Source organism: Bradyrhizobium sp. WYCCWR15520 (genome assembly GCF_056174665.1).
In genome coordinates this window covers 1-54,267 of sequence record NZ_JBWBWM010000036.1, presented here as the reverse complement: position 1 = coordinate 54,267, position 54,267 = coordinate 1, and the positions used below count along the sequence as shown (strand labels likewise).

Annotated in this window: 61 protein-coding genes and 1 tRNA gene (1 of these 62 only partly in view); 8 read left to right on the top strand and 54 right to left on the bottom strand. The window is 62.7% G+C overall.

What is annotated here, in order from left to right; translation table 11 throughout:
• From AC0QUY_RS32640 to rpsL, 30 genes are all read right to left on the bottom strand, one after another.
• Positions 1-213, bottom strand: the 5' portion of a protein-coding gene (locus tag AC0QUY_RS32640; protein ID WP_187399354.1) for a DNA-directed RNA polymerase subunit alpha. The gene continues 828 nt to the left of window position 1, outside the view; the window shows 213 of its 1,041 coding nt (coding positions 1-213); it begins with the start codon at positions 211-213; the stop codon falls past the left edge of the window.
• Between the two features lie 110 nt (positions 214-323).
• Positions 324-713: a 30S ribosomal protein S11 gene (gene rpsK / locus AC0QUY_RS32635; protein ID WP_006021048.1), complete on the bottom strand. Its 390-nt coding sequence runs from the start codon at positions 711-713 to the stop codon at positions 324-326.
• A gap of 128 nt (positions 714-841) precedes the next feature.
• Positions 842-1,210 carry a 30S ribosomal protein S13 gene (gene rpsM, locus AC0QUY_RS32630; protein ID WP_161855307.1) on the bottom strand — a complete coding sequence of 123 codons (369 nt, stop codon included), beginning with the start codon at positions 1,208-1,210 and terminating at the stop codon, positions 842-844.
• 184 nt (positions 1,211-1,394) lie between these two features.
• Positions 1,395-2,240, bottom strand: coding sequence for an adenylate kinase (locus AC0QUY_RS32625; RefSeq protein WP_475390208.1), 846 nt, complete (start codon positions 2,238-2,240; stop codon positions 1,395-1,397).
• 70 nt (positions 2,241-2,310) lie between these two features.
• Positions 2,311-3,642, bottom strand: a complete 1,332-nt coding sequence (gene secY, locus AC0QUY_RS32620; RefSeq protein ID WP_161855309.1) for a preprotein translocase subunit SecY — start codon at positions 3,640-3,642, stop codon at positions 2,311-2,313.
• A 147-nt stretch (positions 3,643-3,789) separates the two neighbouring features.
• Positions 3,790-4,278 carry a 50S ribosomal protein L15 gene (gene rplO, locus AC0QUY_RS32615; RefSeq protein WP_161855310.1) on the bottom strand — a complete coding sequence of 163 codons (489 nt, stop codon included), beginning with the start codon at positions 4,276-4,278 and terminating at the stop codon, positions 3,790-3,792.
• Between the two features lie 21 nt (positions 4,279-4,299).
• Positions 4,300-4,491 carry a 50S ribosomal protein L30 gene (gene rpmD / locus AC0QUY_RS32610; RefSeq protein ID WP_057834255.1) on the bottom strand — a complete coding sequence of 64 codons (192 nt, stop codon included), beginning with the start codon at positions 4,489-4,491 and terminating at the stop codon, positions 4,300-4,302.
• 35 nt (positions 4,492-4,526) lie between these two features.
• Positions 4,527-5,102, bottom strand: a complete 576-nt coding sequence (gene rpsE / locus AC0QUY_RS32605; protein ID WP_029081759.1) for a 30S ribosomal protein S5 — start codon at positions 5,100-5,102, stop codon at positions 4,527-4,529.
• 61 nt (positions 5,103-5,163) lie between these two features.
• Positions 5,164-5,523, bottom strand: a complete 360-nt coding sequence (gene rplR / locus AC0QUY_RS32600; protein ID WP_065750121.1) for a 50S ribosomal protein L18 — start codon at positions 5,521-5,523, stop codon at positions 5,164-5,166.
• Between the two features lie 11 nt (positions 5,524-5,534).
• Positions 5,535-6,068, bottom strand: a complete 534-nt coding sequence (gene rplF, locus AC0QUY_RS32595; RefSeq protein ID WP_057834253.1) for a 50S ribosomal protein L6 — start codon at positions 6,066-6,068, stop codon at positions 5,535-5,537.
• 16 nt (positions 6,069-6,084) lie between these two features.
• Positions 6,085-6,483: a 30S ribosomal protein S8 gene (rpsH, locus tag AC0QUY_RS32590; protein WP_057849119.1), complete on the bottom strand. Its 399-nt coding sequence runs from the start codon at positions 6,481-6,483 to the stop codon at positions 6,085-6,087.
• A 14-nt stretch (positions 6,484-6,497) separates the two neighbouring features.
• Positions 6,498-6,803 (bottom strand): 30S ribosomal protein S14, encoded by a 306-nt coding sequence (gene rpsN, locus AC0QUY_RS32585; RefSeq protein WP_065750118.1) that lies wholly within the window; start codon positions 6,801-6,803, stop codon positions 6,498-6,500.
• Between the two features lie 42 nt (positions 6,804-6,845).
• The gene (rplE, locus tag AC0QUY_RS32580) at positions 6,846-7,403 is read right to left on the bottom strand and encodes a 50S ribosomal protein L5 (RefSeq protein ID WP_161855311.1); all 558 of its coding nucleotides are present in this window, start codon (positions 7,401-7,403) and stop codon (positions 6,846-6,848) included.
• Complete coding sequence (rplX, locus tag AC0QUY_RS32575) at positions 7,396-7,710, bottom strand: 50S ribosomal protein L24 (RefSeq protein WP_161855312.1); 315 nt, start codon at positions 7,708-7,710, stop codon at positions 7,396-7,398. The genes rplE and rplX overlap by 8 nt, the downstream gene beginning before the upstream one ends.
• Entirely contained in the window at positions 7,710-8,078 is a 369-nt protein-coding gene (rplN, locus tag AC0QUY_RS32570; protein WP_011473865.1) for a 50S ribosomal protein L14, read from the bottom strand. Before rplN ends, rplX begins: the two co-directional genes overlap by 1 nt.
• 75 nt (positions 8,079-8,153) lie before the next feature.
• Complete coding sequence (rpsQ, locus tag AC0QUY_RS32565) at positions 8,154-8,402, bottom strand: 30S ribosomal protein S17 (RefSeq protein WP_009797129.1); 249 nt, start codon at positions 8,400-8,402, stop codon at positions 8,154-8,156.
• A gap of 10 nt (positions 8,403-8,412) precedes the next feature.
• Positions 8,413-8,619, bottom strand: a complete 207-nt coding sequence (rpmC, locus tag AC0QUY_RS32560; protein WP_057834249.1) for a 50S ribosomal protein L29 — start codon at positions 8,617-8,619, stop codon at positions 8,413-8,415.
• A 5-nt stretch (positions 8,620-8,624) separates the two neighbouring features.
• Positions 8,625-9,038, bottom strand: coding sequence for a 50S ribosomal protein L16 (gene rplP, locus AC0QUY_RS32555; protein ID WP_025588649.1), 414 nt, complete (start codon positions 9,036-9,038; stop codon positions 8,625-8,627).
• A gap of 31 nt (positions 9,039-9,069) precedes the next feature.
• Positions 9,070-9,774 (bottom strand): 30S ribosomal protein S3, encoded by a 705-nt coding sequence (gene rpsC / locus AC0QUY_RS32550; protein WP_028349053.1) that lies wholly within the window; start codon positions 9,772-9,774, stop codon positions 9,070-9,072.
• Positions 9,775-9,793: 19 nt separating this feature from the next.
• Positions 9,794-10,180 (bottom strand): 50S ribosomal protein L22, encoded by a 387-nt coding sequence (gene rplV / locus AC0QUY_RS32545; protein ID WP_057834247.1) that lies wholly within the window; start codon positions 10,178-10,180, stop codon positions 9,794-9,796.
• Positions 10,181-10,190: 10 nt separating this feature from the next.
• Positions 10,191-10,469 carry a 30S ribosomal protein S19 gene (gene rpsS, locus AC0QUY_RS32540; RefSeq protein WP_024509042.1) on the bottom strand — a complete coding sequence of 93 codons (279 nt, stop codon included), beginning with the start codon at positions 10,467-10,469 and terminating at the stop codon, positions 10,191-10,193.
• A 12-nt stretch (positions 10,470-10,481) separates the two neighbouring features.
• Positions 10,482-11,315 carry a 50S ribosomal protein L2 gene (gene rplB / locus AC0QUY_RS32535; protein ID WP_057858010.1) on the bottom strand — a complete coding sequence of 278 codons (834 nt, stop codon included), beginning with the start codon at positions 11,313-11,315 and terminating at the stop codon, positions 10,482-10,484.
• A gap of 12 nt (positions 11,316-11,327) precedes the next feature.
• Positions 11,328-11,627: a 50S ribosomal protein L23 gene (locus tag AC0QUY_RS32530; protein WP_057834245.1), complete on the bottom strand. Its 300-nt coding sequence runs from the start codon at positions 11,625-11,627 to the stop codon at positions 11,328-11,330.
• Entirely contained in the window at positions 11,624-12,244 is a 621-nt protein-coding gene (rplD, locus tag AC0QUY_RS32525; protein WP_057834244.1) for a 50S ribosomal protein L4, read from the bottom strand. Before rplD ends, AC0QUY_RS32530 begins: the two co-directional genes overlap by 4 nt.
• Before the next feature lies 1 nt (position 12,245).
• Positions 12,246-12,962, bottom strand: a complete 717-nt coding sequence (gene rplC, locus AC0QUY_RS32520) for a 50S ribosomal protein L3 (RefSeq protein ID WP_057858008.1) — start codon at positions 12,960-12,962, stop codon at positions 12,246-12,248.
• 52 nt (positions 12,963-13,014) lie between these two features.
• Positions 13,015-13,323: a 30S ribosomal protein S10 gene (rpsJ, locus tag AC0QUY_RS32515; protein WP_002712302.1), complete on the bottom strand. Its 309-nt coding sequence runs from the start codon at positions 13,321-13,323 to the stop codon at positions 13,015-13,017.
• Positions 13,324-13,409: 86 nt separating this feature from the next.
• The gene (tuf, locus tag AC0QUY_RS32510) at positions 13,410-14,600 is read right to left on the bottom strand and encodes an elongation factor Tu (RefSeq protein WP_161855313.1); all 1,191 of its coding nucleotides are present in this window, start codon (positions 14,598-14,600) and stop codon (positions 13,410-13,412) included.
• Positions 14,601-14,640: 40 nt separating this feature from the next.
• The gene (gene fusA, locus AC0QUY_RS32505; protein ID WP_475390207.1) at positions 14,641-16,713 is read right to left on the bottom strand and encodes an elongation factor G; all 2,073 of its coding nucleotides are present in this window, start codon (positions 16,711-16,713) and stop codon (positions 14,641-14,643) included.
• A gap of 29 nt (positions 16,714-16,742) precedes the next feature.
• Positions 16,743-17,213 (bottom strand): 30S ribosomal protein S7, encoded by a 471-nt coding sequence (gene rpsG, locus AC0QUY_RS32500; protein ID WP_065728814.1) that lies wholly within the window; start codon positions 17,211-17,213, stop codon positions 16,743-16,745.
• A gap of 15 nt (positions 17,214-17,228) precedes the next feature.
• Entirely contained in the window at positions 17,229-17,600 is a 372-nt protein-coding gene (gene rpsL / locus AC0QUY_RS32495) for a 30S ribosomal protein S12 (RefSeq protein ID WP_027536823.1), read from the bottom strand.
• Positions 17,601-18,272: 672 nt separating this feature from the next.
• Here rpsL and AC0QUY_RS32490 point away from each other — a divergent pair.
• Positions 18,273-19,496 (top strand): FAD-dependent oxidoreductase, encoded by a 1,224-nt coding sequence (locus tag AC0QUY_RS32490; RefSeq protein WP_475390206.1) that lies wholly within the window; start codon positions 18,273-18,275, stop codon positions 19,494-19,496.
• Here the strand turns inward: AC0QUY_RS32490 and AC0QUY_RS32485 are convergent.
• The 7 genes from AC0QUY_RS32485 to rplJ all read right to left on the bottom strand — a co-directional run bounded on the left by AC0QUY_RS32485 (position 19,439) and on the right by rplJ (position 35,078).
• Positions 19,439-21,463 (bottom strand): ABC transporter ATP-binding protein, encoded by a 2,025-nt coding sequence (locus AC0QUY_RS32485; RefSeq protein ID WP_475390205.1) that lies wholly within the window; start codon positions 21,461-21,463, stop codon positions 19,439-19,441. The genes AC0QUY_RS32490 and AC0QUY_RS32485 overlap by 58 nt on opposite strands.
• A gap of 147 nt (positions 21,464-21,610) precedes the next feature.
• Entirely contained in the window at positions 21,611-23,665 is a 2,055-nt protein-coding gene (locus AC0QUY_RS32480; protein ID WP_475390204.1) for an FAD-dependent oxidoreductase, read from the bottom strand.
• A 224-nt stretch (positions 23,666-23,889) separates the two neighbouring features.
• Positions 23,890-24,987, bottom strand: coding sequence for a helix-turn-helix transcriptional regulator (locus tag AC0QUY_RS32475; RefSeq protein WP_475390203.1), 1,098 nt, complete (start codon positions 24,985-24,987; stop codon positions 23,890-23,892).
• A 152-nt stretch (positions 24,988-25,139) separates the two neighbouring features.
• Complete coding sequence (gene rpoC / locus AC0QUY_RS32470; protein WP_475390202.1) at positions 25,140-29,339, bottom strand: DNA-directed RNA polymerase subunit beta'; 4,200 nt, start codon at positions 29,337-29,339, stop codon at positions 25,140-25,142.
• A 148-nt stretch (positions 29,340-29,487) separates the two neighbouring features.
• Entirely contained in the window at positions 29,488-33,606 is a 4,119-nt protein-coding gene (rpoB, locus tag AC0QUY_RS32465; RefSeq protein ID WP_161855320.1) for a DNA-directed RNA polymerase subunit beta, read from the bottom strand.
• 521 nt (positions 33,607-34,127) lie between these two features.
• Positions 34,128-34,505, bottom strand: coding sequence for a 50S ribosomal protein L7/L12 (gene rplL / locus AC0QUY_RS32460; RefSeq protein WP_161855321.1), 378 nt, complete (start codon positions 34,503-34,505; stop codon positions 34,128-34,130).
• 54 nt (positions 34,506-34,559) lie between these two features.
• Entirely contained in the window at positions 34,560-35,078 is a 519-nt protein-coding gene (rplJ, locus tag AC0QUY_RS32455; protein ID WP_161855322.1) for a 50S ribosomal protein L10, read from the bottom strand.
• Between the two features lie 629 nt (positions 35,079-35,707).
• Between rplJ and AC0QUY_RS32450 the strand changes: the two genes are divergently transcribed.
• From AC0QUY_RS32450 to sigJ, 3 genes are read left to right on the top strand one after another with little or no spacing between them, the layout of a single operon-like run.
• Positions 35,708-36,085 (top strand): hypothetical protein, encoded by a 378-nt coding sequence (locus AC0QUY_RS32450; protein WP_475390201.1) that lies wholly within the window; start codon positions 35,708-35,710, stop codon positions 36,083-36,085.
• A complete protein-coding gene (locus AC0QUY_RS32445) occupies positions 36,078-36,623 on the top strand; it encodes a carboxymuconolactone decarboxylase family protein (RefSeq protein WP_475390200.1) in 546 nt (181 codons plus the stop codon). The genes AC0QUY_RS32450 and AC0QUY_RS32445 overlap by 8 nt, the downstream gene beginning before the upstream one ends.
• The gene (sigJ, locus tag AC0QUY_RS32440; RefSeq protein WP_161856756.1) at positions 36,601-37,488 is read left to right on the top strand and encodes an RNA polymerase sigma factor SigJ; all 888 of its coding nucleotides are present in this window, start codon (positions 36,601-36,603) and stop codon (positions 37,486-37,488) included. The genes AC0QUY_RS32445 and sigJ overlap by 23 nt, the downstream gene beginning before the upstream one ends.
• A gap of 4 nt (positions 37,489-37,492) precedes the next feature.
• Here sigJ and AC0QUY_RS32435 read toward each other — a convergent pair whose 3' ends face one another.
• The 5 genes from AC0QUY_RS32435 to secE all read right to left on the bottom strand — a co-directional run bounded on the left by AC0QUY_RS32435 (position 37,493) and on the right by secE (position 40,566).
• Entirely contained in the window at positions 37,493-38,446 is a 954-nt protein-coding gene (locus tag AC0QUY_RS32435) for a 2-hydroxyacid dehydrogenase (protein WP_475390199.1), read from the bottom strand.
• 118 nt (positions 38,447-38,564) lie between these two features.
• Positions 38,565-39,257 (bottom strand): 50S ribosomal protein L1, encoded by a 693-nt coding sequence (gene rplA / locus AC0QUY_RS32430; RefSeq protein ID WP_057849146.1) that lies wholly within the window; start codon positions 39,255-39,257, stop codon positions 38,565-38,567.
• A gap of 6 nt (positions 39,258-39,263) precedes the next feature.
• Entirely contained in the window at positions 39,264-39,692 is a 429-nt protein-coding gene (gene rplK / locus AC0QUY_RS32425) for a 50S ribosomal protein L11 (protein ID WP_161855326.1), read from the bottom strand.
• A gap of 131 nt (positions 39,693-39,823) precedes the next feature.
• The gene (gene nusG / locus AC0QUY_RS32420; protein ID WP_161856757.1) at positions 39,824-40,354 is read right to left on the bottom strand and encodes a transcription termination/antitermination protein NusG; all 531 of its coding nucleotides are present in this window, start codon (positions 40,352-40,354) and stop codon (positions 39,824-39,826) included.
• Positions 40,355-40,374: 20 nt separating this feature from the next.
• Positions 40,375-40,566 carry a preprotein translocase subunit SecE gene (gene secE, locus AC0QUY_RS32415; RefSeq protein ID WP_161855327.1) on the bottom strand — a complete coding sequence of 64 codons (192 nt, stop codon included), beginning with the start codon at positions 40,564-40,566 and terminating at the stop codon, positions 40,375-40,377.
• 354 nt (positions 40,567-40,920) lie between these two features.
• On the opposite strand from secE, the gene AC0QUY_RS32410 reads away from it, so the two are divergent.
• On the top strand, positions 40,921-41,106 hold the full coding sequence (locus AC0QUY_RS32410) for a hypothetical protein (protein WP_475390198.1): 186 nt from the start codon (positions 40,921-40,923) through the stop codon (positions 41,104-41,106).
• A gap of 63 nt (positions 41,107-41,169) precedes the next feature.
• Here AC0QUY_RS32410 and AC0QUY_RS32405 read toward each other — a convergent pair whose 3' ends face one another.
• From AC0QUY_RS32405 to AC0QUY_RS32380, 6 genes are all read right to left on the bottom strand, one after another.
• A complete protein-coding gene (locus AC0QUY_RS32405) occupies positions 41,170-41,928 on the bottom strand; it encodes a hypothetical protein (RefSeq protein ID WP_475390197.1) in 759 nt (252 codons plus the stop codon).
• The gene (locus AC0QUY_RS32400) at positions 41,925-42,320 is read right to left on the bottom strand and encodes a phage holin family protein (protein WP_475390196.1); all 396 of its coding nucleotides are present in this window, start codon (positions 42,318-42,320) and stop codon (positions 41,925-41,927) included. Before AC0QUY_RS32400 ends, AC0QUY_RS32405 begins: the two co-directional genes overlap by 4 nt.
• Positions 42,317-42,928 (bottom strand): hypothetical protein, encoded by a 612-nt coding sequence (locus AC0QUY_RS32395; RefSeq protein WP_475390195.1) that lies wholly within the window; start codon positions 42,926-42,928, stop codon positions 42,317-42,319. Before AC0QUY_RS32395 ends, AC0QUY_RS32400 begins: the two co-directional genes overlap by 4 nt.
• An 11-nt stretch (positions 42,929-42,939) precedes the next feature.
• A complete protein-coding gene (locus AC0QUY_RS32390) occupies positions 42,940-43,956 on the bottom strand; it encodes a DUF3618 domain-containing protein (protein WP_475390194.1) in 1,017 nt (338 codons plus the stop codon).
• Positions 43,957-44,018: 62 nt separating this feature from the next.
• Positions 44,019-44,852: a YihY/virulence factor BrkB family protein gene (locus AC0QUY_RS32385; RefSeq protein WP_475390193.1), complete on the bottom strand. Its 834-nt coding sequence runs from the start codon at positions 44,850-44,852 to the stop codon at positions 44,019-44,021.
• A 351-nt stretch (positions 44,853-45,203) separates the two neighbouring features.
• A tRNA-Trp gene (locus AC0QUY_RS32380) sits at positions 45,204-45,279 on the bottom strand.
• A 147-nt stretch (positions 45,280-45,426) separates the two neighbouring features.
• Here AC0QUY_RS32380 and AC0QUY_RS32375 point away from each other — a divergent pair.
• The gene (locus AC0QUY_RS32375; RefSeq protein ID WP_161855332.1) at positions 45,427-46,653 is read left to right on the top strand and encodes a serine hydrolase domain-containing protein; all 1,227 of its coding nucleotides are present in this window, start codon (positions 45,427-45,429) and stop codon (positions 46,651-46,653) included.
• A gap of 110 nt (positions 46,654-46,763) precedes the next feature.
• Here AC0QUY_RS32375 and AC0QUY_RS32370 read toward each other — a convergent pair whose 3' ends face one another.
• On the bottom strand, positions 46,764-47,531 hold the full coding sequence (locus AC0QUY_RS32370) for an SDR family NAD(P)-dependent oxidoreductase (RefSeq protein WP_161855333.1): 768 nt from the start codon (positions 47,529-47,531) through the stop codon (positions 46,764-46,766).
• 88 nt (positions 47,532-47,619) lie between these two features.
• The gene (locus tag AC0QUY_RS32365) at positions 47,620-48,330 is read right to left on the bottom strand and encodes a histidine phosphatase family protein (protein WP_475390192.1); all 711 of its coding nucleotides are present in this window, start codon (positions 48,328-48,330) and stop codon (positions 47,620-47,622) included.
• A gap of 138 nt (positions 48,331-48,468) precedes the next feature.
• Here AC0QUY_RS32365 and AC0QUY_RS32360 point away from each other — a divergent pair, with 138 nt between their 5' ends.
• Positions 48,469-49,254, top strand: coding sequence for an SDR family NAD(P)-dependent oxidoreductase (locus AC0QUY_RS32360; protein WP_475390191.1), 786 nt, complete (start codon positions 48,469-48,471; stop codon positions 49,252-49,254).
• Between the two features lie 79 nt (positions 49,255-49,333).
• Here AC0QUY_RS32360 and AC0QUY_RS32355 read toward each other — a convergent pair whose 3' ends face one another.
• The 4 genes from AC0QUY_RS32355 to AC0QUY_RS32340 form a co-directional block, all read right to left on the bottom strand.
• Positions 49,334-49,690 (bottom strand): NIPSNAP family protein, encoded by a 357-nt coding sequence (locus AC0QUY_RS32355; RefSeq protein ID WP_475390190.1) that lies wholly within the window; start codon positions 49,688-49,690, stop codon positions 49,334-49,336.
• A 45-nt stretch (positions 49,691-49,735) separates the two neighbouring features.
• Complete coding sequence (locus tag AC0QUY_RS32350; RefSeq protein WP_475390189.1) at positions 49,736-50,647, bottom strand: DMT family transporter; 912 nt, start codon at positions 50,645-50,647, stop codon at positions 49,736-49,738.
• Positions 50,648-50,720: 73 nt separating this feature from the next.
• Positions 50,721-51,779 carry a phosphotransferase family protein gene (locus AC0QUY_RS32345; RefSeq protein WP_475390188.1) on the bottom strand — a complete coding sequence of 353 codons (1,059 nt, stop codon included), beginning with the start codon at positions 51,777-51,779 and terminating at the stop codon, positions 50,721-50,723.
• Between the two features lie 57 nt (positions 51,780-51,836).
• The gene (locus AC0QUY_RS32340) at positions 51,837-53,069 is read right to left on the bottom strand and encodes an acyl-CoA dehydrogenase family protein (RefSeq protein ID WP_161855339.1); all 1,233 of its coding nucleotides are present in this window, start codon (positions 53,067-53,069) and stop codon (positions 51,837-51,839) included.
• Between the two features lie 203 nt (positions 53,070-53,272).
• Between AC0QUY_RS32340 and AC0QUY_RS32335 the strand changes: the two genes are divergently transcribed.
• Positions 53,273-53,962, top strand: coding sequence for a TetR/AcrR family transcriptional regulator (locus AC0QUY_RS32335; RefSeq protein WP_475390187.1), 690 nt, complete (start codon positions 53,273-53,275; stop codon positions 53,960-53,962).
• Positions 53,963-54,267 lie beyond the last annotated feature (305 nt).

The following is a 54,267-nucleotide window of genomic DNA, read 5'->3' as shown; positions in this document are numbered from 1 at the left end:
GTGCACCGATTGCACCGCGGCGCCCTGCAGCGACGACAGGAGGATGCGGCGCAGCGCGTTACCGAGCGTCTGGCCGAAACCGCGCTCGAGCGGCTCGGCGACGACGGTGGCAAACCGGGTCGCATCGGAGCCCGGCGTTACCTGCAGTTTGTTCGGTCGAATAAGTTCTTGCCAATTTTTCTGGATCGTCACTTTGTCACCCCTTCGGGTCAATAGACCGGCCAGTCGATCCGCCTTCAGATCACTGGCGTTGGAGATCGCGGATCAGTCCGCGGAAAATTCCAAAAACAATCGCGAGCAGCAAAACCGCCCGCGACCAGACATCAGACGCGCCGGCGCTTGCGCGGACGGCAACCATTGTGCGGGATCGTGGTCACGTCGCGGATCGACGTCACGGTGAAGCCCGCCGCCTGCAGCGCGCGAAGCGCCGATTCGCGGCCCGAACCGGGGCCGGCAACTTCCACTTCCAGCGTGCGCATGCCGTGTTCCTGCGCCTTCTTGGAAACGTCTTCGGCCGCGACCTGCGCGGCATAGGGGGTCGACTTGCGCGAGCCCTTGAAGCCCATCGTGCCGGCCGACGACCAGGCGATGGTGTTGCCCTGCGCGTCGGTGATGGTGATGGTCGTGTTGTTGAACGACGAATTCACGTGCGCGATGCCGGAGGCGATGTTCTTGCGTTCGCGGCGGCGTACGCGGGTGGCTTCCTTGCCCATTATCCTAAAACCTTCCTGTGATCTCAAACGCCGCCGTACTGCCAGCGGCTACACCTAAAAACGCGAGTGGCTGACGGTGAGCAGCGAATAGAATCTATTCGCCGCTCCCTATCAGCTATTCGCAAAACTTACTTCTTCTTGCCGGCGATCGACTTGGCCGGGCCCTTGCGCGTGCGCGCATTGGTGTGGGTGCGCTGGCCGCGCACCGGCAGGCCGCGGCGATGACGCAGGCCGCGATAGCAGCCGAGGTCCATCAGCCGCTTGATGTTGATGCCGGTCTCACGGCGAAGGTCGCCCTCGACGAGATAGTCGCGGTCGATCACTTCGCGGATCTGCAGGACTTCCTGGTCGCTCAGCTGGCTGACGCGACGATCCTCGGGGATCTTGACCTTCTCGATGATCTCGGCCGCGTTCTTCTGGCCGATGCCATGGATGTACTGGAGCGCGATCAGAACGCGCTTGTTGGTCGGGATATTCACGCCGGCAATACGGGCCACGGACTTCTCTCCTGTCGCCGATCCCCTATGGACCGGGCTATGTTCTTGCTAACTCGGGCAGGTATTCGCAAACGCGAACACGACGCCCTTCCCCTCATTTGCTTCGGGGCCCGGCATCGTCAAAAACTATCCGACTTGGATGCGGGGCTTATTAAAGGATTCAACTCGGTTTCGTCAACCGCCTCTATCGCTTAGCTCGCTTTTTCGTGACCTTTTTCGCGACCTTCCGGACGGTCTTTTGGGCTGCCTTTTTGGCCTTCCCGACAGCCCGCCGCTGGCTGGCCGGGGCCGCCTTCCCGATCTTCCTGGAGGCCGCTTTCCTGCCCTTTGGGGCCGCTTTGGAGGCCTTTTTGGCCGTTTTGGCAGCCTTTTTACCCGACGGCCTGGCGGTCTTCCTGGCTGCTGCAGTGGCCTTCCTGGCCGGCGCCGCCTTGGGTTCCACCGCCCCGATCGCGGACAGGATGCGATTGATCTCCCGGGTGACGTGCTCGATGGTCATCATGCCGTCGACGGTCAGAAGCTTCCGCCGCTCGGAGTAGTAGTGAATCAAGGGCTCGGTCAGGGAGCGGTACTGCGCCAGGCGCTTGGTCAGCACTTCCGGCGTATCGTCGACCCGGACCTCCTCGCCGCGCGCACGGGTTTCCTCGGCCCGTTTCTCGACGCGCTCAAGCAGCGCGCTCTCGTTGACGCGGAGTTCGACCACCGCATCGAGCTTGAGATGCTTCCTCTTCAGGAGTTCATCGAGGGCTTCGGCCTGCGGCACCGTGCGCGGAAAGCCATCGAGGATAAAGCCCTTTTTGGCGTCGGGCTGCTCGATGCGGTCGGAGATGATTCCCACCACGAGTTCGTCCGGGACGAGGCCACCATTGGCCATGATGTCCTTGGCCTGCAGGCCGATCGGCGTTTCGGCGGCAACCGCGGCGCGGAGCATCTCGCCGGTCGAGAGCTGCACGATGCCGTACTTGGAAACCAGCCGCAGCGCCTGGGTCCCCTTGCCCGAGCCCGGCGGCCCCAAAAGGATCAATCTCATGACTATTCGCCCCCCGGCTTGGTGAGCGAAACCCGCACACCCTGTTATCGGATTTCAGACCACCCGCAAATCAGCGGCGGCGGCCCCTCAGCTTGGACTTCCTGATCAGCCCCTCATACTGGTGAGCCAACAGATAACCCTGCACCTGCGCCACCGTATCCATGGTCACGCTGACGACGATCAGAAGCGAGGTTCCACCGAAGTAGAACGGCACCGAGGCATAGGAAATCAGGATTTCGGGAATCAGACACACGATCGCCAGATAGATCGCGCCCAACACGGTGATCCGCGACAGCACGTAGTCGATATATTCCGCGGTGCGCTCGCCCGGACGGATGCCGGGGATGAAGCCGCCGTGCTTCTTCAAATTGTCGGCAGTCTCGGTCGGGTTGAACACGATCGCGGTGTAGAAGAAGGCGAAGAACACGATCAGCGCCAAATAGCAGAACAGGAACAGCGGACGGCCGTGGCTGAGCTGGGTGTTGAGCCACTGGAACCATTCCGGTCCCTTGCCGGCATTGAAGTTCGCAACGGTGGCCGGCAGCAGCAGCAGCGACGAGGCGAAGATCGGCGGGATCACGCCCGAGGTGTTGAGCTTGAGCGGCAGATGCGAGGACTGGCCCTCGAACATCTTGTTGCCGACCTGGCGCTTCGGATACTGGATCAGGAGACGGCGCTGCGCGCGCTCCATGAACACGATGAAGGCAATCACGGCGACCGCCATCACGATCACGATCAGGATCAGGGCGGTCGACAGCGCGCCCTGGCGTCCCAGTTCCAGCATGTTGGCGAGCGCCGACGGCAACTCGGCGACGATGCCGGCCAGAATGATCAGCGAAATGCCATTGCCGATGCCGCGCGAGGTGATCTGCTCGCCGAGCCACATCAGGAACATGGTGCCGCCGGTCAGCGTGACCGTGGTGGAAATCAGGAAGAACGGGCCGGGATCGCTGACGACATTGCCGGCGCCCTGCAGTCCGATCGCGATGCCATAGGCCTGGAACGTGGCGAGGATCACGGTGAGGTAGCGGGTATACTGGTTCAGCGTCTTGCGGCCGGCTTCGCCTTCTTTCTTCAAGGCTTCGAGCTTGGGCGATACCGTCGTCAGGAGCTGGATGATGATCGATGCCGAGATGTACGGCATGATGTTCAGCGCGAAGATCGCCATGCGGTTGATGCCGCCGCCGGCGAACATGTTGAACATGCCGAGAATACCGCCGGCCTGCGACTTGAACACCTGTTCCCAGATCGCGGGATCAATGCCCGGCAGCGGGATATAGGTGCCGAGCCGATAAACAAGCAGCGCACCCAGCGTAAACCAGATGCGCTTCTTCAGTTCGTCGGCCTTCGCCAAAGCACCGAAATTGAGGTTTGCCGCAAGTTGTTCTGCTGCTGAGACCATGTTCAGGCTTTCTCCCGCCGTCCCCCAGGCCGACGTCCCTTCCCGGGACAATCGGCAGACGCCGGACAATATTTGGTGCTCGGCTTTGATAAGTCCATCGTTCTATCGTGCGGATCGCCCGCGACAAAACGGGCGATGACGCAGATGTTACGCCGCCTCGCCTTCTTCCTTCTTGGCCGGGGCCAGGATCTTCACCGTGCCGCCGGCCTTCTCGACCGCCGCGACCGCGGATTTCGAGGCGCCATGCACCTCGATCGCGAGCTTGGCCTTGAGTTCGCCGCGGCCGAGCAGCCGCACGCCGTCCTTGGCGCGGCGCAGCACGCCGGCCTTGACCAGCGATTCCGCGGTCACCGTGTCCTTGGCGTCGATCCGCTTGGCATCGATCGCCTCCTGCAGCCGGTCGAGGTTGATCTCGGCGAAGTCGAGCCGGAAGATGTTGTTGAAGCCGCGCTTCGGCAGGCGACGATGCAGCGGCATCTGGCCGCCCTCGAAGCCCTTGATGCGCACGCCCGAACGCGCGGTCTGGCCCTTGCCGCCGCGGCCCGAAGTCTTGCCCTTGCCCGAACCGATGCCACGGCCGACGCGCATGCGCTTCTTGCGCGAGCCGGCGTTGTCGGCGATATCGCTGAGCTTCATCGCCCTTCTCCTTATACTTGCTTACTCGCCGACGACGCGGACGAGATGCTGGACCTTGTTGATCATGCCGCGAACCTCAGGGGTATCCTGAAGCTCGGCAACCCGGCCGATCTTGTTGAGCTTGAGGCCGATCAGCGTCGAACGCTGCGAGTGGTGGCGGCGGATTGCGCTGCCGATCTGCTCGACCTTGATCGTCTTTGCGGCCTTGGCCATCGTCTTAACTCCAAAAAGCGCTTGAAAGCGCCGGTTTATTCAGCCACCGCTTCGGCGTCGCCGCCGACGCGGCGCGACTGCAGCGTGGACACCTTGATGTTGCGGCGGGCCGCCACCGAACGCGGCGAATCCTGATGCTTCAGGGCGTCGAAGGTCGCGCGAACCATGTTGTAGGGATTCGACGAGCCGATCGACTTCGCCACCACGTCCTGGATGCCGAGCGTCTCGAACACCGCGCGCATCGGGCCGCCGGCGATGATGCCGGTACCGGCCGGAGCGGCACGCAGGTAGACGCGGCCGGCGCCGTGACGGCCGGCGATGTCGTGATGCAGCGTGCGGCCTTCGCGCAGCGCCACGCGCGTCAGGTTGCGCTTGGCCGACTCGGTCGCCTTGCGGATCGCCTCGGGCACTTCGCGCGCCTTGCCGTGGCCGAAACCGACCCGGCCCTTCTGGTCGCCGATCACGACCAGCGCCGCAAAGCCGAAGCGCTTGCCGCCCTTGACGACCTTCGCCACGCGATTGATGTGGACGAGCTTGTCGACGAACTCGCTGTCGCGCTCCTCGCGATCCCTGCTCCGTTCGCGTCCGCCGCGTTCGCGTTCACCTGCCATGGTGTTTTCCAATCTTTAGGGGAAGAAAGCCCCTGTCCTCGTAAATGTTCAAAACGGTTGGTTAGAAGCTCAGTCCGCTTTCGCGGGCGGCATCGGCGAGCGCCTTGACGCGCCCGTGATAGAGATACTGACCGCGATCGAACACCACTTCCTTGACGCCCTTTTGCACGGCGCGTTCCGCCAGCAGCTTGCCGACGGCCTTGGCCGCATCGATGTTGGCGCCCGTGTTGCCGGCCTCGCGCATGGTCTTCTCCAGCGACGAGGCAGAAGCGAGCGTCTCGCCCTTCAGGTCGTCGATGACCTGGGCGTAGATGTGCTTCGACGAACGGAACACCGACAGACGCGGGCGTCCATTGGCCGACCGGCGCAGCGCGTTGCGCACGCGCTGCTTGCGCCGGGCATTCGTGACCTTGAGTGACATGACCGGCTCCGTTACTTCTTCTTGCCTTCCTTGCGGAAGATGAATTCGTTGGCGTACTTCACGCCCTTGCCCTTGTAGGGCTCCGGCGGACGGTAGGCGCGAATCTCGGCCGCGACCTGCCCGACACGCTGCGAATCGGTGCCGGTGATCGTGATCTCGGTCGGCTTCGGCACCGCGATGGTGATGCCTTCCGGGATCGCGTAGACCACGTCGTGGCTGTAGCCGAGCGCGAGCTGCAGGTTCTTGCCCTGCATCGCGGCGCGGTAACCGACGCCGGTGATCTCGAGCTTCTTTTCAAAGCCCTTGGTGACGCCCTCGACCAGGTTCGCGACCTGCGCGCGCGCGGTGCCGTACATGGCCTGCGCGCGGTTGGTCTTGAACTTCGGCGCGACCTTCACCGCACCGCTCTCGAACTTCACCTCGACGTCGTCATGCACGACGAACTGAAGCTGGCCCTTCGGGCCCTTCACCTTGACGGTCTGTCCCTCGACGGTCGCCGTCACACCGGACGGGATCGCCACAGGCCGTTTGCCAACACGTGACATGGCTAAAAATCCTTCCTCAGAACACCGTGAAGAGAACTTCGCCGCCCACATTCGCGTCGCGCGCTTCGTGGTCAGCCATGATTCCCTTCGGCGTCGACAACACCGAAATGCCGAGACCGTTGTTCACGCGCGGCAGGTTCTTCACCGAGGCGTAAACCCGGCGCCCGGGCTTCGAGACCCGCTCGATCTCGCGAATGACGGGCTCGCCGTCGAAATATTTCAGCTCGATCTCGAGCTCGCTGCGGCCCGAAGCATGTTCGACGCTGGCGTAGCCGCGGATGTAGCCCTCGGACTTCAGCACTTCGAGCACGCTGGCGCGCATCTTCGAGCCCGGGGTCGAGACCTTGGACTTCGAACGCATCTGCGCGTTGCGGATGCGGGTGATGAGATCGGAAATTGGATCGTGCGTTGACATCTTGACGACCCTCCTTACCAGCTCGACTTCACGAGCCCGGGAACCAGGCCCTTGGAGCCGAGTTCACGCAGCGCGATGCGCGAGAGCTTGTTCTTGCGGTAGTTCGAGCGCGGACGGCCGGTCAGTTCGCAGCGGTTGCGGATGCGCGTCGTCGACGAGTTGCGCGGCAACTGGGCGAGCTTCAGCGTCGCCGCAAACCGCTCTTCCATCGGCTTGGTCTTGTCGGCGATGATCGCCTTCAGCTTCGCGCGCGCAGGTGCGGCGTTCTTGGCCATCCGCTTGCGCCGGTTGTTCTTCTCGATCGAACTCTTCTTTGCCATGCTTGGCTCCTGGGTTTCCGCGTTTGAGAGGCTAGCTGCGTCTCACTGCCGGAACGGGAAATTGAAAGCGGTCAACAAGGCCCTCGCCTCGTCGTCGGTCTTCGCCGTGGTGCAGACGGTGATGTCCATGCCGCGGGCTTCCGAAACCTTGTCGAAATCGATTTCGGGGAAAATGATGTGCTCCTTGATGCCGAGCGAGTAGTTGCCACGGCCGTCAAAGCTCTTCGGGTTCAGACCACGGAAGTCGCGCACGCGCGGCAGCGCGACGTTCACCAGGCGATCGATGAACTCGTACATCCGTGCCTTGCGCAGCGTGACCTTGCAGCCGATCGGCTGGTTCTCGCGCAGCTTGAAGGTCGCGATCGCGATCCGCGAATAGGTCACGATCGCCTTCTGGCCGGCGATCTGGGTCAGCTCGGCAGCCGCGGTCTCGGCCTTCTTGCGGTCGTTGACGGAATCGCCGACGCCCATGTTGAGCACGACCTTGTCCAGCCGCGGCACCTGCATGACGTTGGCGTAGCCGAACTTCTCAGTCAGCTGGCCACGGATGCTCTTGTCATACTCCGCGCGCAGGCGCGGCGTGTAAGCGGTATCAGCCATCGATCTCTGCTCCCGAGCTCTTGGCAACACGTACCTTCTTGCCATCGGCCTGAATCTTGAACCCAATGCGGGTCGGCTTTCCGTCCTTGCCTACATAGGCGACGTTGGACAGGTGGATCGGCGACTCCTTGGAGATGATGCCGCCTTCCTGGTTCTGGGTCTGCTTCTGGTGACGCTTCACCAGATTGACGCCGCGCACCAGCGCCGTGTTGTCGGCGGGGCGGACCTCGAATACTTCGCCGGTGCGGCCCTTGTCGCGGCCGCTCAGCACGATGACCTTGTCACCCTTGCGGATCTTGGCAGCCATCACAGCACCTCCGGCGCAAGCGAGATGATCTTCATGTGGTTCTTGGCGCGCAGCTCGCGCGGCACGGGCCCGAAGATACGGGTGCCGACGGGTTCCGACTGGTTGTTGATCAGGACGGCGGCGTTGCGGTCGAAACGGATGACCGAGCCGTCGGCGCGGCGGATGTCCTTGCGGACACGCACCACGACGGCCTTCATCACGTCGCCCTTCTTCACCTTGCCGCGCGGAATCGCTTCCTTGATCGACACGACGATAACGTCGCCCACGGTGGCATAGCGGCGCTTGGAGCCCCCCAGCACCTTGATGCACATGACACGGCGTGCGCCTGAATTGTCGGCCACGTCGAGGTTGGTCTGCATCTGAATCATTGATGCACCTCGTCCTCTTTCTGCGCTTTAGCGCGCTAAAAATTTCCCTGAATTCCCTCGGCTAAGCCGAGATTATCAGGCCGTTTTCTTCTGTTCGCCCCGGACCACGGTCCAGCGCTTCAACTTCGAGATCGGCTTGCTTTCCTCGATCCACACCATGTCGCCCGGCTTGAACTCGTTGTTCTCGTCGTGCGCGTGGTAGTTCTTGGAGCGGCGGATCGTCTTCTTGTAGATCGGATGGGTGAAGCGGCGATCGACGCGCACCACCACCGTCTTGGCTTGCTTGTCGCTCACGACCACGCCCTGAAGCGTACGTTTCGGCATGTCCGGCCTCTTACTTCTTCTTCGCGCGGGCTTGCGCGGCGATGGTCTTGATGCGGGCGATATCGCGGCGGGCTTCACGCAGCCGCGAGGTGTTCTCCAGCTGCCCGGTGGCGCGCTGGAAACGCAGGTTGAAACGCTCCTTCTTCAGATTGAGGACGGCGTCCTCCCTCTGGTCGTCGCTCATCGCGCGGATGTCTTCAACTTTCATCGGGGCCATGAGTGTTACTCCGCAATGCGCGCGACGAAGCGCGTCTTGATCGGCAGCTTGGCGGCAGCGAGCGAGAGGGCTTCCTTCGCGGTCTGCACGGTGACGCCGTCGATCTCGAAAATCACGCGGCCCGGCTTGACCCGCGCCACCCACAATTCCGGCGTACCCTTGCCCGAGCCCATGCGGACTTCGGCGGGCTTCTTCGAGACCGGCAGGTCGGGAAACACGCGGATCCAGACGCGGCCGGCGCGCTTCATGTGACGGGTCAGCGCGCGGCGCGCGGCTTCGATCTGGCGGGCGGTGATGCGCTCGGGCGCCATCGCCTTCAGGCCGAACTGGCCGAACGACAACGTCGCACCCGAAGTCGCAACGCCGTGGATACGGCCCTTATGCGCCTTCCGGAACTTCGTTTTCTTTGGTTGCATCATGGCTTTAAGCCCTCAAACCTTCTCTAATGTCTCACGCAGCGGCGGCGTCGCGGCGGGGACGCGCAGTGTCGCCCTCGGCCATCTTCTTGTCCTGGGCCATCGGATCGTGCTCGAGGATCTCGCCCTTGAAGATCCAGACCTTGACGCCGCAGGTGCCGAACGTCGTGAACGCGGTCGCCACGCCGTAATCGACATCGGCGCGCAGCGTGTGCAGCGGCACGCGGCCTTCACGGTACCACTCCATGCGCGCGATTTCGGCGCCGCCAAGACGGCCCGAGCAGTTGATACGAATGCCCTCGGCGCCGAGACGCATCGCCGACTGCACCGCCCGCTTCATGGCGCGGCGGAATGCGACGCGGCGCTCGAGCTGCTGGGCGATCGATTCAGCGACCAGGGTGGCGTCGAGCTCGGGCTTGCGGATTTCGACGATGTTGATGACGACGTCGGAAGCCGTGATGTCGGCAACCCGCTTGCGCAGCTTGTCGATGTCGGCGCCCTTCTTGCCGATCACGACGCCCGGACGCGCCGAGTGGATCGTCACGCGGCACTTCTTGTGCGGACGCTCGATCACGATGCGGGCGACGGCGGCCTGCTTGAGCTCCTTGTGCAGGATCTCGCGGATCTTGACGTCTTCATGCAGCAGCTTGCCGTATTCGCTCTTGCCGGCGAACCAGCGCGAATCCCAGGTGCGGTTGATGCCGAGACGCAGCCCGATTGGATTGATCTTTTGACCCATCGTATTCTCCCGCGCCGCTTTAAGCGCTTGCCTCGGCCTCGACCTGACGAACCACGATGGTCAGGTGCGAGAACGGTTTATAGATACGGCCCGAGCGGCCACGGCCGCGCGGCGCAAAACGCTTCATGACGATGCCGTTGCCGACATGGGCCTCGGCGACGACGAGATCGTCGACTTCGAGGTCATGGTTGTTCTCGGCGTTGGCGATCGCCGATTCCAGGCACTTCTTGACGTCGACCGCGATCCGCTTGCGCGAGAACTGCAGGTCGGCGAGCGCAGCCGAAGCCTTCCGGCCGCGGATCAGCTGCGCGACCAGGTTGAGCTTCTGCGGGCTGACGCGCAGCATCCGGGCAACCGCCTTGGCCTCGTTGTCCGCGAGGCTACGTTCGCGCTTTGGTTTGCTCATCGTCTATTCCTCAAGCCTTCTTGGCTTTCTTGTCGCCCGAGTGGCCATGGAAGGTACGGGTCGGCGAGAACTCGCCGAACTTGTGACCCACCATTTCCTCGTTGACCGAGACCGGCACATGCTTCTGGCCGTTGTAGACGCCGAACGTCAGGCCGACGAACTGCGGCAGGATGGTCGAGCGGCGGCTCCAGATCTTGATGACGTCGTGTCGGCCGGACGCACGCGCCGCATCTGCCTTCTTGAGCAGCGACGCCTCAACGAACGGGCCTTTCCAGACTGAACGAACCATGTCCGGCGTTCCTTACTTCTTCCGCTTGTGGCGGCTTAGGAGGATGAATCGGTTGGTCGACTTGTTCGACCGGGTCTTCTTGCCCTTGGTCGGCTTGCCCCACGGGGTAACCGGGTGGCGGCCGCCCGAGGTGCGGCCTTCGCCGCCGCCGTGCGGGTGATCGATCGGGTTCATGACGACGCCGCGGTTATGCGGGCGCCAGCCGAGCCAGCGGGTGCGGCCGGCCTTGCCGATCGAGATGTTCATGTGGTCGGGGTTCGACACCGCACCGATGGTGCCGCGGCAACGGCCGTGCACCAGGCGCTGCTCGCCCGAGTTCAGGCGCAGAATGACGTAGTCCTGGTCGCGGCCGACGATCTGGGCGTAGGTGCCGGCCGAACGCGCGATCTGGCCGCCCTTCCCGATCTTCATCTCGATGTTGTGGATGATGGTGCCGACCGGCATGTTGCCGAGCGGCATGACATTGCCCGGCTTCACGTCGACATGGCTACCGGCGACGACGGTGTCGCCCACGGCCAGACGCTGCGGCGCCAGGATGTAGGCCTGCTCGCCGTCCTGATACTTGATCAACGCAATGAACGCAGTGCGGTTCGGATCGTATTCCAGCCGCTCGACGACGGCGGGAACGTCAACCTTGTTCCGCTTGAAGTCGACGATGCGGTAGGCCTTCTTGTGGCCGCCGCCGCGGAAACGCACGGTGATGCGGCCGGTGTTGTTGCGGCCGCCATTGCCGAGCTTGCCCTCGGTCAGCGCCTTCACCGGCTTGCCCTTGTAGAGCGCCGAACGGTCGACCATCACCAGCTGGCGCTGGCCCGGCGTCGTCGGATTGTATGTTTTCAATGCCATCGCTGTGTCGCCTTATAGTCCGGTGGTGACGTCGATGCGGTGGCCCTCTTCGAGGGTCACGACCGCCCGCTTCACGTCCGACTGCGAGCCGAAATTGCCGCGGAACACCTTGGTCTTGCCCTTGCGGACCAGCGTGTTCACGCTCTTCACCTTGACGTCGAACAGCTTTTCGACGGCTTCCTTGATTTGCGGCTTGGTCGCCTTGTTGGCGACCTTGAACACGACCTTGTTGTGCTCGGACGCAACCGTCGCCTTTTCAGTGACGACGGGCGCGACGATCACGTCGTAATGGCGCGGATCGATATTCTTCATTTGAAGCGCGCCTCCAGCGCATCCACTGCCGCCTTCGTCAGCACGAGCTTCTGACGGCGCAGAATGTCGTAGACGTTGATGCCCTGGATCGGCAGCACGTCGATATTCGGAATGTTGCGCGCAGCGGTCGCGAAACCGGTGTTGAGCTCGGCGCCGTCGATGATCAGCGCATTGGTGAGCCCAAGGCCGGAGAAGTGGCCGACCAGCGCCTTGGTCTTGGCATCCTTGACCTGCGCATTGTCGATCACGATCAGGCCGCCGTCCTTGGCTTTCGCCGACAGAGCATGCTTGAGCGCGAGCGCCCGCACCTTCTTCGGCAGGTCGGTCGCGTGCGAGCGGACCACCGGACCGAACGCTCGGCCACCGCCGCGGAACTGCGGCACGCGGGCCGAGCCGTGACGGGCGCCGCCGGTGCCCTTCTGCTTGTACATCTTCTTACCGGTGCGCCAGACGTCGGCGCGGCCCTGCGTCTTGTGCGTTCCGGCCTGGCGCTTGTTAAGCTGCCATTGCACGCAACGCTGGATGATGTCGACGCGCGGCTCGAGACCGAAGATCGCGTCCGAGAGCTGGACCGATCCGGCTTCCTTACCTTCGAGGGTCGTGACTTTCAGTTCCATCTCACGCGCCCTCCTGCTCGGCCGGAGCAGCCTGCTCGCCGCCGGCGACCTTGAACTTGCCGGGCTTCGGCGCTTCCTTCGGCAACGGCTTCTTGACGGCGTCGCGCACCGAGATCCAGCCGCCCTTGGAGCCGGGAACGGCGCCTTCGACGAGGATCAGGCCGCGCTCGACGTCGGTCTGCACCACACGCAGGTTGAGCGTGGTGATGCGATCGACACCCATGTGACCGGGCATCTTCTTGTTCTTGAAGGTCTTACCGGGGTCCTGACGTCCGCCGGTCGAGCCGATCGAACGGTGCGAGATCGACACGCCGTGGGTGGCGCGCAGACCGCCGAAATTCCAGCGCTTCATGCCGCCGGCAAACCCCTTACCGACCGAGGTGCCGGTAACGTCGACGAACTGGCCGACCACGAAGTGGTCCGCCTGGATCTCGGCGCCGACCGGGATCAGCGCATCTTCCGACACGCGGAACTCGGTGACCTTCCGCTTCGGCTCGACCTTGGCAACCGCAAACTGGCCGCGCTCTGCCTTCGGCAGATAGACGGTCTTGCGGGTGCCGGCGCCAAGCTGCAGCGCGACGTAGCCGTTCTTTTCGGTGGTGCGATGGCCCAGCACCTGGCAGTTGCCCAGCTTGAGCACGGTCACGGGGATATGTTCGCCGGTCTCCGTAAAGACCCGCGTCATCCCGACCTTTTGTGCGATCACTCCGGAGCGCATCGGCGTGCTTCCTGTTCTTTCTGTCCGCTAACGTCGGACGATCCTGAAAATCTTAGAGCTTGATCTCGACGTCGACACCGGCGGCCAGGTCGAGCTTCATCAAAGCATCGACGGTCTGCGGGGTCGGGTCGACAATGTCGAGAAGGCGCTTGTGGGTGCGCATCTCGAATTGCTCGCGGCTCTTCTTGTCGACGTGCGGCGAACGGTTGACGGTGAACTTCTCGATGCGAGTGGGCAGCGGAATGGGTCCGCGAACCTGGGCACCGGTACGTTTCGCCGTGTTCACGATCTCCCGGGTCGACGTATCGAGGATTCGATGGTCGAACGCCTTGAGACGGATGCGAATATTTTGGCCGTTCATTGCCGTTGTCTTTCTTTGTCGTCGTATTGGCGAGTGGTGCGAGTAGCGAATGATCTATTCGCTACTCGCTATTCCTGTTCGCTCGCTTACTCGATGATGGCGGCGACGACGCCGGCGCCGACGGTGCGGCCGCCTTCGCGGATGGCGAAGCGCAGCTTTTCTTCCATCGCGATCGGCACGATCAGGTGCACTTCCATCGCGATGTTGTCGCCCGGCATCACCATTTCGGTGCCTTCGGGCAGGTGCACGACGCCGGTCACGTCGGTGGTGCGGAAGTAGAACTGGGGCCGGTAGTTGGTGAAGAACGGGGTGTGACGACCGCCCTCTTCCTTGGTCAGGATGTAGGCCTCAGCCTTGAACTTGGTGTGCGGCTTGACCGAACCCGGCTTCGCCAGCACCTGGCCACGCTCGACTTCCTCGCGCTTGGTGCCGCGGAGCAGCGCGCCGATGTTGTCGCCGGCCTGGCCCTGATCGAGCAGCTTGCGGAACATTTCGACGCCCGTGACGATGGTCTTCTGGGTGTCGCGCAGACCGACGATTTCGATTTCCTCGCCGACCTTGATGATGCCGCGCTCGACACGGCCGGTGACGACGGTGCCGCGGCCCGAGATCGAGAACACGTCTTCCACCGGCATCAGGAACGGCTGGTCAACCGGACGCTCCGGCTGCGGAATGTACTCGTCGACATTGCGCATCAGCTCGAGGATGGCGTCGTGGCCGAGCTTCTTGTCCTTGTCTTCGAGGGCGGCGAGCGCCGAGCCCTTGATGATCGGGATCTTGTCGCCCGGGAATTCGTACTTCGAGAGCAGTTCGCGGACTTCGAGCTCGACCAGCTCGAGCAGTTCCGGATCGTCGACCATGTCGCACTTGTTCAGGAACACGACCAGCGCGGGCACGCCGACCTGACGGGCGAGCAGGATGTGCTCGCGGGTCTGCGGCATCGGGCCGTCGGCGGCCGACACGACCAGGATCGCACCGTCCATCTGCGCGGCGCCGGTGATCATGTTCTTCACGTAGTCGGCGTGGCCGGGGCAGTCGACGTGGGCGTAGTGCCGATTCTTCGTCTCATACTCGACGTGAGCGGTCGAGATGGTGATGCCGCGCGCCTTCTCTTCCGGCGCCTTGTCGATCTGGTCGTACGCCGTGAACGTCGCACCGCCGGTTTCAGCCAGCACCTTGGTGATCGCTGCGGTCAGCGAGGTCTTGCCATGGTCGACGTGACCGATGGTTCCGATGTTGCAGTGCGGTTTAGTACGTTCAAACTTTGCTTTGGCCATTTGACTCTCCGTTCAGTCGTTAGCTTGCAACCAACGACAATCAGGCAAACTTCTTCTGGACTTCTGCCGACACGTTCGCCGGCGCTTCAGCGTAGTGATCGAATTGCATCGTAAAGGTCGCGCGTCCCTGGCTCATCGAGCGCAGGTTATTCACGTACCCGAACATGTTCATCAGCGGCACCATGGCGTTGATGACGTTGGCGTTGCCGCGCATGTCCTGGCCCTGGATCTGGCCGCGCCGGGAGTTCAGGTCGCCGATGACCGAACCAGTATAGTCTTCCGGGGTCACCACTTCGACCTTCATGATCGGCTCGAGCAGAACGGACTTGCCCATCTGCAGCGCCTCGCGGAAGCAGGCGCGCGTGGCAATTTCGAAGGCCAGCGCCGACGAGTCGACGTCGTGGAACTTACCGTCGATGAGCTGGACCTTGACGTCGACCACCGGGAAGCCGGCGACCACGCCCGAGGACAGCACGCTCTCGAGACCCTTTTCGACGCCGGGGATGTATTCCTTCGGCACCGCGCCGCCGACGATCTTGGATTCGAACTCGTAGCCCTTACCCGGCTCGTTCGGCTCGACGATGATGGTCACGGCCGCGAACTGACCGGTACCGCCGGTCTGCTTCTTGTGGGTGTAGCTGTGCTCGACGCGCTTGGTGACACGCTCGCGGAACGCCACCTGCGGCGCGCCGATATTGGCGTCGACCTTGTAGGTGCGCTTGAGGATGTCGACCTTGATGTCGAGATGGAGTTCGCCCATGCCCTTGAGGATGGTCTGGCCGGACTCGTGGTCGGTCGACACGCGGAAGGACGGATCCTCCGCGGCGAGCTTGGCCAGCGCCACGCCCAGCTTTTCCTGGTCGGCCTTCGACTTCGGCTCGATCGCGATCTCGATCACCGGCTCCGGGAATTCCATCTTTTCGAGGATGACCTGGTTGTTGGCATCGCACAGCGTGTCACCGGTGCGCGCTTCCTTCAGACCCGCCAGCGCGACGATGTCGCCGGCATAGGCTTCCTTGATGTCTTCGCGGTTGTTCGCATGCATCAACAGCATGCGGCCGATGCGCTCCTTCTTCTCGCGGGTCGAGTTCACGACGCCGGTGCCCGACGCCAGGATACCCGAATAGATGCGGCAGAAGGTGATGGTGCCGACGAAGGGGTCGTCCATGATCTTGAACGCGAGCAGCGACAGCGGCTCCTTGTCGTCCGCCTTGCGCACGACTTCGTTGCCCTTGTCGTCGGTGCCCTTGATCGCGGGCACGTCGAGCGGCGACGGCAGATAGTCGACGACAGCGTCGAGCAGCGGCTGCACGCCCTTGTTCTTGAACGCCGAACCGCACAGCACCGGATAGAACGCGCCGGTCAGCACGGCTTTACGGATCAGCCGCTTCAGCGTCGCTTCATCCGGCTCCTTGCCGTCGAGGAAAGCGGCCAGAGCGTCGTCATCGAGCTCGACGGCGGCTTCCACCATCTTCTCGCGGTATTCCTTGGCCTGGTCGACGAGGTCAGCCGGGATGTCGACATAGTCGAACTTGGCGCCGAGCGATTCATCGTTCCAGATGATGCCCTGCATCTTCACGAGGTCGACGAGACCCTTGAAATTGTTCTCCGCGCCGATCGGAAGCTGGATCGCGATCGGCTTGGCGCCGAGGCGATCGACGATGTCGGCGAGACACTTGAAGAAGTCGGCGCCGGTCTTGTCCATCTTGTTGGCGAAGACGATGCGCGGAACCTTGTACTTGTCGCCCTGGCGCCAGACGGTTTCGGTCTGCGGCTCGACGCCCTGGTTGGAGTCGAGCACGCATACGGCGCCGTCGAGCACGCGAAGCGAACGCTCGACTTCGATGGTGAAGTCGACGTGGCCGGGCGTGTCGATGATGTTCAGGCGCTTGCCGTTCCAGAACGCGGTGGTCGCAGCCGAGGTGATCGTGATGCCACGCTCCTGCTCCTGCTCCATCCAGTCCATCGTCGCGGCACCTTCGTGCACTTCGCCGATCTTGTGGCTCTTGCCGGTGTAATAGAGGATGCGCTCGGTGGTCGTGGTCTTGCCGGCGTCGATATGCGCCATGATACCGAAGTTGCGGTAGTCCTCGATGGCATGTTGGCGGGGCATGGGCTGTTCCTTAAATCCGTTCTTCGCCGTTACCAGCGATAATGCGAGAAGGCGCGGTTGGCTTCCGCCATCCGGTGCACGTCTTCACGCTTCTTGACAGCGTTCCCCCGGTTGTTCGACGCGTCGAGCAGCTCGGCCGAGAGACGCTCCGTCATCGTCTTTTCGTTACGCTCGCGCGCCGCGGTGATCAGCCAGCGAATGCCCAGCGCCTGACGGCGGACCGAACGAACCTCGACCGGCACCTGGTAGGTGGCGCCACCGACGCGGCGCGACCGCACTTCGATGGTCGGCATGACGTTTTCCAGCGCCTGCTCGAATACGGTGAGCGGTCCCTGCTTGGTCTTGGCCTCGATCATGGCGAGCGCGCCGTAGACAATGTTTTCGGCGGCAGACTTCTTGCCGTCGTACATGATCGAATTCATGAACTTCGTAATGATGACGTTCCCGAACTTCGGATCCGGGTTGACTTCACGCTTTTCGGCAGAATGGCGACGAGACATCGTATCTGTTCCCGCTTACTTCGGACGCTTCGCGCCGTACTTCGAACGACGCTGCTTACGGTTCTTGACGCCCTGGGTATCGAGGACGCCGCGGAGGATGTGGTAGCGAACGCCGGGCAAGTCCTTGACGCGGCCGCCGCGGATCATGACCACCGAGTGCTCCTGAAGGTTATGGCCTTCACCGGGGATGTAGCCGATCACCTCGAAGCCGTTGGTCAGGCGCACCTTGGCGACCTTACGAAGCGCCGAGTTCGGCTTCTTCGGGGTCGTGGTGTAGACGCGCGTGCAGACGCCGCGCTTCTGCGGCGACTGCTGCAGCGCCGGCACCTTCTTGCGCGACTTCTGTACCGTACGCGGATTTGCGATCAGCTGGTTGATCGTCGGCATGTAGCCTTCACCCTTTAGTTCGCGCGAAACCTTGAACGGCTTTCGCAAATTCTTCTCGGAACTAGCCGTTCCGTTCGGCCCGCTTTGCGCGAAGAAACATTCACGCAAAACGAAATCGCGCCAACCACTCATCGCTGAGCGGAAAGCGCTTCGACGCCACAGAGGACCGCGATTGAAGGCCGATCAGCGGTCGCTGTCCGGCCTGCTTCCGAGGTCATGCATCCGAGTTCACTCTCAAGAGGACGTGCTCAAGAGAACTAAAATCGTCCTGGCATTGCCTAGCAATAATCGACAGCGTTTGAGCGGCATTCGTCGAGGTTGGTGCCCGTCTCAGTCCATAAGGATTTGAAAGGGTGTTCCGTTCCGACGCTGGCGTTGCTCACCGCCTGTCGTTAAGTGGCCGTCTTCTATAAGCGGTGGATAGCTAAGTCAAGCAAAAGCATGACACTGGAAATGCCTATGGCGGCTGCGGATTCAGCACTTCGCATGAATTCGGGAAGTCCGAAATAGGCAATAACGCCCTGTTCTTGGTGCGGTCCGAGTCGGCATTTTTACCCGGATAGATACAACCAGAAACAATATTCCTTGGATTTCTCTCCGAAGCCGGGAGCCCGGCTAAGCCTTTATTTGCCATTCGGGGTGCAAAAGTGTCGCATCCCGGCGGGATTCCCTATGAAATACACCGACATTGCGATCATCGGGGGCGGCCTAGCCGGCTCGACCGCGGCCGCCATGCTCGGACGCGCAGGAATTTCGACGGTCCTGATCGATCCGCATCAGGTCTATCCGTTCGACTTCCGCGTCGAAAAAATCAGCGGCGACGAGCAGCTCGGCCGTTTCTACCAGACCGGAATCGCCGATTCGGTGCTGCGCTCGGCCACCCATGACGGGCAAAACTGGATCGCGCGATTCGGCTATCTGCTCGACAAGAGGCCGAGCCGCCAATACGGCATCATGTATGACGCGCTGATCGGCGCTATCAGAGCCGAAATCGCAGCCCCCGCCGAACTTATCTACGCCAAGGTGACCGAGCTCGCGACCAGCGCGGAGCGGCAGAAGTTGACCCTGTCGGATGGCGAAACGATCTCGGCGCGGCTGGTGGTGCTGGCCAACGGACTGAGTGTCGGGCTGCGCCGCAATCTCGGCATCGAGCGCCAGGTGATCAGCGCCAGCCATTCGATCTCGATCGGGTTCGACCTCGTGCCGGTCGGCCGCCCGGCCTTCGAATTTCCCGCCCTGGCCTATTTTTCGGAACGGACGAAGGAGCGCGTCGCCTATGTGACGCTGTTCCCGGTCGGAAAGCGGATGCGGGCCAACCTTTTCGTCTACCGCGAGGTCGACGACCCCTGGCTGCGCGAGATGCGGCACAGGCCGGTCGAGACCATGAACGCGGCGCTGCCGAGGCTGCGCCGGATCACCGGCGAATACGCCGTTGCCGGCGACGTCAAGATCCGCCCGGCCGATGTCTATGTTTCGACCGGCTATCGCCAACCCGGCATCGTTCTGATCGGCGACGCCTTTGCGGCCACCTGCCCGGTCACCGGCACCGGTACCGACAAGGTGTTCACCGACGTCGCGCAGCTCTGTAACGTGCACATCCCCGCCTGGCTTGCCAGCGAAGGCATGAGCGAAGCCAAGATCGCTTCCTTCTACGACGATCCGGTCAAGCAGGCCTGCGACGCCTGGTCGATGGGAAAAGCGATCAGCTTCCGCAAGGTCACGATCGAGAACGGGCTCTACTGGCGGGCCCAGCGCTGGGCGCGCTTCCTGGCGTGGTTCGGCGAAGGCGCGTTGCGGCGGATGCGCAACGGGATCAGTGCGGACTCAAACCGCCCTGCTCACTCCTCGTCGTCATCCTCATCGTCGTCATCGTCTTCATTGTCGTCGTCGGCCTGAGAGGCGGCGTTGTGCGGCGTGTGGCCCTGGTCGTCCCAGAGCTTGCGATAGACGCCATTGGCCGCGAGCAATTGCGCATGCGAGCCGCGCTCGATCGCCCTGCCGCCTGAAATCACGATGATCTCGTCCATCTCGACCACCGACGTCAGGCGGTGGGTCGACCAGATCATGGTGCGCCCCTCGGCCACGTTGAGCAGCGTGCGGTTGATCGCCGCTTCCGTGGTCTGGTCGAGCGCCGACGTCGCTTCATCGAGCAGCAACAGCGAGGGATTGCGGATGATGGCGCGCGCGATCGCGATACGCTGGCGCTGGCCGCCCGACAGCGTATCGCCGCGCTCGCCGACCGGTGTGTCGTATTTCTGCGGCAGGCTCATGATGTAGCTGTGGATCTCGGCCTTGCGCGCGGCTTCCTCGACCTCTTCGTCGCTGGCGCCTTCCTTGCCGAGCCGGATGTTCTCCCGGATCGTCATGTTGAACAGCATGTTCTCCTGGAACACGATGGCCATACCGCTGCGCAGGGATTCGCGGGTCACGCGGCGGATATCGACGCCGTCGATCGCCACCCTCCCCTCGTCCGGCGTGTAAAGCCGCAGGATCAGGTTGAGCAGCGTGCTCTTGCCCGAGCCGCTGGGACCGACGATCGCAATGCGCTTGCCGACATTGAGCTTGAGGCTGAAATTGTCGAGCACCGGCGTCTCGCTGCCTTCATAGGCGAAGGTGACGCGCTCGAAGCTGATGTCGTTGGTGATGCGCGGCAGATCGGGCGCGCCCGGGCGATCGGCGCCGCGCGTCGGCTCATCGAGCAGTTCCTGCATATGCCGCACCGCCGCCGCCGACTGGATCGACACCGGAATGAAATGCATCAGATGGGCGATGTTGTAGGACACTTCCCAGAACGCGCTCTCGAAGGTGACGAAGGTGCCGATGGTGATCTGGCCCTTGGTGGCGAGATAGGCGCCGATCGCCAGCACGACGAGGTGCAGCAACAGCACCGAAATGGTGACGGTGCGCTCCACCATGGTGGATAGGAACACCGCGGACGCCGTCTTGATGCGCACATCCTGATTGCGCATGGTGAACCAGCCGAGCGTGCGGCGCTGCAGGCTGAATGCCTTGATGACCGCCTGCGCCGCGACATTTTCCTGCACCGTGCCGAGCAGCGCCGCTTCATTGAGCTTTTGCTCGTAATTCGCCTGTACTGCCTTCGGCGTCAGGATTCGTGGCCCGATCAGCGTGATCGGGAACACCAAGAGCGCCACCGCCGCAAGCTGCCAGTTCAGGAACAGCATCAGGATGATGCCGGCGATCAGTTCCAGGAATGGCAGTGCCGCGCTGTTGGCGAAGGTTTTGACCGAGCTTTCATAGGCCGCGAGGTCGATCGAGAAGCGCGAGAGTATCTCGCCGCGCTTGGTGCGGGCGAAATATGACGACGGCAGGTTCTGGACGTGTTCGAACAGCCGCGTCCGCACGTCGGCGATGACGCCTGCCGCCAGCCGCGCATCCCAGCGCTCATACCAAACCGCAATGATCGAGGTGATTATTCCGGCGACCGCGAGCACGCCGAGGATCTTGTAGAGCGCCTGAAAGTCCTCTTCGCCGAGCGCGTCGTCGATCAGGAACTTGAGGCTGAGCGGCATGATGACGTTGAACAGCGTCTCAACGAGAACACCGAAGGTCACGAAGGCGAGCAGCTTTCTGTAGTTGCCCAGATAAGGCTTGGTGAAGCCGTAGATCGTCGCCATCGCGCCGGCGGCTTCCTTGGCGGTGAAGACGACGAGATCCTCGTCATCATCATCGTCGTCGAGCTCCAGCTCGTCGTCCTTGCCATCCTTGTCGGCGTCATCGGCAGGCGCAGCCTTGCCACCGGTCGGCGGCGCGACGGCCTCCAGCATAAGCTTCTTCGTGAGCTCCGGATCGTCAGCCGGAACAGGATTCCGATCATCCGAAGAAGGAGGCTTGGGCGCCATGAAACCAACCGATGCTGCACGGCCGGCATGACCGCAAATCGAACGCGGTAGCGGCAAGCGCTACCGCAAGGATTCTATGCGATCGGGATGAATTCGGCAAACATTTGGGCCGACCGGCCCTGATTCGTCAGAGCCGGTCGCCGGACCTCAATCGTCCGATTCGACCTTGTCGAAGAACGAATAGCGCAGGCTGTCGGCGTCGGCGTACCACTGCCCCGGCCCCTTGTTGGCGGCCAGCGTCGCCGCCCACACCGCATCGGTGCAATCGCGGCGGTGCATCGAAAGGTCGAAGCCGTTGCCGAAGAACAATTCGGACCATTCCCACCAGGTGCCGAGCTTCTTCACGCCGCGCAAGAGGTCGTAGCGGTCGATCAGCGCAGGCGCCATGTCAGATGTCACCGACCCGAACACCAGCCCGGTCCTCACGACGCGGTTGAGCTCGCGCACCGCGCGCGGGACCTGCTTTTCGGAGACGTGGCAAAGGCTGGTCTCGAACACGAAGTCGAATTCGTCGTCCTTGAACGGCATGTCGACGATGGAGCCAAGCTTGTTGAACTTGCGCAGCGCCTTCGGCGTTCTGGCGTGGATCGCCTTGTTGTTCTCGATGCCCCAGGCGTCGATGCCGCGTTCGCGCAGCGCGCCGACCAGTTCGCCGCTGGCGGAGCCCGCAACGAGCAGCTTGTAGCCCTTCGCCCTGTTCCAGACGATCTTGATCAGGTCGATCAGATAGGCCGGGTCGGTAAACCGGCTCCAGACTTCGCTATAGGGGCCCAGCCCACGATAATTCTCGAAATAGCTGCGATCGATCTTGTCGGACGATTCCTCGCCCGCTTGCGCGCGGGCGCGGCGCAGCCGCATCATCTCGGTCAGAATGATGTCGGTCGCGGCGTCTGAAGAGTCGAGCAGACCGTTCAGCGTCGAGTCGAACAGGTAGTCGCCGACCACGACGATGCCCGGATGCTCTTTCGGCTCGGGGCGATGGTTGGTCATGACGTCACGGACCGGCAGGCCGCCCGGCAGCGCATTCACCGACGACAACCAGCGATGGATCTTGCCTTCCATGAAATGATCGCGGGCATTGCCGAAGGACGGCGGCAACGACTTCAGCGCGGCGTCGATCAGTTCCTGGTCGCTGAGATTGGCAAACGCCAGCGCGTCGGAGCCTGCGATCAGCCAGTTGAGCACGCCATGCTTGCCGACGTCGTGGCGGGCACCCTCATTGTAGACGCAGCAGCCGCCGAACGCTTCCGACATGAACCAGGCGCCGGCGATCTTCTCGCCCCAAAACGGCTCGTCGAACAGGATCGACACGCGCAAATAATGCGCCGGACGGTCGAAATAGGCGACGTGCTTGACCATCGACTTGCGCAGGTCTTCGCCATCCCAGCGCATGGTGGCGAGCCAGGAATGCGGCAGGCACATCAGCACGAGATCGAAATCCCTGACCTCCGGCCCCTTCCCGTTCATCATGTTGAGCTGGTAGCGGCCGGCGGAGGTCTTTCCGACCTTCAGCACGCGGTGATTGAGCTGGATGTCGGCATCGACTTCCGAGCGCAGGCACTCGATCAACTGCTCGTTGCCGTTCTGGATCGAATACAGGCCGATGTAGCCCTCGATATCCATCACGAAGTTCTTCAGCGCGTTCAGGCCGTTGGTATTGTGGCTCTCGGTCGCGATATCGGAGCGCGCCATCACCTTCAAAAAACGCTTGGCGGTGGGATCTTCGACTTCCTTGTCGAGCACTTCCTCGCAGGTCATGTAGGCCCAGGGATGCTCGTTGTCGTGGGCGCCGACGCCCTCGTAATACTCGATCGGCGACACCAGGTCGGCGCAACGCTTGCGGAACGCTTCGATCGCCGCAGCGGTTTTCGCGCCGTATTTGCGCCGCATGCCGGGAACGTCCTCGAGCAGTTCGCCGTCGAGGTGCACCTGCTCGGCGTCCATCGGGATGGTCTGCAGGCCGAAATGCTGGATCAGTTCCCGCAGGGGATCCGGGCCGGTCATCGAATAATCGTAGATTTCGGCGACGCCCGCCTCGTACATCGCCGGCGCGGAATCGAATTTACGCGAGACGATCTTGCCTCCGACACGGTCGGACGCCTCGTAGATGGTGACGCGGCAGAGATCGCCGAGCTTTTTCTTCAGATACCAGGCGCTCATCAGCCCGCCCGGGCCGCCGCCTACGATTGCAAGATCCAACATGTCTTTTCCGTCGCCCTCCGGCTCCCCCTGCCTATGGGAAAACAGCCGGTTTAAACCGCATTCAAAGGCGCTTTTCACCCTGAAGGGAAGATGAACAAAGCAGGTCCTCGCAACGCAGCAATTAAAGAAAGCAGCAAAAAGGCCGGCTTGCGCCGGCCATTTGTCTTCGCACCGTATTCTTGCGGATGTCCTATTCGGCCAGCGGATGGGCCGGCCGGTGTGCTCTATCCGCCACGGAATGCCTTGCCGGCGAGCAGGCTGACAAGCTCCTGCTGGCGCGAGAGGCCAGTCTTCGACAGCACAGCCTTGAGCTGGCTGCGCACCGTCTCTCGGTTAACGCCGGTCGCGTCGGCCAATGCGTCGACGGTTTCAGCCCGGCCGATTCCCCGCGCCACCCGCGCTTCCGCCGGCGTCAGGTCGAACAGGCCTTGCAAAACCTCCGCAGTCGGCACCGCGGCGCGATCGACCGGGGTCACCACCAACAGCGCAGTGGCCTGCGAGAAGATATCGCGTGCATCGCCGCGCACGGGAATAACATGCAGCACCATCGGCACCCGGGTTGCCGTCGCAGCGACCGGGATCGACTTCACGGTCCGGCCATCGGCAAGAGACTTTGGGCCGAGCGCTTCGGCAAGCTTCGCGTCCGCCGTGACATCCGTCATCGTTACGCGCTCGTTCCGATCCTGAAACAACGAAGGGACCAGCGCTTCGAAGAGGCCGTTCGCGGCAAACACCCGGCCGCGCCCACGCAGCACCGCGCCCGGCAGGCCCAGCACCTGCAGGGCGTCAGCCTGCGCGCGGGCGCGCTCGAAGCCAAGACGATTTGCTGCGAGGGACGCCCGAGCCAGATGCGGCCGCAGCCCATCCAGCAAGGTGACGACTTCTCGCGGCACCGGACCGAAATCCTGATGCCGCGGCACGACGATCGCAATCGAATCGCCGCTCGGCATCGGGATGATCGTTCCGGCCCGGTAGCCGAGGCCGTGTTTGCGGTAAAAATTGCAATAGACGTCATTGGTCGCAATCTCCTCCTCCGAGAGGAGATCGAAGTCGGTGACGAAACCCGCGTGATTGAGAGCGATGGCGCGCGGCAGATTGGGATCGCGTTCGCTCCATCCCTCTCCCAAGAAAACCGGCATCAGCGGGTCCCATTCGACGGAATTGACCGCGCTTGCGTACCCGTCCCGCACGCCGAAGAGAAAGCCGCCGTTGCCGCCGACCGCTGCACTGAGTTCGCCAAGCAGGGCCGGCCAAAGGGAAGGAACGAGCCCCGCCTCGTAGATGCGATCGATCAAGGATTCAAGATGAGCCAATTCGCTCATGAGCAACTATTACCGTTGTAGCAGGACGCCCCTCGCCGACTTGATAGCAGGCATCCCCCATCTGGGTGAAGCGCAACATCGCTCCCCATCTGCACAAAGAAAAAGCCGGCTTCGCAGCCGGCTTTCTTGTTGATTGGAACCTGACGGAACCCTTACTCCGCCGGCGGCAGCGCCAGCGGTTCGGCTTCCGGAGCGGTCGGCACGATCGCCGACTGCTTCTCGCGCTCGTCGAGGATCAGCTTGTCGCGCTTGACCGCGACTTCGCGGATCTTGGCCATCGAGGCGCCAGTGCCCGCCGGGATCAGCCGGCCGACAATGACGTTCTCCTTGAGGCCTTCCAGCGGATCCACCTTGCCGTTGACGGCGGCTTCGGTGAGCACACGCGTGGTCTCCTGGAACGAGGCCGCCGAGAAGAACGAGCGGGTCTGCAGGCTCGCCTTGGTGATGCCGAGCAGAACCGGCGTTCCCGTGGCGGGCTTCCTGCCCTCTTCCTTGGCCTTCAGGTTCAGCGCATCGAACTCGATCTTGTCGACCTGCTCGCCCGAGATCATGTCGGTGTCGCCCTGGTCGGTGATCTCGACCTTCTGCAGCATCTGACGGACAATCACTTCGATGTGCTTGTCGTTGATGAGCACGCCCTGCAACCGGTAGACCTCCTGGATTTCGTTGACCAGATAGGCAGCGAGTTCCTCGATGCCCTTGATCGCCAGGATGTCGTGCGGCGCCGGATTGCCTTCGACGATGAAATCGCCCTTTTCGACGATGTCGCCGTCCTGCAGATGGATGTGCTTGCCCTTCGGGATCAGGTACTCGCGCGGCTCCTCGGTCTTGTCCATCGGCTCGATCGAGATGCGGCGCTTGTTCTTGTAGTCGCGGCCGAAGCGGATCGTGCCGGCGATCTCCGCGATGATGGCCGCGTCCTTCGGCTTGCGGGCCTCGAACAGTTCGGCCACCCGCGGCAGACCGCCGGTGATGTCGCGGGTCTTGGCGCTTTCGGTCGAGATACGCGCCAGGATGTCGCCGGCCTTGACCTTTGCGCCGGTGTCCACCGACAGAATGGCGTCGACCGACAGCATGTACCGGGCATCGCCGCCACGCGCGAGCTTGAGCACCTTGCCGTCCTTGCCCTTGACCACAATGGCCGGACGCAGGTCGGCGCCGCCCCGCGACGCACGCCAGTCGATGACGACGCGCTTGGCGATACCGGTGGATTCGTCGAGCGTTTCCGAGATCGACTGCCCTTCCACCAGGTCCTCGAACCCGATGGTGCCCTCGACTTCGGTGAGAACCGGACGGGTGTACGGATCCCATTCCGCAATGCGCTGGCCGCGCTTGACCATGTCGCCTTCGTCGACATGCATGCGCGCGCCGTACTGAATGCGGTGGGTCGCACGTTCGGTGCCGTCGGCATCGACGATGGCAACGACCATGTTGCGGACCATCGCGATCAAGTGACCTTCGCTGTTCCGGGCGATGGACTTGTTCTTGATGGTGACCTTGCCCTCGAAGTTCGATTCGACGAACGACTGCTCGTTGATCTGCGCCGCGCCGCCGATGTGGAACGTGCGCATCGTCAGCTGCGTGCCGGGCTCACCGATCGACTGGGCGGCAATGACGCCGACCGCCTCGCCGTGGTTGACCGGCGTACCGCGGGCCAGATCGCGGCCGTAGCACTTGCCGCAGATGCCGTTGACTAGTTCGCAGGTCAGCGCCGAGCGGATCTTCACTTCCTGGATGCCGGCCTGCTGGATGGCGTCGACATGCGACTCCTCCATCAGCGTGCCGCGCTTGACCACGACCTTGTTGGAGGCGGGATCGCGCAGATCCTCGCCCGCGACGCGGCCGAGAATGCGCGAGGCCAGCGAAGCGACGACCGTGCCGGCGTCGACGATGGCGCGCATCTTGATGCCGAGCTTGGTGCCGCAATCGTCCTGCGTGATGATGCAGTCCTGCGCCACGTCGACCAGACGGCGGGTGAGGTAACCGGAGTTCGCGGTCTTCAACGCGGTGTCCGCGAGACCCTTGCGGGCGCCGTGGGTCGAGTTGAAGTATTCGAGCACCGACAGACCTTCCTTGAAGTTGGAAATGATCGGCGTCTCGATGATCTCACCCGACGGCTTCGCCATCAGGCCGCGCATACCGGCGAGCTGACGCATCTGGGCCGGCGAACCGCGCGCGCCCGAATGCGCCATCATGTAGATCGAGTTGATGTCGGCATCGGCGCCCTTCGGCGTCTTCTTGGTCGAGGAGATTTCCTTCATCATCTCCTTGGCGATTTCTTCGGTCGCCTTCGACCAGGCGTCGACCACCTTGTTGTACTTCTCGCCATGGGTGATCAGGCCGTCGTTGTACTGCTGCTCGAAATCCTTCGCCAGCGTACGGGTGGTGTCGACGATCTTCCATTTCGAGTGCGGCACGACCATGTCGTCCTTGCCGAACGAGATGCCGGCCTTGAACGCGTTGTAGAAGCCGAGCGCCATGATGCGGTCGCAGAAGATCACGGTCTCCTTCTGACCGCAGTGACGGTAGACCTGGTCGATCACGCCGGAGATTTCGCGCTTGGTCATCAGCTTGTTGATGATGTCGTACGAAATCTTCGAGTTCTTCGGCAGCACGTTGCCGAGCATGACGCGGCCCGCGGTGGTTTCGATCCAGCGCTTGGCCGACTTGCCGTTCTCGTCGGAGCCCTCCCACCGGTACTTGATCTTGGTGTGGAGGTGGATGACCTTCGAGTGCAGGGCGTGCTCGAGCTCGGCCATGTCGCCGAAGATCTTGCCCTCGCCGGGCAGGCCTTCACGCATGATCGAGAGGTAATACAGGCCGAGCACGATGTCCTGCGACGGCACGATGATCGGCTGGCCGTTCGCGGGATGCAGGATGTTGTTGGTCGACATCATCAGGACGCGCGCTTCCAGCTGCGCTTCGAGCGACAGCGGAACGTGCACGGCCATCTGGTCGCCGTCGAAGTCGGCGTTGAACGCCGCGCAAACCAGCGGATGGAGCTGGATCGCCTTGCCCTCGATCAGCACGGGCTCGAACGCCTGAATACCAAGGCGATGCAGCGTCGGCGCGCGGTTGAGCAGCACCGGATGCTCGCGGATCACCTCGTCGAGGATATCCCAGACCTCGGGACGCTCCTTCTCGACCAGCTTCTTCGCCTGCTTCACGGTGGTGGACAGACCCTTGGCGTCGAGCCGCGAATAGATGAACGGCTTGAACAGTTCGAGCGCCATCTTCTTCGGCAGGCCGCACTGATGCAGGCGCAGTTCGGGACCGACCACGATCACCGAGCGGCCCGAATAGTCGACGCGCTTGCCGAGCAGGTTCTGACGGAAGCGGCCCTGCTTGCCCTTGAGCATGTCGGCCAGCGACTTCAGCGGCCGCTTGTTGGCGCCGGTGATGACGCGGCCGCGGCGGCCGTTGTCGAACAGCGCGTCGACGGCCTCCTGCAGCATGCGCTTTTCGTTGCGGATGATGATGTCAGGCGCGCGCAGCTCCATCAGCCGCTTCAAGCGGTTGTTGCGGTTGATGACGCGGCGGTAGAGGTCGTTGAGATCCGAGGTCGCGAAGCGGCCGCCGTCGAGCGGCACCAGCGGACGCAGGTCCGGCGGAATCACCGGCACCACGGTCAGGATCATCCACTCCGGCTTGTTGCCGGAATAGCGGAAGGCCTCGACGATCTTCAGGCGCTTGGCGAGCTTCTTGTGCTTGATGTCGGACTCGGTCTCCTGCATCTCGGCGCGCAGGGACTGCTCGAGCTTTTCGAGCTCAAGCCCCTTCAACAGTTCGCGGATCGCTTCCGCGCCGATCATGGCAGTGAACGAATCCTGGCCGTATTCGTCCTGCGCCTTCAGGTACTCGTCTTCCGACAGCAACTGACGGTCCTTGAGCGCGGTCAGGCCCGGCTCCAGCACGACGTAATATTCGAAGTACAGGATCCGCTCGAGATCCTTCAGCGTCATGTCGAGCAGCAGGCCGATGCGGGACGGCAGCGACTTCAGGAACCAGATGTGGGCGACGGGCGCGGCCAGCTCGATATGGCCCATGCGCTCGCGCCGGACGCGCGACAGCGTCACTTCGACCGAGCACTTTTCGCAGATGATGCCCTTGTACTTCATCCGCTTGTACTTGCCGCACAAGCACTCGTAATCCTTGATCGGCCCGAAGATGCGGGCGCAGAACAGGCCGTCGCGCTCCGGCTTGAAGGTCCGGTAGTTGATGGTCTCCGGCTTTTTGATCTCGCCGTAGGACCAGGACAGAATCTTCTCCGGGGACGCAATCGAGATCCGGATCTGGTCGAAGACCTGGGCCGGGGTCGTCGGATTGAAGAGATTCATAATTTCTTGGTTCATCGTCTTCTCCTCGCGTGCCGATCGTCACCGGCAGCAAATTCGAAATTCTTCTTGGCCCGCGCCCCGCTCAACGTCCGAGCGGAGCGCGAATGTCCGGCCCATCTGCGAAGCTGTCTTCGCGCACGGGCCGGACATGGAACTTTCGGCGTTACTCGGCCGCCTCTGATGTCGGCGCCGGTCCCATCTTGGAATTGTGCAGGTCGACGTTGAGGCCGAGCGAGCGCATTTCCTTGACCAGCACGTTGAACGATTCCGGGATACCCGCCTCGAACGTGTCGTCGCCGCGCACGATCGCCTCGTACACCTTGGTACGGCCGGCGACGTCGTCCGACTTCACGGTCAGCATTTCCTGCAGCGTGTAGGCCGCGCCGTAAGCTTCCAGCGCCCACACCTCCATTTCGCCGAAGCGCTGACCGCCGAACTGCGCCTTGCCGCCCAGCGGCTGCTGGGTGACGAGCGAGTACGGACCGATCGAACGCGCGTGGATCTTGTCGTCGACCAGATGGTGCAGCTTGAGCATGTAGATGTAGCCCACCGTCACCTTGCGATCGAAGGCATCGCCGGTGCGGCCGTCATAGACGGTCGACTGGCCGGAGGCGTCGAAGCCCGCGAGCTTCAGCATCTCCTCGATGTCGGCTTCCTTGGCGCCGTCGAACACCGGCGTTGCGATCGGCACGCCGTGGCTCAGGTTCTTGCCAAGCTCCATCAGCTCGTTGTCGTTCAGCGACTTGATGGTTTCATCGTCGCCATAGATCTTCTTCAGGGTCTCGCGCAGCGGCTTGAGATCCTGCTTCTGATAATAGCCGTCGATGGTCTGGCCGATGCGCTTGCCGAGGCCGGCGCAGGCCCAGCCGAGATGCGTCTCCAGAATCTGGCCGACGTTCATGCGCGAGGGCACGCCGAGCGGGTTGAGCACGATGTCCGCGTGCGTGCCATCCTCGAGGAACGGCATGTCCTCGATCGGAACGATCTTGGACACCACGCCCTTGTTGCCGTGACGGCCGGCCATCTTGTCGCCGGGCTGGATCTTGCGCTTCACCGCGACGAAGACCTTGACCATCTTCATCACGCCGGGCGGCAGTTCGTCACCACGCTGCAGCTTTTCGACCTTGTCGAGGAAGCGCTGTTCAAGGCCCTTCTTCGATTCGTCGTACTGCTTCCGCATCGCCTCGATTTCGGCCATCAGCTTGTCGTTCGGGGATGCAAACATCCACCACTGCGACTTCGGATACTCATCGAGCACGGCGCGCGTGATCTTGGTGTCCTTCTTGAAGCCCTTGGGACCCGCGATGCCCTGGCGGTTTTCCAGCAGCTCCGCGAGGCGGCCGTAGACGTTGCGGTCGAGGATCGCCTGTTCGTCGTCGCGGTCCTTGGCCAGACGTTCGATCTCTTCCCGCTCGATCGCCAGCGCACGCTCATCCTTGTCGACGCCGTGACGGTTGAACACGCGCACTTCCACGATGGTGCCCTGCACGCCAGGCGGCACACGGAGCGAGGTGTCGCGGACGTCGGAAGCCTTTTCGCCGAAGATGGCGCGCAGGAGCTTTTCTTCCGGCGTCATCGGGCTTTCGCCCTTCGGCGTGATCTTGCCGACCAGGATGTCACCGGCGCGCACTTCCGCGCCGATGTAAACGATGCCGGCTTCGTCGAGGTTCTTCAGCGCTTCTTCCGAGACGTTCGGAATGTCGCGGGTGATTTCCTCAGGTCCGAGCTTGGTGTCGCGGGCCATCACCTCGAACTCCTCGATGTGAATCGAGGTGAAGACGTCGTCCTTCACGATCCGCTCGGAGAGCAGGATCGAGTCTTCGAAGTTGTAGCCGTTCCACGGCATGAACGCGACCAGCACGTTGCGGCCGAGCGCGAGCTCGCCGAGATCGGTCGACGGGCCGTCGGCGATGATGTCGCCCTTCTTGACGATGTCGCCGACCTTCACCAGCGGACGCTGGTTGATGCAGGTCGACTGGTTGGAGCGCTGGTACTTCATCAGCCGGTAGATATCGACGCCCGACTTGGTGGGATCGAGATCTTCGGTGGCGCGGATCACGACGCGGGTCGCGTCGATCTGGTCGATCACGCCGGAGCGGCGGGCGGCGATCGCAGCACCGGAGTCACGGGCCACAACGCCTTCCATGCCGGTGCCGACGAACGGCGCCTCGGCGCGAACCAGCGGCACCGCCTGGCGCTGCATGTTCGAGCCCATCAGCGCGCGGTTGGCGTCGTCGTTCTCGAGGAACGGGATCAGCGCCGCGGCGACCGAAACGAGCTGCTTCGGCGACACGTCCATATAGTCGACCTTATCAGGCGTGATCGGCAGCACTTCGCCGGCGTGACGGCAGACGATCAGGTCTTCGGTGAAGCGGCCCTTGGCGTCGAGCGGCACGTTGGCCTGCGCGACGCGATAGCGGCCCTCCTCCATCGCCGAGAGATACACGACCTCGTCGGTGACGCGGCCGTCCTTCACCTTGCGATAGGGCGTCTCGACGAAGCCGTATTTGTTGACGCGCGCGAACGTCGCCAGCGAGTTGATCAGGCCGATGTTCGGACCTTCCGGCGTCTCGATCGGGCAGATACGGCCGTAATGCGTCGGATGCACGTCGCGCACCTCGAAGCCGGCGCGCTCGCGGGTCAGACCGCCCGGGCCAAGCGCCGAGAGACGGCGCTTGTGGGTGATCTCCGACAGCGGGTTGGTCTGGTCCATGAACTGCGAGAGCTGCGAGGAGCCGAAGAACTCGCGCACCGCGGCAGCCGCCGGCTTGGCGTTGATCAGGTCCTGCGGCATCACGGTGTCGATATCGACGCTGGACATGCGCTCCTTGATCGCGCGCTCCATGCGAAGCAGACCGATGCGGTACTGGTTCTCCATCAATTCGCCGACCGAACGCACACGACGGTTGCCGAGATGGTCGATGTCGTCGATCTCACCCTTGCCGTCGCGCAGGTCGACCAGCGTCTTGATGACGGCCAGGATATCTTCCTTGCGCAGGGTACGATGGGTGTCGGGCGCGTCGAGCTCAAGGCGCATGTTCATCTTGACGCGGCCGACCGCGGACAGGTCGTAACGCTCGGCGTCGAAGAACAGCGACTGGAACATGGTCTGGGCCGAATCGATCGTCGGCGGCTCACCCGGACGCATCACGCGATAGATGTCGAACAGCGCGTCTTCACGCGTCATGTTCTTGTCAGCATTCAGCGTGTTGCGGATGTAGGCGCCGACATTGACGTGGTCGATGTCGAGCAGCGGCAGTTCCTTGTAGCCCTGCTCGTTCAGCGCCTTCAGCGACTTCTCGGTGAGTTCCTCGCCGGCTTCGGCGTAGATTTCACCGGTCTTAGGATTGACGAGATCCTCGGCAAGGTAATTGCCGATCAGCTCTTCATCCGACAGGCGCAGGGCTTTCAGGCCCTTTTCCTGCAACTGGCGCGCCGCGCGAACCGTCAGCTTCTTGCCGGCCTCGAGCACGACCTTGCCGGTGTCGGCGTCGATCAGGTCGTTGATGGTCGAGTAGCCGCGGAAACGCGAGGCGTCGAACGGCACGCGCCAGCCTTCCTTGGCGCGCTTGTAATTGATCTTCTTGTAGAAGGTGGACAGGATCGTCTCGCCGTCGAGACCGAGCGCGTACATCAACGAGGTCACGGGGATCTTGCGGCGGCGGTCGATGCGCGCGAACACGATGTCCTTGGCGTCGAACTCGATGTCGAGCCAGGAACCGCGATACGGAATTACGCGCGCGGCAAACAACAGCTTGCCGGACGAATGCGTCTTGCCCTTGTCGTGGTCAAAGAACACGCCCGGCGAACGGTGCATCTGGGAGACGATGACGCGCTCGGTGCCGTTGACGACGAAGGTACCGTTCATGGTCATGAGCGGGATGTCGCCCATGTAGACGTCCTGCTCCTTGATGTCCTTGACTGACTTGGCGCCGGTTTCCTCGTCGATATCGAACACGATCAGGCGCAGCGTCACCTTCAGCGGCGCAGCATAGGTCATGCCGCGCTGGCGGCACTCGTCGACGTCATATTTGGGCGGCTCGAATTCGTAGCGGACGAATTCCAGCATCGAGGTGCCCGAGAAATCCGAGATCGGGAATACCGACCGGAACACCGCCTGCAGACCCTCGTCCAGCCGACCGCCCTGGGGTTCGTCGACCATCAGGAACTGGTCGTACGACGCCTTCTGAACCTCGATGAGGTTCGGCATCTCGGCAACTTCCTTGATATGTCCGAAGAACTTGCGAACGCGTTTGCGACCGGTGAATGTCTGCTGCGCCATCGTGGCCTCTCATTTTCGTCGCCCTTGTGGGCGAACCTTCCGAAGCGCGACTGCCATCGCCCCCGGGTTGAATGTCGAATCGCTCAAAGGAACAAAGCCCACTTTCAGGAATTAAGTCCTGAACCCGCACCTTAGACCTTCAAAACGCAAAACGACGCGCGGGGCGCATGACGCACCCGCCCGTCACAACTGATCACTTCACGGACTGAGAAAGCCCGAAATCTGACTGTCTCCCAACGGCTTACGCCGGGAACCCTGCTGCCCCCGCCGCCTACCGCGTTTTCCTGCTGCCGCTCCGATATGGGGCGGAAACGTGGAGATTCGAGGAGCTAACCCCGCGAATCCCCACACTTTTTTGTGTACGCCGTGTTCCGGGTTACCCCATCGCACGAACTTTGCACAGATCCCGCCACTTTCGTCGTGGCCGGGCTTGTCCCGGCCATCCACGTCCTTGGCAGATCCCCGGATCGCACTCGGCTTGCGCCTCGCTTGTCCGGGGATGGAATTGAAGCAAGCTTCGCTTACTTCAATTCCACCTTCGCGCCAGCCTTTTCGAGCTGGGCCTTGATCTTGTCGGCTTCTTCCTTGTTCACGCCTTCCTTCAGCGGCTTCGGAGCGCCTTCGACGAGGTCCTTGGCTTCCTTGAGGCCCAGGCCGGTGATGGCGCGGACTTCCTTGATGACCTCGATCTTCTTGTCACCGGCAGCGGCGAGAACGACCGTGAAGTCGGTCTTCTCTTCAGCCGGAGCGGCGGCGGCGCCACCACCCGCGGGACCGGCAACCGCGACGGCGGCAGCGGCGGAAACGCCCCACTTTTCTTCGAGGAGCTTGGCGAGTTCGGCGGCTTCGAGCACGGTCAGGCTCGAGAGGTCGTCGACGATTTTCTGCAAGTCAGCCATTGATCTATTTCCTTAAACGTTTGGTTTCGAACCAGGTTTGAGATTAGCGAAGGGTCAGGCCGCTTCGCCCTTTGAGGCATGAGCCTGAATGACGCGCGCGAGCTTGGCCGCAGGCGCAGTCGAGAGCTGGGCGATCTTGGTCGCCGGCGCCACCAGGAGGCCGACAAGCTTTCCGCGCAGTTCATCGAGTGACGGCAGCGAGGCAAGCGCCTTCACGCCGTTCACATCCAGGACGGTTTTACCCATCGAACCGCCAAGAATGACGAACTTTTCGTTCGCCTTGGCGAATTCCATGGCAACCTTCGGCGCCGCTACCGGATCGTTTGAAGTGGCGATCACGGTCGGTCCCTTCAGCAGGGAACCGATGGCAACGACGTCAGTGCCTTCAAGAGCAATTTTGGCGAGACGGTTTTTCGAGACCTTCACCGACGCGCCCGCCTGCTTCATCTGCGTACGCAGCTTTTGCATCTGGGCCACGGTGAGGCCGGAATAGTGGGCGACGACTGCGACGCTCGTGGTCTTGAAGACCCCGTTCAACGCCTCAACCGCGTCCTTTTTTGCCGCTCTTTCCACAGCAAGCTCTCTCCGGTTGGCGGCCTTCGCAAGAGCAAGACCGCCGGGTTGCACCCATCGTCTCGCCCAAAACCTGACCTCTAGACACCAGTCTCTAGGACACGCCGGGCAGACGACATTTGAAAAGCCTGCCCTCCCGAACCAGATGGCGCGGGGTGTCGAGGTTCGAACCAAATCAGCCATGGCGCCGCGAGAGGCGGCGTTAAAGCAAAATCCGGTCTTCACCCGTCTATGCAGGCTGTAAAATTAAGCCGTTGAAGAACTTGCGTTTCTTCGCGAGCGCCTGCAGTCTCGGACAGGATCGAGGCCGTTCGGCAAGCCGAAGGACCCCTGCCGCATTCCACGAAACGATCAGGTTTCCTTCCTTTCGAGCAATCCATGCGGACGTCCTGAAAGGAATGATCTCCTACCGTGTCGGGTTTTCGGAATGCGAGCACAGACGATGCCAGCAATGGCCAGCACGCCCGGAAGCCGTTCTTTAACGGGTCTTGGCCTTTTTGCCAAGAGCAAAATTCACACCAGTTTGCCGGCCCGGCCGGAGAAAAATTTCCGGTTTGCCCCCGAAATTTTTTTGACCGGTTCCGTCACACCGGGGCCGCCTGGCTCGTCTTTGCCCCAGGAGGCTCCCGATGCGGCGTCAGTTGGCAGCGATTCTTGCGATACCGACGGTTCTGAACGGGCTGGTCATGCTGGTCGCCGGCCCGTTCTGGTATCAAACCGTGCCGGGGGTGCCGGATACCGGCCCCTTCAACCCACATTTCGTCCAGGACATCGGTGCCGCCTTCCTCGTCGCCGGTCTTGCGCTGGCCGCTCGGGCATGGCGGCCAAGGTACTGGCCGGCGGCCGTTGCGGGCGCCGGATTCCTGGTCGTTCACGCCCTGCTCCACGTGGCGATCCTAGTCGGCGGCCACGCCCATTACCCCGCCTTCGACCTTCTCGCGATCGTTCTGCCCGCCGCAGCCGCCCTCTATTCCGCCTTCCCCAACCAAGGAGAACAACATGCGTAGTTGGATCGCCCGCCGCAGTTTGCGTGCATTCGCCAGGCGCTATGGTTACGACGTCAGCTATCTCGAAATGATGCTGAACGAATCGCCTGCCGCCCTCTTCAAGTTCGCGCCCCTCATGAAGGCGGCCGCCCACCGCGAGGTGGTCCCGGCCGATGCCAGCTTCGCCGCCAAGATCGTCGGCGCGCTGGCGGAGGATTGCGGCCCTTGTACCCAGCTCGTTGTCGACATGGCGCTGGAGGCCGGCATGGCCAAGGACCAGATCGAAGCGGTACTTCGCCGCGATCCGCGCGCGATGAATGACGCGACCATGCTCGGGTTCCGCTTTGCCGATGCCGTGGTGCGCCGCTCGACGGATGACGACGAATTTCGCGACGCCGTCACGGCCCAATGGGACCCCAAGGGCGTAATAGACCTGACAATGGCGCTGCAGCTCGGCCGCATGTTTCCGATGGTGAAGGCCGGGCTCGGTTATGCCAAGGAGTGCCGCCGCGTCTCGGTGAGCGGGCACGATGTTGATGTCGTCAAACAGGCCGCATGATCACGACCCGCTGGCGCCCCATCGCGGGCGTCTGCTCGGGCTCGCCTATCGCATGCTCGGCAGCCGCAGCGACGCCGAAGACGTCGTGCAGGACGCCTATCTGCGATTTACCGGCGCGCAGGACGTTCACAATGCGGAAGCCTTTCTCGTCACCGTCGTGACGCGGCTTTGTCTCGATCGCCTGAAGAGCGCGAAAGCACAACGGGAGATCTATGTCGGGCCTTGGCTTCCCGAGCCGGTGTTCGATGCCGAGGGCCTGTCGGCCGACGCCGCTACAGAACTGGCCGACGACCTGTCGTTCGCGCTGCTGCTGGCGCTGGATCGGCTGTCGCCGCTGGAGCGCGCGGCCTTCCTGCTGCACGACGTCTTCGATACGCCGTTTCCCGAAATCGCCGCCATGCTCGACCGCAGCGAGGCGGCCTGCCGGCAACTGGCATCGCGGGCCCGCCGCGCGGTGCGCGACGATCGCCCGGCACCCGCGGCAACGCCGGACAGTCACGCGCGCCTGCTGCAGGCTTTCAGCGATGCGGTTGCTAGCGGCAATGTCAGGCAGCTTGCCGAGTTGCTGCGCGAGGATGCGGTGGCGATCACGGATGGCGGCGGCCGCAAGTTCGCCGCGCTCAACCCGATCATCGGCGCCGACAAGGTCGCGCGCTTCTTCATCGGCCTTGCCGGCAAGATCGCCGGCCAGGATTTCCGCATCGAGCCGGCTGCCATCAACGGCGCCGCTGGCGCCCTGCTCTTTCTGGACGGCGAACTCGATCTCACCCTGAGCATGGCGATATCAGGCGAGAAAATCGCCGCGATCTATGTCGTTCGCAACCCGGACAAGCTGCGGCACCTGCCGCCCGCAGCAGCGCACTGACGCGTCAGCCGAGCGGCACCGCATACGGCAGTGGCTTGCCGGCGAAGAAGGCATCGAGATTGGCCAGCACGCAATCCTGCATCGCCACATGCGACTCCAGCGTATGGCCGCCGATATGCGGTGACAGCACGACATTGGGCAGCGCCGTCAGCGCGTCAGGCGCATGCGGCTCCTTGGCGTAGACGTCGAGGCCGGCGCCGCCGATGGTCTGGTCGGACAGCGCCGCGATCAGCGCCGGCTGGTCGATCACCGAGCCGCGCGAAATGTTGATGACGTAGCCGTCCTTGCCAAGCTTGCGCAGGATATTGGCATCGACCGCGTGATTGGTTTCCGCGCCCGCCCGCACCGCGATCATCAGGACACTACACCATTCGGCCAGCGCATCGAGCGTCGGAAAATATTGATAGGGAACGTCGTGCTTGCTGCGGCTGAAATAGCCGACCTCGGTTTCGAACGCGGCCACCCGCGCCGCGATCTTGCGGCCGATCTCGCCCATGCCGTAGACGCCGATTTTGCGACCGAGCATGCCGGCTTGCGGGCGCATCATCGGCGACGGCTTTGCCGCCGCCCAGCTCCCGCCCCGCACATAGTCATCCGCCACGAGCAACCGCCGCGTGGCTGCCAGCATCAGCGTGACCGCGATGTCGGCGACCGAGGCCGCATTCGCGCCCGGGCTGTGACCGACCGCGATCCTGCGCTTCGCCGCCGCCGCCAGATCGACGCCGTCATAGCCGGTGCCGTAGCAGACGATCGCGCCCAATTTCGGCATCATGTCCATCGCTTCACCGCGAAGCGACGTAGCGCCTGCGGTGATCAGCGCACGAATATCCGCGAGCTGATCGGCCGCGAACACCTCATTGGGCGCCTTGCCGGCCGCGTTCAGCAATTCATAGCGCTGGCCGAAGCGCTCCATCTGGGCTTTGGGAAAACGCGAATAGATCAGGACTTTCTCGGGCATTGTTCTTCTTTCTTGGCAAGTCCGGCCGGCCGACGATTACGCAAAACCGATAGCAAACGCAAAGGGCGGAATCGGTCACCCGATTCCGCCCTTTATTATTTACGTCAACGGCAAAGCCTTAGCCGAGCAGCGTGCCCGGCTCGACCTTGACGCCCGGGCCCATGGTGGAGGAGACCGCCACGCGCTGGATGTAGGTGCCCTTGGCGCCCGCGGGCTTTGCTTTCGACACCGCATCGGCAAGCGCCTTCACGTTCTGCACCAGCTTTTCCTCGGAGAACGACGCCTTGCCGACGCCGGCCTGCACGATGCCGGCCTTCTCGACGCGGAATTCGACCGAGCCGCCCTTGGCGCCCTTCACGGCGGAGGTGACGTCCATGGTCACGGTGCCGATCTTCGGATTCGGCATCATGCCGCGCGGGCCGAGCACCTTACCGAGGCGGCCGACCAGCGGCATCATGTCGGGAGTGGCGATGCAGCGATCGAAATCGATGTTGCCGCCCTGCACCTTCTCGACCAGGTCTTCGGCACCGACGACGTCAGCACCCGCAGCCTTGGCTTCTTCCGCTTTCGCACCGCGGGCGAACACGCCGACGCGCAAGGTGCGGCCGGTGCCGTTCGGCAGGTTGACGACGCCGCGAACCATCTGGTCGGCGTGACGCGGGTCGACGCCGAGATTGATCGCGATCTCGATCGTCTCGTCGAACTTCGAGGTGGCGCGCTCCTTGACCATCTTGATGGCATCCGCGAGCGGATAGAGCTTTTCGCGATCGATGCCTTCGCGGACCTTCTTCAAACGTTTTCCGATTGCCATGGTCCGTTACCCCGCAACTTCCAGACCCATCGAACGGGCGGAGCCCTCGACCATCTTCATGGCCGATTCGATGGAATCGCAATTGAGATCCTTCATCTTTTTCTCGGCGATCTCGCGCACCTGCGCTTTCGTCACCTTGCCGGCCTTGTCGCGGCCCGGGGCTTTCGAGCCGGACTGGATCTTGGCGGCCTGCTTGAGGAAGTGGGACATCGGCGGCGTCTTCATCTCGAAGGTGAAGGAACGGTCCGCATAGATGGTGATGATCACCGGGATCGGGGTGTTCTTTTCTTCCTTCTGCGTCTGAGCGTTGAACGCCTTGCAGAATTCCATGATGTTGAGACCGCGCTGACCAAGCGCGGGGCCGATCGGGGGCGAAGGATTCGCCGCACCGGCCGGGACCTGAAGCTTCAGGTATCCGGTCACTTTCTTTGCCATGTATCACTCCTGTTGCGCCGGCAGGTCGCCGGCTGGTTCAGGTTCCGTGGTTCGGTTCAGGAGCGGTTGGCGACCGCCCTCTCCCTCCCACGGCCTCATTCACGCGAAGCCAAGGCCTCGCGCTTTTCCGATCAGACCTTCTCGACCTGACCGAATTCCAGTTCGACGGGCGTGGCGCGGCCGAAGATCGACACCGCGACCTTCACGCGCGAACGCGCCTCGTCAATTTCTTCAACCACGCCGGAGAACGAGGCGAACGGGCCATCGGCCACCCGCACGTTCTCGCCGATTTCGAACGACACCGACGCCTTCGGACGTTCGACGCCCTCCTGCACCTGATGCAGGATCCGCATCGCCTCGGATTCGGAGATCGGCATCGGCTTGTTTTCGGCGCCGAGGAAGCCGGTCACCTTGGGCGTGTTCTTGATGAGATGGAACGCCTCGTCGGTCAGCTTCATCTTCACCAGCACGTAGCCCGGGAAGAACTTGCGCTCGGCGTCGATCTTGCGGCCGCGGCGCACTTCGGTGACCTTTTCGGTCGGCACCAGTACCAGTTCGAACAGTTCCTCGAGCCCGCGCTGCTTGGCCTGCTCGCGGATCGATTCCGCGACCTTCTTCTCGAAATTCGAATAGGCGTGAACAATATACCAGCGCTTGTCCATCGTAAGGGTTCCGGTGCTCATCAGTGGACGCCCAACAGGAAAGTGACGACGTAGCGGATGATCAAGTCCGCCACGAAGAAGAAGATCGAAGCCAGCGCAACCATCACGAACACCATGATCGTGGTGATCGTCACCTCACGGCGTGTCGGCCAGGTGACCTTGGCGGTCTCCGAGCGCACTTCCTGCAGGAATTTGAACGGGCTGAAAGCCATCGTTGGTTACCGCGTCCTTCGTGAGACGATTGAGATTTAAAGCGAATCCGAACAGCCCTCTTGCGCCCAGCCCTCTCTCGAAGGATGAGCCGCCAAGCGGGCTCGATTGTTCGGGGGAATCCAAAGCCGCGCCGGATATCCGCATCTAGCGGGCCGGCAGCAGGTGGCGCGTATCTACTGCCGACCGGGCAAAAGGTCAAGATACGGGACGCGCGGGGCCCCGGCCGGCGGGAAAACGGGCCGGATGCCAGTGGTTAATCCCGGGTACCGCCTTGGCTCAAATGCTCACTAGACCACGATCTGGTTTTTAAAAGCTCTCAGCTATTCTGGATGCTCCACAGGGGCGAGATGACCATGGCATTGTTAGGCCAAGACCTGGAAAGTCCCGCGGGCGAGACGGCCTGGACCGTTCTCGACGCGGCAAACGACCTCGGCGATACCTTCACGGTGGATGCATGCCGGCGCGTGATCGACGCCGATCTGCGCGGCGAGGCCCCGGCGCGATCGGATCTTGCGGTCCTCACGGCGTTCTTTGGCTAGCTCTGGCTGAATCATAGAAAATCCAGACAAGCCATTGATTCGTTGACGATTTGTATTTTCCGCTCAAGTACCGTTCGACCTGACCTTTTCGCGGGCGGCGTCCAGCGCGTCCCGGCCGGCCTGTTGGACCCGGTCGGCATATTCGGCCCCGGCGTCCGAGAGCTCGGCTTTCAGTGTATCGGAAGCCTCTTGGACACTTTGCGACACGGCCCCGGCACGCTCCTTCAGGTCGGCCTTCAGGCTGTCACTCAGGTTCCCTACCCACTCATCCTCGACACCGGACCTGGACAGGGCGCCGGCCACTGTGGCGCCGATTGCAACGCCGACGGCTCCGAGAACCAGCGGTTGCCGTTCCAGCAGGTCGGAAAGCGATGATTGCGCCTGCATGAAGGTCTCTTTCCGCGGCAACGCCCGACCCAGCCGATCGAACATGTCCCGCGCGCCAGCCACGCCTTCCTCGAACCGCTCACCCACCGTTTCGGCTGCGCCCGACATCGCGTCGGAAGCGGCCGTTCCGGCATTGCGCACCGTTTCGTTGATGCCGCCGCGCGAGGCCTCGTCCCGCATCCGAGAAGCGCGCTTGCGCATGGAGCCGTAGGCGTCTTCCCAGTCTTCCCAGCTGGAAGCCGCTGACCTCTGGGCGCGCGCGCCGAGATCGGCGAGCGGCGCGGCCACTGACGTCACCGAGCCGGCGGCGCTCTTCAGTTTGTCGCTACCGATCAGCAGCCACAGCGCGCCGCCTCCGATCAAAGCCGCAGCGAGCGGGTTGTCACGGGCCGCCGTGGTTAGACTATCTATGAAACTCTCTTGTGAGCCGCTCATCGCACCATTCCCTTCACGGTGTCCTTGTCCTTTTCAAGCTGACGCAGCGTTTCACGCGGCGCCAGATGACGTGCGTCGAGCCGGTTCATCCCGACCGCAAACAAGATGCCTGCGAGCACCGCGGCAATGATCGCGGAGATCAGATAGGAGACCGGCTGCGACCATCCGCCGGCGATCAAGGCCGCGGATAGCGCAAACAGCGCCATGACGATCGCGGGAATGACCAGAACGGCGCCGGCCGCAATGAGGCCGACGGCGCTGCCGATTTGCTGAACCTTTTCGCCAAGTTCGGCCTTGGCGAGATCGACCTCGTTCTGGAACAGTTTTGCAAATTGCGACAGCGCGTCACCGAAGAGATGCGAGATCGTTCGAATATCGGTTTTCGTACTCATGACGCCTCACTCTTGTAGGATCCCGAGCTGTAGGGTGACGACGGGTTGTACGTGGATGACGTGTACGAAGATGATGAGCCCTGACTTGAAGGGCTCGCACCCCCCGATGCCTTCAGGAAGCGGACAGCCGCGAAACCGGCCAACACCGACAGCCCCAGAAACGCAGCAGGCTGACGCTTTGCGAAGTCGGTCGCGCCATCGACGAGATCGCGGAAGCTTCCGTTGCGGATTTTCTCCGCAGCCTCGTCGACATATTCGGCGGCTGAATTAATGCCCCGCGCTGCGAATGGTACGTCATTTTCGAACGCGCGGGCCGCATTCCTGATATCGCCGGCCAACCGGCCGACGAAATCCGCTCCGCTACGCTGTTGTTCACGCGCCTGGTCCTGGAAACGATCCGCAGCTCCAGCCGCAGCGTCCTTGGCGGCATCAGCCGCCTCCTTGAATGTATCGCGGGCGGTGTCAGTCGATTCCCTCAGAACATCGCCAGCACGCTGTTTGATTTCAGCGCCCGCATCCGCCACCTGATCCTTCAGGTTCTGGGATGAGCCGGTATTCTGGTTCTGGGAAAAATTCTTGTTGCGGGTATTAAGATCCATATCGCTCATGACGGCCTCTATTAGCTGTTCGGGTTTCGGGAAGGATCGAAGGCCGTCGTCACGACATCGTCGGCCACTTCTTTAAGTCTCTCGGTTACGCCTTCGGTGATGCGGCTGGCGTGTTCACCGAGGTCGGCGTCGGAGATAGTTTTCGCTGCAGCTTCGGCAGCTGAGAACACCGCGTCTTTGCCGGCCTCGAATCCGGATTGCGCGGCAGAGCCGGCAGCGCGCTTGACCCGATCGCTCGCTCTACCGACCACGCGGGCCTCGGCCGTGGTGCTCGGGAGGGAAGCGGCAAGGATCGCGCCGATCGCCACCCCCAGCCCGCCGATCAACGCGGCGTTGTCCCGGATCACCTTGCTCGCCGTCGCCGGAGCATTCGTCGCCGTGGATCGAACGCGCTCCATTCTCTCCTTTGCCATTTCGGCGGCGGCATCCATGCCGGACCTGACCTTGTTAGTCATGGCATCGGCAGCCTGCGTCGCGCGATCCTTCAGGTCACCAGTCATTCCGCTCGCCGCATCTGCCATTTCGCCCGCGGCTTGCTGCGCCTCATCGGCCATGCCGACGGCCTGACGCTCCGCGTGTGACATCGCGTTCTTCATGCCATCACGGAGGGACTGCGCGCGCTCCACCGTCTCGTCCATGGCCTCCCTCACCTTCTCAATGGCAGGCTCCGCTGCCTCCGCAGCGCGATCGCGGACGGTCTTCGAGGTCAGCGCAAGACCAGCGCCGATCATCAGGAGCGGCAATGGGAAACCGCGAACCAGACGTAGCGCGGGGACGGCAATCGCTGTGCCGGCGGCGATCGCCTGCATCGGATTGTCCATGGCCTGCTGCTTCAGCGCATCCAGCCAGCTATGGGTCTTGTGACTGATGAAGCCGGATACCTCGGCCTTGATGTGCTCCGGCGAGACCTTGTAGCGGATGTCTTCTGCCGTATCGGCAATCTGTTCCCTCAACCTGTCGACGGTTGCCGCAAGCTCTGTACGGCTCTGCTCGGAATCCCGTCGTAGCTCCTCTACGGATCGTGTCATGTCGTCACCGCCCTTTAGGTTCGTGTCGTTTTGAAGCGAACTCAGGCGCTATTGAATGGTTCCTAACGCTCCTCGGACGCCGTAGGATTACGCGCGTCATCGATTGCCTTCGTCAGCTCGGCGCCGAACAGGAAGATCTGTGCGGAGTAGTAGACCCAGAACATCAGGACGATCAGCGAACCCGCGGCGCCATAGGTCGAGTTCGGAGCCGCCTGACCGAGATACCATCCGATCAGCGATTTTCCGGCGGTGAACAGCAGGGCTGTGACAAAAGCGCCCAGCAGAAGGTGACGCCAGTAGAGCGTCGCATCCGGTAGCACCCTGTAGATCGCTGCGAACAGTAGCGTGAAGATACCGAGCGACAGGACCGTGTTAAGCGCGCCGAGCACCACCGTGCCGACAGACCATTGTTCCAGGGCCGACAGAGCAGCGCTCGCGGCCAGCGAGACGATCAGCATGAAGCCCAATGCAGCGACGAGCCCGAGACTGGCCGCCCGGCTTCGGATCAAGGAGAGGATTGGCTCGTCCGTCGGCTTGGCCTTGAACGTTGCGTTCAATGCCGTGCGCATCTCGCCAAACACACCGGATGCCGTGACCAGCACCGTGACGAGCCCGACGACGGTCGCAGTCGCGCCGGAGGTCGGATCGCTGGATCGCGCCAGGATGGATTTAATGAAGTCGGCGCCGGTCGGCCCCAGCAGCCGGCCGAGTTCGTCGCTGATGGCGGCGCGAGCCGCGTCCTGCCCGAACGCGAGGCCGGCGACCGCAACGACAATAAGGAGCACGGGTGCCAGGGACGTGGCGGCGTAGAAGGCAATGGAAGCTCCCCGGCTCAAGGCGTCGTTGGCCACAAAGCCCGAGACGGCGGCCTTCAATATCCGCCACAACGTTCCCATGACCTGCGCTGACCTCCTCCAATGCGCAGCAAGCCTGGACAGTGCTGCAACGGGTGGAGCTCGCGGAAGGTTTCCTTACCGCATCAAAACTCGCCGATAGGGCCAGAGGCGCCTGCCGTCGACGCGAACCTTGCAACCATCGCGCCGCACCGCCGCCTGGCGTCGTGGCGCGTGGAGAACGGCCCGCCGCCACCTCAGCCCGTCCGCTGTGGACAAATCGCACCGACCGCCAGCCGCCCGGCCCGGTGGGGAGAGGATCAGCCGTCGGCGCCGCGCGATGCGGGACATGAATTGAACGCGCGGCAGATAAATGCCGGCGCCGTCAAAATCAGCTTAAGTGTTTGATTTAGCTGGCAGGAGTGGCAGGGCTCGAACCTGCGACCCCCGGTTTTGGAGACCGGTGCTCTACCAATTGAGCTACACTCCTGCAGGGAACCGGCGCGTGCGTCGGTTCGTGCCGTTTCAAGCATAGGGCATACCCTGAATGCAAGGGCGAAGCGGCTTCCGCCCTACCCAAAGCACGCCTTCTGCTCCAGACTTGATCTTATAAACAACAAGCGCAACGGGAGAGACCATGAACGCGCAGACCGCCGCCGCCCGGCAGACATCCGCCCTCCAGACCCCACCTCTCCCCGACGCCAAGCCGGAAACGATCGGGCTCTCGACGACGCGATTGCAGCGGTTGTCGGACGCCTTCAAGCGCGAGATCGACAAGGGCACCCTCCCCGGCGCCACGGTCATGGTGGCGCGGCGCGGCCAGATCGGCTGGTTCGACGCGATCGGCCGCCAGAGCCCGGCCGCCAGCGCGCCGATGGCCCATGACAGCATCTTTCGCATCTTCTCGATGACCAAGCCGATCGTCTCGGTCGGCATCATGATGCTCGTCGAGGACGGCCACTTCATCCTGGGTGATCCCGTCGCCAAATTCATTCCGGAGTTTGCCGAGCAGAAGGTTGGCGTCGAGAATAACGGCAAGCTCGACCTCGTCCCGGTGAAGCGGCAGATGACGGTTCAGGACTTGCTGCGGCACACCTCGGGCCTGACCTACGACCACACCGGCAACGGCCTGGTCCAAAAGCTCTACCAGCAGTCGCGGCTGCGCAGCCGCAAGATCACCAATGCCGAGCACGCCACCATGATCGCCGGCATGCCGCTGATCTGCCAGCCGGGCGCGGAATGGAATTACAGCCGCTCGACCGACGTGCTCGGCCGCATCATCGAGGTCGTCTCCGGCAAGTCGCTCGGCGCCTTCCTGACCGAACGCATTTTGGCGCCGCTGCAGATGGCAGAGACTGCGTTCCATACATCGGAAACCAATGCCGGCCGCCTCGCCGAGGCGTTCCCGATTGATCCCTGGAACGGCGACAAGGTGCAACTCTTCAACATGCTGGAGAAGCCCGCGATGGAATCCGGCGGCGGCGGGCTGGTCTCGACCACTATGGACTATGCGCGGTTCTGCCAGATGCTGCTCAATGGCGGCTCACTCGACGGCGTCAGGATCATCGGCCGCAAGACGCTGGAGCTGATGGCGTCGGATCATCTCTCGCCGAACGTGAAGGTCGACTCGCCGCTGATGCCGCCCGGCCATGGTTTCGGCCTCGGCTTCGCCGTTCGTACCCATCGGGGCATCGCCCCGTTCCCGGGCTCGCTCGGCCAGTTCTTCTGGAGCGGGATGGCCGGCACGTTCTTCTTCATAGATCCTGCCGAGGACCTGTTCACCGTGTTCATGATGCAAGGTCCCGGCCAGCGCGAATATATCCGCAACATGTTACGGGATCTGGTCTACGCCGCGGTCGACTAGCGTCATTCCGGGGCAGCCCGCAGGGCTGAACTCTGGTGCGCACTTGCGCACCAGAGAATCTCGAGATTCCGGGTTCGCGCTAGCGCGCGCCCCGGAATGACGAGCCAATCTCAACTGATCGTCGCCCCGCCGTCGATCACGATGGTCTGGCCGGTCATGAAGTCGCCGGCCTTCGATCCCATCAGCACCGCGGCGCCCGCTATCTCATCCGGCACGCCGATGCGCAATAGCGGCGAACGCGCCGTGGAGGCCTTCAGCGTCTCCGGGTTGTCCCACAGCGCTTTGGCAAAATCGGTCTTGATCAGGCCGGGCGCGATGCAGTTCACGCGGATGTTGTGCTTGCCGTATTCGCAGGCGAGATTGCGCGCGAGCTGCATGTCGGCGGCTTTCGAGATCGCGTAGGCGCCGAGCACGGTCGAGCCCTTCAGGCCGCCGATCGAGGACACGATCACGATCGAGCCGTCCTTGCGCTCGATCATCTGCGGCACCACCATGTTGATCAGCCAGTTGTTGGCGACAATGTTATTGTCCAGGATTTTTCGGAACTGGTCGTCGGAAATGCCGCCAAGCGGACCGTAATAGGGATTGGACGCGGCGTTGCACACCAGCACGTCGATCTTGCCGAAGGCGCGGTTGGATTCGTCAACGAGGTTCTGCAAATTTTCCTTGTTCGAGATGTTTGCGGCGATCGCGACCGCCGTCCCCTTGCCAAACTTGTCGTTGACCTCCTTGGCGACCTGGTCGCAGACGTCCTGCTTTCGCGAGGAGATCACGACCTTGGCGCCGTGCTCGGCCATGCGCTCGGCGATAGCGCGGCCGATGCCGCGCGTGGAGCCGGTGATGACGGCGACTTTCCCGGTCATATCGAACAAGCTCATGTCTCTCTCCCAAATGTTGACCCAGCGCGATGCCGGCTTCGTCTTGAATTCGAACTAAGCAGCGTTTGCAGTTTTCGACAACCGGGCATCAGGCTAGTTTTGTCGATGGCGGTTCGATCTCCGGCCCGGCCGGCTGATGCATGGCGTTGTGCGAAGCGTCCGCGATCCAAGGCTGCTGATTGACCATCGGCAGCCGCCAGAAACTTTGGCCCGCGCTTGAGAGATGATCGAGCCGCGTCACCGAACAATTGTCGATATCGAAGGCGAGACCTTTTTCCGGCTGACCGCCGAGCGCAAACCCGACCGCGGCCCTGATCGTGCCGCCATGCGCAACCACGACGATGTCCCTGCCCACCTGTTCGGCATTGATGCGTTCGATCGCGCCGCAGGTGCGGTCATAGAGGTTCATAAAACTTTCGCCGCCGGGCGGGACCTCGTCGATCTCAGCGAACCAGTTACGGCCGACAGCGCGGCTGGCGAGGAACGCTGCACGATTGAGGCCCTGCCACTCACCGAGATGCTGTTCGGCGAACGCATTTACGTGGGGCATTTGCGAGGGCTTCGGAAAGCCCGCGGCCCAGATCGCATCGGCAGTCTGGTGCGTGCGCTTCAGATTGCTTGCATACCAGACTGCATTACGCGGCAGGATTTTTCCGACTGCCTCGAACACGACGCGGTCGCTGGTGTCGCAGCCGAGGTCCTTCTGTCCGTAAATGCAGCCGTTATCTTCGCGCACCGGCGCATGGCGAATCCACCACCATCGCGTCGTGATTATCAGCGGTTTGTCTGCATTGGACATCGCAACGCCCCTTCAATACTGTTCGTTGTCGCTGTACGTCAGAGCACGCATCGTCTCAAGTGAATCTGACGTTTGAAATCTTGTTTGAATTCCGCAAGGCGGCAGACGCCTAAGCGCATAGCTATCAGGGAGAGACTCATGGGCCGCCTCGAAGGCAAATCCGTCATCATCACCGGCGCGGGCAGCGGCATCGGGCGCGCAGCCTCGGTGCTGTTCTCCAGGGAAGGCGCGAAGCTCATCATCGTCGACAAGACCGAGGGCGTGACGGAGACCGCCAAACTCGTCGGCGACGCCGGCGGCACGGTCGAAGCGGTCATGGCCGATGCCGGTTCGGAAGCCGACGTGAAGGCGTTCATCGACAAGGCGGTCGCGAAATATGGCAGGCTCGATGCGATCTGGGCTAATGCCGGCGTCAGCGGCGGGCTGGTGCCGCTGGCCGAGCAGACCGTCGAGCACTGGCAGGAGGTGTTGCGCGTCAACCTGATCGGCCCGTTCCTGGCGATCAAGCATTCGATGCCGCACATGATCCGGCAGAAGTCCGGCTCGATCGTCTGCACGGCGTCCGTCGCTGGGCTGAAGGCCGGCGCCAGCGGGCATCCTTACGGCGCCAGCAAGGCCGGCGTCATCAGCCTGGTGCAGACCACCGCCTATTCGCTCTCCGGCACCGGCGTTCGTATCAACGCCGTGTGCCCGGGCCTGATCGAGACCGGCATGACCAAGCCGGTGTTCGACCGCGCCAAGGAGCGCGGCACCTCCGACAAGATCGGCCAGCTCAATCCGCTCAAGCGCGCCGGCCAGCCGCATGAACTCGCGGCGATGGGATTGTTCCTTGCCAGCGACGACGCCTCCTACGTCAACGGCCAGGCGATCCCGGTCGACGGCGGCCTCACCGCCTCGATGCCGTATACGGGCAAGCCGGTTTAGCGACGTTCTCGTCGTCCGGACGTGGCGCGGCCGCGCGTCGTTTCGTGCCGCACCGCGTCCGGGACACGAGACTGATTCTCTACGCTGATGCCGCAAGAAGGCTCCTGCCTATCGCCGGCGAATAGTCTGTTGGCGCCAGCAAGCGGTCCTCGATCTGGCCGACCATCAGGCCATGTTCCGCATGCGTCACGCGCTTGATGTCGGACCATTCGGTATCGGCCATGAAAGCTGACCATGCAGCCGTCTTGGCCGCCTCGTCCGGCCATTCCAGCAGATAGGCAAACTCGGTTCTGTCGCCGAATTTGGTTTCCCACATCGCGACGATCCGGAAACCATATCTGGTTTGCATGATGCGCGCGGCGTGATCACGAAAGCGGGCGTGGAACGCGGCCTTGTTCTTCTCGAATATTTCGTAGATACGCAGTTGCTGAATCATGACCATCTCCACTCAGCTTCGGAGATATGGGCTCCCATGATGCAATCACAAGCCGTCGGGCGGCAGGCCGGATGATTCCGCCGCCAGCGCGCGGTGGCGGATGCGCTCGCGGTAGAAGGCGTAGAGGCCGGAGGCAACGATGATCGCAGCTCCCGTCACCATCATCGCGTCGGGTATGTCGCCGAATACGAGATAGCCGAGCATCATCGCCCACAGCAGCGCGGAATAGCGGAACGGCGCCACCGCCGAGATGTCGCCGGTGCGCAGCGCCGAGATGATGCATTGATAGCCGATCAGGAGCAGCACCGCGGCCAGCGCCTGCAGGCCGAGCGCGCTGGCGGATGGCGGCGTCCAGCCCCCGAGCGGAACGAGGATGACGCCGCCGGCCGTCGTCACTGTCACGGCGGTCAGCAACGTAATGAACAGCGACGGGATCTTGGCCGGAATCTTCCGGGTCGCAAGGTCACGCAGCGCGCAGAACGCGACCGACACCAGTGCGAACAGCGAGTACTGGCTGAAGCCGGCAAGTCCCGGCCGCACGATAATGAGCACGCCGATGAAGCCCGCGGCGATTGCCGACCAGCGCCGCCAGCCGACCGGCTCGCGGAAGATCACGGCAGCACCGAGCGTGATCGCGAGCGGCAGCGCCTGGAAGATCGCCGAAGTGTTGGCAAGCGGCAGATGCGCGAGCGCCGCCATGAACGAGATCGTGCCGCCGATCTCGCCGAACACGCGCAGCGCGACCGGCTTCACCATCAGCGTGTGCAGCGGACGCAGCGCGCCCTGCTGCCAGGCGAATACCGCGACCAGGACGATCGCGAACAGCCCGCGCACCAGCATCACCTGGCCGAAGTTCATCTCGGACGACACCACCTTTGTGATGGAGTCGTTCGTGGTGAACGCCGCCATGGATACTGCCATGAGCAGGCTGCCGCGAATATTCGGGGAGAGTGCCAATTCAATCAGATCATGATGCGATCAATCGCATCATGATCATCCCATTGTTTTCGGAAAACCGCCTTCTACTGCTCTAGCTCGCGCCGGCCTTCTGAGCGTATTCCCAGGAAGATTTCGACAGCGGCACGGTGCGCGCCGCCGATTCCAGCGCCTTGGCGTTGGCAGCGGTGCCGTCGCGGATACGTCCGGCGATACCCTGCGTGATGCCTGCGAGGCGGAACATGTTGTAGGCGAAGTACCAGTTGAGGTCAGGCACTTCCATGCCAGTCACATCGCAGTAGATCTGCGCAGCCTCCTCCACGCTCGGAATGTTCAGCGCCTTGAGATCGGCGTTGGCGAGCCCCGGCATGGTCCACTGCATCAACAGATAGGTGAAGTCGGCCATGGGATCGCCGAGCGTCGACAGCTCCCAGTCCAGCACCGCCTGCACCCGCGGTTCCGTCGCATGGAAAATCATGTTGTCGAGGCGGTAGTCGCCATGGACGATCGAGACGCGCTTCTGCTCAGGGACCGTTCGCGGCAGCCACTCGGCCACCTTCTCGAATTCAGGAATGTGCTGCGTCTCGGACGCCCGGTATTGCTTGGTCCAGCGATCGATCTGGCGCGCGAAATAATTGCCGGGCTTGCCGAAATCGCCGAGCCCGATTGCTTCGGGATTGAAGACGTGGAGTTTTGCCAGCGTCTCGATCTTGCTGGTGAAGATTTTTCGGCGCGCATCCGGCGTCTGACTCGGCAGGGTCGGGTCCCAGAACACCCGGCCGTCTTCCATCGACATGATGTAGAAGGCCGCGCCGATCACGGTGTCATCGGTGCACAGTGCATAGGCCTTTGCGACCGGAAAGCCCTGCTTGCCCAGCGCCGCGATAACGCGGAACTCGCGATCGACTGCATGCGCCGACGGCAGCAATTTACCGAACGGCTTTCGGCGCATCACATAGGATCGTGCCGGCGTTTCGAGCTTGTAGGTCGGATTGGATTGACCGCCCTTGAACTGCAGGACTTTCAGCGGTCCCTGGTAGCCTTCGACATGCTCGCGCATCCAGCGATCGAGGCTCGCCTCATCAATACGATGACGCTCCTCAACTTCCTTGGTGCCCGAGAACTCTTCGTCTTTCCTGACGCCGTCCGCCACGATGACGCTCCCTTAATTCTTCTTAGACTTTGGGGAGCGCCATCGATGGCTCTCCCGTTAGTGAGTAGCGTTTGCATACTTCCGAAGTTCAAGTCTGGCAATGGCGCGATTGTGCACCTCGTCCGGACCGTCCGCCAGGCGGAGCGTACGGATATGGGCATAATCCCGTGCCAGGCCGGCATCGTCGGAGACACCGCCACCGCCGTAAGCTTGAATAGCGTTGTCGATAATCTTCAGCGCCATATTGGGGGCGGTGACCTTGATCATCGCAATCTCGGCCTGCGCGGTCTTGTTGCCGACCTTGTCCATCATGTCGGCGGCCTTGAGGCACAGCAAGCGATTCATTTCGATATCGGCGCGGGCTTCGCCGATGCGCTGCTCCCACACCGAGTGCTCGATGATCTTCTTGCCGAACGCGGTGCGCGAGGCCAGCCGTTTCACCATCTTCTCCAGCGCCTCCTCGGCCTTGCCGATGGTGCGCATGCAATGATGGATACGGCCAGGACCGAGGCGGCCCTGCGCGATCTCGAAGCCGCGGCCTTCGCCGAGCAGGATGTTTTCTTTCGGCACGCGAACGTTTTCCAGCAGAACCTGGGCGTGACCGTGCGGCGCGTCGTCAAAGCCGAACACCGGCAGCATCTTCTCCACCTTGATGCCGGGCGTGTCGAGCGGCACCAGGATCTGCGACTGCTGCTGGTGCTTCGCCGCGTTCGGATCGGTCTTGCCCATCAGGATCGCGATCTTGCAGCGGGGATCGCCGACACCCGACGACCACCATTTACGGCCGTTGATGACATAGTGGTCGCCATCTTTTTCGATCCGCGTCTCAATGTTGGTCGCGTCCGATGACGCCACCGCGGGCTCGGTCATCAGGAAGGCGGAGCGGATTTCGCCGTCCATCAGCGGCCGCAGCCACTTCCGCTTTTGCTCCTTGGTGCCGTAGCGGATGAACACTTCCATGTTGCCGGTATCGGGGGCGGAGCAATTGAACACCTCCGAGGCCCAGGAGATGCGGCCCATCTCTTCCGACAACAGCGCATATTCAAGGTTGGTCAATCCCGCGCCGCGGAATTCGTCGTCCTCATGCGCGTTCGGCGGCATGAACATGTTCCAGAGGCCTTCGGCCTTCGCCTTCTTCTTCAGTTCCTCGAGGATGGGGATCACCTTCCAGCGCGGGCCCTCCGCATCCTGCTTCTCGTAGATCGGAACCGCGGGACGGACATGCGTCTTCATGAACGCCTGCACGCGGTTCAGCCAATCTTTCTGCTTCTCTGACATATCGAAGTTCATGGGACGCTCCTCGCCTTTAGCTTCTGAAACCGTTGGGCCGCACTGTCTGCCCGCTACCCGCGGCCCGCAAGCCATTTTGCGGATCTGACAGTGCGGCTGGTTGGAGATGCGACACGTTCGCAAACGTTGTTGACATTTCCGGCCCTTCAAACGATAGTTTCATACAAGTGTTTGAATAGCAACTCCGCAAACGGGGACCAGATATGTCGAGCGATCGGACCCGGTCTGCCATCCTTGCCGCCGCGGAGAAGCTTTACGCCGATCGCGGCTTCGGCGACGTGACGCTGCGCGACATCGTCGCCGAAGCGAACGTCAATCTCGCCGCGGTGAATTATCATTTCGGCTCCAAGGACGAATTGATAGCCGAGCTGTTCGTCACCCGCAGCCTCGCTACCAACCGCGAGCGGCTCAATGAGCTGAAGCTTGCCGAGGAAAAGGGCGGCGGCCACGCCCCGATCGACGCCATTCTGCACGCGCTGGTCGGCCCTACCCTGCGCGGCTGCCTCGGCCCCGACCGCGAAGGCTCGACCGCGGCGCGGTTCATGATCCGCGCCTCCATTGAATCGGTGCCGCCGATCCGCCGCATCAAGAACCGCGAAGTCGATCACTTGCGAAAATTCATCGCCGCGATGCGCCGCGCAATGCCCGGCCGCGACGACGCCGATCTCTATTGGGGCCTCCACTTTGCGCTCGCGATGTCGCATCACACCATCCGGGAAAAAGAGCGGCTGACCAGATTGTCCGAAGGGCAATGCGACCTCAATGATGTCGATGCCATCGTCGATCGCGTTGTTGCGGTCTCGGTGATGGCGCTGACGGGTGGCGAGACGCCGAAGAAGGCGACCGTTCGATCTGCGATGCCGCAGGGGCGGCTGACCCGACAGGATCTTTGAGCTGACGAAAGCGAAGCAATCCATCCTTCCGCGTGTGAGGTGACAATGGATTGCTTCGCGGAGCCTGTCATCGGGCGGCGCTTCGCGCCGACCCGTTGGCTCGCAATGACGGTGGATATAGTTTCGCGATCTCGCGACATGTTTTGCCCGAGGTTTGCAATCTTCTTTGGTCGCCCTCTCCAATCAGAGCAACTGTGCTGGAAGTAGCCCGGTGATCGGCCGGCCTCAAGGCTGGCGCTGGCGCGCCCCCGCCTACGGCGGCTGCGGCCTTGACCCCGCCCGTTCACCGGTCTGTCGGCTTTGCA

What these genes read in the sequence shown, in the direction of transcription:
- rpsK (WP_006021048.1), bottom strand. Translation starts at nt 713, where the DNA reads ATGGGCAAGGAAGCCACCCGCGTACGCCGCCGCGAACGCAAGAACATC.
- AC0QUY_RS32625 (WP_475390208.1), bottom strand. Translation starts at nt 2,240, where the DNA reads ATGAGATTGATCCTTTTGGGGCCGCCGGGCTCGGGCAAGGGGACCCAG.
- secY (WP_161855309.1), bottom strand. Translation starts at nt 3,642, where the DNA reads ATGGTCTCAGCAGCAGAACAACTTGCGGCAAACCTCAATTTCGGTGCT.
- rplO (WP_161855310.1), bottom strand. Translation starts at nt 4,278, where the DNA reads ATGAAGCTCAGCGATATCGCCGACAACGCCGGCTCGCGCAAGAAGCGC.
- rpmD (WP_057834255.1), bottom strand. Translation starts at nt 4,491, where the DNA reads ATGGCCAAGGCCGCAAAGACGATCAAGGTCGAGCAGATCGGCAGCGCA.
- rpsE (WP_029081759.1), bottom strand. Translation starts at nt 5,102, where the DNA reads ATGGCAGGTGAACGCGAACGCGGCGGACGCGAACGGAGCAGGGATCGC.
- rplR (WP_065750121.1), bottom strand. Translation starts at nt 5,523, where the DNA reads ATGTCACTCAAGGTCACGAATGCCCGGCGCAAGCAGCGCGTGCGCAAC.
- rplF (WP_057834253.1), bottom strand. Translation starts at nt 6,068, where the DNA reads ATGTCACGTGTTGGCAAACGGCCTGTGGCGATCCCGTCCGGTGTGACG.
- rpsH (WP_057849119.1), bottom strand. Translation starts at nt 6,483, where the DNA reads ATGTCAACGCACGATCCAATTTCCGATCTCATCACCCGCATCCGCAAC.
- rpsN (WP_065750118.1), bottom strand. Translation starts at nt 6,803, where the DNA reads ATGGCAAAGAAGAGTTCGATCGAGAAGAACAACCGGCGCAAGCGGATG.
- rplE (WP_161855311.1), bottom strand. Translation starts at nt 7,403, where the DNA reads ATGGCTGATACCGCTTACACGCCGCGCCTGCGCGCGGAGTATGACAAG.
- rplX (WP_161855312.1), bottom strand. Translation starts at nt 7,710, where the DNA reads ATGGCTGCCAAGATCCGCAAGGGTGACAAGGTCATCGTGCTGAGCGGC.
- rplN (WP_011473865.1), bottom strand. Translation starts at nt 8,078, where the DNA reads ATGATTCAGATGCAGACCAACCTCGACGTGGCCGACAATTCAGGCGCA.
- rpsQ (WP_009797129.1), bottom strand. Translation starts at nt 8,402, where the DNA reads ATGCCGAAACGTACGCTTCAGGGCGTGGTCGTGAGCGACAAGCAAGCC.
- rpmC (WP_057834249.1), bottom strand. Translation starts at nt 8,619, where the DNA reads ATGGCCCCGATGAAAGTTGAAGACATCCGCGCGATGAGCGACGACCAG.
- rplP (WP_025588649.1), bottom strand. Translation starts at nt 9,038, where the DNA reads ATGATGCAACCAAAGAAAACGAAGTTCCGGAAGGCGCATAAGGGCCGT.
- rpsC (WP_028349053.1), bottom strand. Translation starts at nt 9,774, where the DNA reads ATGGGTCAAAAGATCAATCCAATCGGGCTGCGTCTCGGCATCAACCGC.
- rplV (WP_057834247.1), bottom strand. Translation starts at nt 10,180, where the DNA reads ATGAGCAAACCAAAGCGCGAACGTAGCCTCGCGGACAACGAGGCCAAG.
- rpsS (WP_024509042.1), bottom strand. Translation starts at nt 10,469, where the DNA reads ATGGTTCGTTCAGTCTGGAAAGGCCCGTTCGTTGAGGCGTCGCTGCTC.
- rplB (WP_057858010.1), bottom strand. Translation starts at nt 11,315, where the DNA reads ATGGCATTGAAAACATACAATCCGACGACGCCGGGCCAGCGCCAGCTG.
- AC0QUY_RS32530 (WP_057834245.1), bottom strand. Translation starts at nt 11,627, where the DNA reads ATGAAGAATATCGATCCGCGCCATTACGACGTGATCGTCGCGCCCGTC.
- rplD (WP_057834244.1), bottom strand. Translation starts at nt 12,244, where the DNA reads ATGGAACTGAAAGTCACGACCCTCGAAGGTAAGGAAGCCGGATCGGTC.
- rplC (WP_057858008.1), bottom strand. Translation starts at nt 12,962, where the DNA reads ATGCGCTCCGGAGTGATCGCACAAAAGGTCGGGATGACGCGGGTCTTT.
- rpsJ (WP_002712302.1), bottom strand. Translation starts at nt 13,323, where the DNA reads ATGAACGGCCAAAATATTCGCATCCGTCTCAAGGCGTTCGACCATCGA.
- tuf (WP_161855313.1), bottom strand. Translation starts at nt 14,600, where the DNA reads ATGGCCAAAGCAAAGTTTGAACGTACTAAACCGCACTGCAACATCGGA.
- fusA (WP_475390207.1), bottom strand. Translation starts at nt 16,713, where the DNA reads ATGCCCCGCCAACATGCCATCGAGGACTACCGCAACTTCGGTATCATG.
- rpsG (WP_065728814.1), bottom strand. Translation starts at nt 17,213, where the DNA reads ATGTCTCGTCGCCATTCTGCCGAAAAGCGTGAAGTCAACCCGGATCCG.
- rpsL (WP_027536823.1), bottom strand. Translation starts at nt 17,600, where the DNA reads ATGCCGACGATCAACCAGCTGATCGCAAATCCGCGTACGGTACAGAAG.
- AC0QUY_RS32490 (WP_475390206.1), top strand. Translation starts at nt 18,273, where the DNA reads ATGAAATACACCGACATTGCGATCATCGGGGGCGGCCTAGCCGGCTCG.
- AC0QUY_RS32485 (WP_475390205.1), bottom strand. Translation starts at nt 21,463, where the DNA reads ATGGCGCCCAAGCCTCCTTCTTCGGATGATCGGAATCCTGTTCCGGCT.
- AC0QUY_RS32480 (WP_475390204.1), bottom strand. Translation starts at nt 23,665, where the DNA reads ATGTTGGATCTTGCAATCGTAGGCGGCGGCCCGGGCGGGCTGATGAGC.
- AC0QUY_RS32475 (WP_475390203.1), bottom strand. Translation starts at nt 24,987, where the DNA reads ATGAGCGAATTGGCTCATCTTGAATCCTTGATCGATCGCATCTACGAG.
- rpoC (WP_475390202.1), bottom strand. Translation starts at nt 29,339, where the DNA reads ATGAACCAAGAAATTATGAATCTCTTCAATCCGACGACCCCGGCCCAG.
- rpoB (WP_161855320.1), bottom strand. Translation starts at nt 33,606, where the DNA reads ATGGCGCAGCAGACATTCACCGGTCGCAAACGCGTTCGCAAGTTCTTC.
- rplL (WP_161855321.1), bottom strand. Translation starts at nt 34,505, where the DNA reads ATGGCTGACTTGCAGAAAATCGTCGACGACCTCTCGAGCCTGACCGTG.
- AC0QUY_RS32450 (WP_475390201.1), top strand. Translation starts at nt 35,708, where the DNA reads ATGCGGCGTCAGTTGGCAGCGATTCTTGCGATACCGACGGTTCTGAAC.
- AC0QUY_RS32445 (WP_475390200.1), top strand. Translation starts at nt 36,078, where the DNA reads ATGCGTAGTTGGATCGCCCGCCGCAGTTTGCGTGCATTCGCCAGGCGC.
- sigJ (WP_161856756.1), top strand. Translation starts at nt 36,601, where the DNA reads ATGTCGTCAAACAGGCCGCATGATCACGACCCGCTGGCGCCCCATCGC.
- AC0QUY_RS32435 (WP_475390199.1), bottom strand. Translation starts at nt 38,446, where the DNA reads ATGCCCGAGAAAGTCCTGATCTATTCGCGTTTTCCCAAAGCCCAGATG.
- rplA (WP_057849146.1), bottom strand. Translation starts at nt 39,257, where the DNA reads ATGGCAATCGGAAAACGTTTGAAGAAGGTCCGCGAAGGCATCGATCGC.
- rplK (WP_161855326.1), bottom strand. Translation starts at nt 39,692, where the DNA reads ATGGCAAAGAAAGTGACCGGATACCTGAAGCTTCAGGTCCCGGCCGGT.
- nusG (WP_161856757.1), bottom strand. Translation starts at nt 40,354, where the DNA reads ATGGACAAGCGCTGGTATATTGTTCACGCCTATTCGAATTTCGAGAAG.
- secE (WP_161855327.1), bottom strand. Translation starts at nt 40,566, where the DNA reads ATGGCTTTCAGCCCGTTCAAATTCCTGCAGGAAGTGCGCTCGGAGACC.
- AC0QUY_RS32410 (WP_475390198.1), top strand. Translation starts at nt 40,921, where the DNA reads ATGGCATTGTTAGGCCAAGACCTGGAAAGTCCCGCGGGCGAGACGGCC.
- AC0QUY_RS32405 (WP_475390197.1), bottom strand. Translation starts at nt 41,928, where the DNA reads ATGAGCGGCTCACAAGAGAGTTTCATAGATAGTCTAACCACGGCGGCC.
- AC0QUY_RS32400 (WP_475390196.1), bottom strand. Translation starts at nt 42,320, where the DNA reads ATGAGTACGAAAACCGATATTCGAACGATCTCGCATCTCTTCGGTGAC.
- AC0QUY_RS32395 (WP_475390195.1), bottom strand. Translation starts at nt 42,928, where the DNA reads ATGAGCGATATGGATCTTAATACCCGCAACAAGAATTTTTCCCAGAAC.
- AC0QUY_RS32390 (WP_475390194.1), bottom strand. Translation starts at nt 43,956, where the DNA reads ATGACACGATCCGTAGAGGAGCTACGACGGGATTCCGAGCAGAGCCGT.
- AC0QUY_RS32385 (WP_475390193.1), bottom strand. Translation starts at nt 44,852, where the DNA reads ATGGGAACGTTGTGGCGGATATTGAAGGCCGCCGTCTCGGGCTTTGTG.
- AC0QUY_RS32375 (WP_161855332.1), top strand. Translation starts at nt 45,427, where the DNA reads ATGAACGCGCAGACCGCCGCCGCCCGGCAGACATCCGCCCTCCAGACC.
- AC0QUY_RS32370 (WP_161855333.1), bottom strand. Translation starts at nt 47,531, where the DNA reads ATGAGCTTGTTCGATATGACCGGGAAAGTCGCCGTCATCACCGGCTCC.
- AC0QUY_RS32365 (WP_475390192.1), bottom strand. Translation starts at nt 48,330, where the DNA reads ATGTCCAATGCAGACAAACCGCTGATAATCACGACGCGATGGTGGTGG.
- AC0QUY_RS32360 (WP_475390191.1), top strand. Translation starts at nt 48,469, where the DNA reads ATGGGCCGCCTCGAAGGCAAATCCGTCATCATCACCGGCGCGGGCAGC.
- AC0QUY_RS32355 (WP_475390190.1), bottom strand. Translation starts at nt 49,690, where the DNA reads ATGATTCAGCAACTGCGTATCTACGAAATATTCGAGAAGAACAAGGCC.
- AC0QUY_RS32340 (WP_161855339.1), bottom strand. Translation starts at nt 53,069, where the DNA reads ATGAACTTCGATATGTCAGAGAAGCAGAAAGATTGGCTGAACCGCGTG.
- AC0QUY_RS32335 (WP_475390187.1), top strand. Translation starts at nt 53,273, where the DNA reads ATGTCGAGCGATCGGACCCGGTCTGCCATCCTTGCCGCCGCGGAGAAG.